The organism is Novosphingobium piscinae, from assembly GCF_014230355.1.
Classification (GTDB): domain Bacteria; phylum Pseudomonadota; class Alphaproteobacteria; order Sphingomonadales; family Sphingomonadaceae; genus Novosphingobium; species Novosphingobium piscinae.
Window position 1 is genome coordinate 171,890 of record NZ_JACLAX010000005.1, and the last position, 51,401, is coordinate 223,290.

50 protein-coding genes and 1 tRNA gene (1 of these 51 cut by a window edge) are annotated in these 51,401 nt (G+C 69.3%); 23 read left to right on the forward strand and 28 right to left on the reverse strand.

What is annotated here, in order from left to right:
- From lepA to H7F53_RS07175, 3 genes are all read right to left on the reverse strand, one after another.
- On the reverse strand, positions 1–1,501 hold the 5' portion of the coding sequence (lepA, locus tag H7F53_RS07165) for a translation elongation factor 4 (protein WP_185678803.1). The gene continues 317 nt to the left of window position 1, outside the view; 1,501 of the gene's 1,818 nt are visible here — the first part of the coding sequence; the start codon lies at positions 1,499–1,501; its stop codon lies beyond the left edge, outside the window.
- 79 nt (positions 1,502–1,580) lie between these two features.
- On the reverse strand, positions 1,581–3,767 hold the full coding sequence (locus H7F53_RS07170) for an EAL domain-containing protein (protein ID WP_185678804.1): 2,187 nt from the start codon (positions 3,765–3,767) through the stop codon (positions 1,581–1,583).
- Between the two features lie 102 nt (positions 3,768–3,869).
- The gene (locus tag H7F53_RS07175; RefSeq protein WP_246438658.1) at positions 3,870–6,482 is read right to left on the reverse strand and encodes an EAL domain-containing protein; all 2,613 of its coding nucleotides are present in this window, start codon (positions 6,480–6,482) and stop codon (positions 3,870–3,872) included.
- Between the two features lie 181 nt (positions 6,483–6,663).
- Between H7F53_RS07175 and H7F53_RS07180 the strand changes: the two genes are divergently transcribed.
- Complete coding sequence (locus H7F53_RS07180) at positions 6,664–6,801, forward strand: hypothetical protein (RefSeq protein ID WP_185678805.1); 138 nt, start codon at positions 6,664–6,666, stop codon at positions 6,799–6,801.
- A 61-nt stretch (positions 6,802–6,862) separates the two neighbouring features.
- On the opposite strand, the gene H7F53_RS07185 is transcribed toward H7F53_RS07180, so the two are convergent.
- The 5 genes from H7F53_RS07185 to H7F53_RS07205 form a co-directional block, all read right to left on the reverse strand.
- The gene (locus tag H7F53_RS07185; RefSeq protein ID WP_185678806.1) at positions 6,863–7,318 is read right to left on the reverse strand and encodes a hypothetical protein; all 456 of its coding nucleotides are present in this window, start codon (positions 7,316–7,318) and stop codon (positions 6,863–6,865) included.
- A gap of 158 nt (positions 7,319–7,476) precedes the next feature.
- Positions 7,477–8,595, reverse strand: coding sequence for a DNA polymerase III subunit beta (gene dnaN / locus H7F53_RS07190; protein WP_185678807.1), 1,119 nt, complete (start codon positions 8,593–8,595; stop codon positions 7,477–7,479).
- Between the two features lie 182 nt (positions 8,596–8,777).
- On the reverse strand, positions 8,778–9,542 hold the full coding sequence (gene fabG, locus H7F53_RS07195) for a 3-oxoacyl-[acyl-carrier-protein] reductase (RefSeq protein WP_185678808.1): 765 nt from the start codon (positions 9,540–9,542) through the stop codon (positions 8,778–8,780).
- 13 nt (positions 9,543–9,555) lie between these two features.
- A complete protein-coding gene (gene fabD, locus H7F53_RS07200) occupies positions 9,556–10,494 on the reverse strand; it encodes an ACP S-malonyltransferase (RefSeq protein ID WP_185678809.1) in 939 nt (312 codons plus the stop codon).
- Positions 10,495–10,568: 74 nt separating this feature from the next.
- Complete coding sequence (locus H7F53_RS07205; RefSeq protein WP_185678810.1) at positions 10,569–11,387, reverse strand: LD-carboxypeptidase; 819 nt, start codon at positions 11,385–11,387, stop codon at positions 10,569–10,571.
- A 123-nt stretch (positions 11,388–11,510) separates the two neighbouring features.
- Here H7F53_RS07205 and H7F53_RS07210 point away from each other — a divergent pair, with 123 nt between their 5' ends.
- Together H7F53_RS07210 and H7F53_RS07215 are read left to right on the forward strand one after the other, a co-directional pair.
- Entirely contained in the window at positions 11,511–12,920 is a 1,410-nt protein-coding gene (locus tag H7F53_RS07210) for a glutamate ligase domain-containing protein (RefSeq protein ID WP_185678811.1), read from the forward strand.
- 58 nt (positions 12,921–12,978) lie between these two features.
- Positions 12,979–13,380: a PilZ domain-containing protein gene (locus tag H7F53_RS07215; RefSeq protein WP_185678812.1), complete on the forward strand. Its 402-nt coding sequence runs from the start codon at positions 12,979–12,981 to the stop codon at positions 13,378–13,380.
- 37 nt (positions 13,381–13,417) lie between these two features.
- Here the strand turns inward: H7F53_RS07215 and H7F53_RS07220 are convergent, their stop codons facing one another.
- Positions 13,418–13,813: a PilZ domain-containing protein gene (locus H7F53_RS07220; protein ID WP_185678813.1), complete on the reverse strand. Its 396-nt coding sequence runs from the start codon at positions 13,811–13,813 to the stop codon at positions 13,418–13,420.
- A 325-nt stretch (positions 13,814–14,138) separates the two neighbouring features.
- Here H7F53_RS07220 and rpsF point away from each other — a divergent pair, with 325 nt between their 5' ends.
- From rpsF to H7F53_RS07245, 5 genes are all read left to right on the forward strand, one after another.
- On the forward strand, positions 14,139–14,501 hold the full coding sequence (gene rpsF, locus H7F53_RS17630; RefSeq protein ID WP_185678814.1) for a 30S ribosomal protein S6: 363 nt from the start codon (positions 14,139–14,141) through the stop codon (positions 14,499–14,501).
- A 3-nt stretch (positions 14,502–14,504) separates the two neighbouring features.
- The gene (gene rpsR, locus H7F53_RS07230; RefSeq protein WP_185678815.1) at positions 14,505–14,729 is read left to right on the forward strand and encodes a 30S ribosomal protein S18; all 225 of its coding nucleotides are present in this window, start codon (positions 14,505–14,507) and stop codon (positions 14,727–14,729) included.
- 11 nt (positions 14,730–14,740) lie between these two features.
- Entirely contained in the window at positions 14,741–15,343 is a 603-nt protein-coding gene (gene rplI / locus H7F53_RS07235; protein ID WP_185678816.1) for a 50S ribosomal protein L9, read from the forward strand.
- Between the two features lie 669 nt (positions 15,344–16,012).
- Positions 16,013–16,297, forward strand: a complete 285-nt coding sequence (locus tag H7F53_RS07240) for a hypothetical protein (RefSeq protein WP_185678817.1) — start codon at positions 16,013–16,015, stop codon at positions 16,295–16,297.
- Between the two features lie 256 nt (positions 16,298–16,553).
- Positions 16,554–17,987: an AMP nucleosidase gene (locus H7F53_RS07245; RefSeq protein ID WP_185678818.1), complete on the forward strand. Its 1,434-nt coding sequence runs from the start codon at positions 16,554–16,556 to the stop codon at positions 17,985–17,987.
- Positions 17,988–18,016: 29 nt separating this feature from the next.
- On the opposite strand, the gene H7F53_RS07250 is transcribed toward H7F53_RS07245, so the two are convergent.
- The 17 genes from H7F53_RS07250 to H7F53_RS07330 form a co-directional block, all read right to left on the reverse strand.
- Positions 18,017–19,465, reverse strand: coding sequence for a globin-coupled sensor protein (locus H7F53_RS07250; protein ID WP_185678819.1), 1,449 nt, complete (start codon positions 19,463–19,465; stop codon positions 18,017–18,019).
- A gap of 722 nt (positions 19,466–20,187) precedes the next feature.
- Positions 20,188–22,017, reverse strand: coding sequence for a M2 family metallopeptidase (locus H7F53_RS07255; protein WP_185678820.1), 1,830 nt, complete (start codon positions 22,015–22,017; stop codon positions 20,188–20,190).
- Between the two features lie 86 nt (positions 22,018–22,103).
- Complete coding sequence (locus tag H7F53_RS07260; protein WP_343061967.1) at positions 22,104–22,859, reverse strand: alpha/beta fold hydrolase; 756 nt, start codon at positions 22,857–22,859, stop codon at positions 22,104–22,106.
- Between the two features lie 6 nt (positions 22,860–22,865).
- On the reverse strand, positions 22,866–23,645 hold the full coding sequence (locus H7F53_RS07265; protein WP_246438724.1) for a sulfite exporter TauE/SafE family protein: 780 nt from the start codon (positions 23,643–23,645) through the stop codon (positions 22,866–22,868).
- Between the two features lie 786 nt (positions 23,646–24,431).
- A complete protein-coding gene (locus H7F53_RS07270) occupies positions 24,432–25,457 on the reverse strand; it encodes an aspartate-semialdehyde dehydrogenase (protein ID WP_185678822.1) in 1,026 nt (341 codons plus the stop codon).
- Positions 25,458–25,536: 79 nt separating this feature from the next.
- Positions 25,537–26,901, reverse strand: coding sequence for a DUF418 domain-containing protein (locus tag H7F53_RS07275; RefSeq protein WP_246438660.1), 1,365 nt, complete (start codon positions 26,899–26,901; stop codon positions 25,537–25,539).
- Positions 26,902–26,976: 75 nt separating this feature from the next.
- Complete coding sequence (locus tag H7F53_RS07280) at positions 26,977–29,277, reverse strand: S9 family peptidase (protein WP_185678824.1); 2,301 nt, start codon at positions 29,275–29,277, stop codon at positions 26,977–26,979.
- Positions 29,278–29,397: 120 nt separating this feature from the next.
- On the reverse strand, positions 29,398–29,766 hold the full coding sequence (gene rplS / locus H7F53_RS07285) for a 50S ribosomal protein L19 (RefSeq protein ID WP_343061968.1): 369 nt from the start codon (positions 29,764–29,766) through the stop codon (positions 29,398–29,400).
- On the reverse strand, positions 29,763–30,518 hold the full coding sequence (gene trmD / locus H7F53_RS07290) for a tRNA (guanosine(37)-N1)-methyltransferase TrmD (RefSeq protein WP_185678825.1): 756 nt from the start codon (positions 30,516–30,518) through the stop codon (positions 29,763–29,765). Before trmD ends, rplS begins: the two co-directional genes overlap by 4 nt.
- On the reverse strand, positions 30,515–30,796 hold the full coding sequence (locus tag H7F53_RS07295) for a hypothetical protein (protein WP_185678826.1): 282 nt from the start codon (positions 30,794–30,796) through the stop codon (positions 30,515–30,517). Before H7F53_RS07295 ends, trmD begins: the two co-directional genes overlap by 4 nt.
- Complete coding sequence (locus H7F53_RS07300; protein WP_185678827.1) at positions 30,793–31,176, reverse strand: PIN domain-containing protein; 384 nt, start codon at positions 31,174–31,176, stop codon at positions 30,793–30,795. The genes H7F53_RS07295 and H7F53_RS07300 overlap by 4 nt, the downstream gene beginning before the upstream one ends.
- Positions 31,173–31,451 (reverse strand): AbrB/MazE/SpoVT family DNA-binding domain-containing protein, encoded by a 279-nt coding sequence (locus H7F53_RS07305; protein ID WP_185678828.1) that lies wholly within the window; start codon positions 31,449–31,451, stop codon positions 31,173–31,175. Before H7F53_RS07305 ends, H7F53_RS07300 begins: the two co-directional genes overlap by 4 nt.
- 31 nt (positions 31,452–31,482) lie before the next feature.
- Positions 31,483–31,980, reverse strand: coding sequence for a ribosome maturation factor RimM (rimM, locus tag H7F53_RS07310; RefSeq protein ID WP_185678829.1), 498 nt, complete (start codon positions 31,978–31,980; stop codon positions 31,483–31,485).
- Positions 31,981–31,983: 3 nt separating this feature from the next.
- A complete protein-coding gene (rpsP, locus tag H7F53_RS07315) occupies positions 31,984–32,445 on the reverse strand; it encodes a 30S ribosomal protein S16 (protein WP_185678830.1) in 462 nt (153 codons plus the stop codon).
- Positions 32,446–32,485: 40 nt separating this feature from the next.
- Positions 32,486–33,970 carry a signal recognition particle protein gene (gene ffh, locus H7F53_RS07320; RefSeq protein WP_185678831.1) on the reverse strand — a complete coding sequence of 495 codons (1,485 nt, stop codon included), beginning with the start codon at positions 33,968–33,970 and terminating at the stop codon, positions 32,486–32,488.
- A 158-nt stretch (positions 33,971–34,128) separates the two neighbouring features.
- Positions 34,129–34,204 (reverse strand) — tRNA-Ala (locus H7F53_RS07325).
- Positions 34,205–34,362: 158 nt separating this feature from the next.
- Positions 34,363–34,677: an FYDLN acid domain-containing protein gene (locus H7F53_RS07330; RefSeq protein WP_185678832.1), complete on the reverse strand. Its 315-nt coding sequence runs from the start codon at positions 34,675–34,677 to the stop codon at positions 34,363–34,365.
- 209 nt (positions 34,678–34,886) lie between these two features.
- On the opposite strand from H7F53_RS07330, the gene aroA reads away from it, so the two are divergent.
- The 10 genes from aroA (at position 34,887) to H7F53_RS07380 (ending at position 43,765) form a co-directional block, all read left to right on the forward strand.
- Positions 34,887–36,236, forward strand: a complete 1,350-nt coding sequence (gene aroA / locus H7F53_RS07335; RefSeq protein WP_185678833.1) for a 3-phosphoshikimate 1-carboxyvinyltransferase — start codon at positions 34,887–34,889, stop codon at positions 36,234–36,236.
- The gene (locus tag H7F53_RS07340) at positions 36,233–36,496 is read left to right on the forward strand and encodes a CBU_0592 family membrane protein (protein ID WP_185678834.1); all 264 of its coding nucleotides are present in this window, start codon (positions 36,233–36,235) and stop codon (positions 36,494–36,496) included. Before aroA ends, H7F53_RS07340 begins: the two co-directional genes overlap by 4 nt.
- Positions 36,493–37,143, forward strand: coding sequence for a (d)CMP kinase (locus H7F53_RS07345; RefSeq protein WP_185678835.1), 651 nt, complete (start codon positions 36,493–36,495; stop codon positions 37,141–37,143). The genes H7F53_RS07340 and H7F53_RS07345 overlap by 4 nt, the downstream gene beginning before the upstream one ends.
- 376 nt (positions 37,144–37,519) lie before the next feature.
- Positions 37,520–39,235: a 30S ribosomal protein S1 gene (rpsA, locus tag H7F53_RS07350; protein WP_185678836.1), complete on the forward strand. Its 1,716-nt coding sequence runs from the start codon at positions 37,520–37,522 to the stop codon at positions 39,233–39,235.
- Between the two features lie 225 nt (positions 39,236–39,460).
- Positions 39,461–40,219, forward strand: coding sequence for a hydroxyacylglutathione hydrolase (gene gloB, locus H7F53_RS07355; RefSeq protein ID WP_185678837.1), 759 nt, complete (start codon positions 39,461–39,463; stop codon positions 40,217–40,219).
- 436 nt (positions 40,220–40,655) lie between these two features.
- Positions 40,656–40,964 (forward strand): lipopolysaccharide assembly protein LapA domain-containing protein, encoded by a 309-nt coding sequence (locus H7F53_RS07360; protein ID WP_185678838.1) that lies wholly within the window; start codon positions 40,656–40,658, stop codon positions 40,962–40,964.
- 19 nt (positions 40,965–40,983) lie between these two features.
- Positions 40,984–41,667: an orotidine-5'-phosphate decarboxylase gene (gene pyrF, locus H7F53_RS07365; protein ID WP_185678839.1), complete on the forward strand. Its 684-nt coding sequence runs from the start codon at positions 40,984–40,986 to the stop codon at positions 41,665–41,667.
- Between the two features lie 4 nt (positions 41,668–41,671).
- Positions 41,672–42,184, forward strand: coding sequence for a GNAT family N-acetyltransferase (locus tag H7F53_RS07370; protein ID WP_185678840.1), 513 nt, complete (start codon positions 41,672–41,674; stop codon positions 42,182–42,184).
- A gap of 122 nt (positions 42,185–42,306) precedes the next feature.
- A complete protein-coding gene (locus H7F53_RS07375) occupies positions 42,307–43,062 on the forward strand; it encodes an SIMPL domain-containing protein (protein WP_185678841.1) in 756 nt (251 codons plus the stop codon).
- 43 nt (positions 43,063–43,105) lie between these two features.
- Positions 43,106–43,765 carry a phosphoribosylanthranilate isomerase gene (locus H7F53_RS07380; RefSeq protein ID WP_185678842.1) on the forward strand — a complete coding sequence of 220 codons (660 nt, stop codon included), beginning with the start codon at positions 43,106–43,108 and terminating at the stop codon, positions 43,763–43,765.
- A 59-nt stretch (positions 43,766–43,824) separates the two neighbouring features.
- Here the strand turns inward: H7F53_RS07380 and H7F53_RS07385 are convergent, their stop codons facing one another.
- Entirely contained in the window at positions 43,825–44,292 is a 468-nt protein-coding gene (locus H7F53_RS07385) for an outer membrane beta-barrel protein (protein ID WP_185678843.1), read from the reverse strand.
- A gap of 244 nt (positions 44,293–44,536) precedes the next feature.
- Between H7F53_RS07385 and trpB the strand changes: the two genes are divergently transcribed.
- The 4 genes from trpB (at position 44,537) to H7F53_RS07405 (ending at position 48,979) form a co-directional block, all read left to right on the forward strand.
- Positions 44,537–45,751 carry a tryptophan synthase subunit beta gene (trpB, locus tag H7F53_RS07390; protein WP_185678844.1) on the forward strand — a complete coding sequence of 405 codons (1,215 nt, stop codon included), beginning with the start codon at positions 44,537–44,539 and terminating at the stop codon, positions 45,749–45,751.
- A gap of 112 nt (positions 45,752–45,863) precedes the next feature.
- Positions 45,864–46,667, forward strand: a complete 804-nt coding sequence (gene trpA / locus H7F53_RS07395; RefSeq protein ID WP_185678845.1) for a tryptophan synthase subunit alpha — start codon at positions 45,864–45,866, stop codon at positions 46,665–46,667.
- Entirely contained in the window at positions 46,664–47,515 is an 852-nt protein-coding gene (gene accD / locus H7F53_RS07400; protein ID WP_185678846.1) for an acetyl-CoA carboxylase, carboxyltransferase subunit beta, read from the forward strand. The genes trpA and accD overlap by 4 nt, the downstream gene beginning before the upstream one ends.
- A gap of 153 nt (positions 47,516–47,668) precedes the next feature.
- Positions 47,669–48,979 carry a bifunctional folylpolyglutamate synthase/dihydrofolate synthase gene (locus H7F53_RS07405; protein WP_185678863.1) on the forward strand — a complete coding sequence of 437 codons (1,311 nt, stop codon included), beginning with the start codon at positions 47,669–47,671 and terminating at the stop codon, positions 48,977–48,979.
- A gap of 33 nt (positions 48,980–49,012) precedes the next feature.
- On the opposite strand, the gene H7F53_RS07410 is transcribed toward H7F53_RS07405, so the two are convergent.
- A complete protein-coding gene (locus H7F53_RS07410; protein ID WP_185678847.1) occupies positions 49,013–50,323 on the reverse strand; it encodes an AmpG family muropeptide MFS transporter in 1,311 nt (436 codons plus the stop codon).
- A gap of 166 nt (positions 50,324–50,489) precedes the next feature.
- Here H7F53_RS07410 and H7F53_RS07415 point away from each other — a divergent pair.
- Positions 50,490–51,401, forward strand: a 912-nt coding sequence (locus H7F53_RS07415; protein WP_185678848.1) for a pseudouridine synthase, incomplete at its 3' end; no start/stop codon positions are given.

The window sequence follows — 51,401 nt, forward strand, 5'->3', positions numbered from 1 at the left end:
CGACCGGCTCGGCGTTGACGAGGATGCTCATCTTGACGAGGTCGCCCTCGCGCAGGCCGATCTGCTCGTAGTCGAAGCTGGCGTAGCCGCGGCTGATGCTCTTGAGGCGGTCGTAGAAATCGAACACCACCTCGTTCAACGGCAGCTCGTACTGCACCTGGGCGCGGCCGCCGACGTAAGTGAGACCGGTCTGGATGCCCCGGCGGTCCTGGCACAGCTTGAGGATGCTGCCCAGGTATTCGTCCGGGGTGTAGATCGTTGCCTTGATCCACGGCTCGTCGATCTGCTCGATCCGGCTGGGATCGGGATAGTCGGCCGGGTTGTGGAGGTAGATCTCGCGGGCATCGTCGTTCTTGCTGGCGCGCAGCTGGATGCGGTAGACCACCGAAGGCGCGGTGGTGATCAGGTCAAGGTCGTACTCGCGGCTCAGGCGCTCCTGGATGATCTCCAGGTGCAGCAGGCCGAGGAAGCCGGCGCGGAAGCCGAAGCCGAGCGCGGCGCTGCTTTCCATCTCGAAGCTGAAGCTGGCATCGTTGAGGCGCAGCTTGGCGATGGATTCGCGCAGCTTCTCGAAGTCGGCCGCATCCACCGGGAACAGCCCGCAGAACACCACCGGCTGGACCTCCTTGAAGCCCGGGCAGGCCTCGGCGGCGCCGTTCTTGACCGTGGTGATGGTGTCACCCACGCGGGCCTGGGCGACCTCCTTGATCTGCGCGGTGATGAAGCCGATCTCGCCCGGGCCCAGCTCGGGCAGGTCGATCCGCTTGGGGGTGAAGCAGCCGACCCGGTCGATCAGGTGTTCGGTCCCGCCGGCCATGAACTTGACCTGCAGACCCTTGCGGATCGAGCCGTCGATCACGCGGACCAGGATCACCACGCCGAGGTAGGGATCGTACCAGCTATCGACCAGCATGGCCTTGAGCGGCGCGGCGGGATCGCCCTTGGGGGGCGGGATCTTGGTGACGACCGCCTCCAGCACCTCCTCGATGCCGATGCCGCTCTTGGCGCTGGCGAGGACGGCCTCGCTGGCGTCGAGGCCGATCACCTCCTCGATCTCGTGGCGGACCTTCTCGGGCTCGGCGGCGGGGAGGTCGATCTTGTTGATCACCGGCACGATCTCGTGGTCGTGCTCGATCGACTGGTAGACGTTGGCGAGGGTCTGGGCCTCGACCCCCTGGGCCGCGTCGACCACCAGCAGCGCACCCTCGCAGGCAGCGAGGCTGCGGCTGACCTCGTAGGCGAAGTCGACGTGGCCGGGGGTGTCCATCAGGTTGAGCTCGTAGGTCTCGCCATCCTTCGCGGTGTAGGTCAGGCGGACGGTCTGGGCCTTGATGGTGATCCCGCGCTCTTTCTCAATGTCCATGTTATCAAGGACTTGCGCGCTCATCTCGCGTTCGGTCAGCCCGCCGGTATACTGGATCAGGCGGTCGGCCAGGGTCGACTTGCCATGGTCGATGTGGGCGATGATGGAGAAGTTGCGGATCTTGGCCAGGTCGGTCATCCGCGCCCGTTAGCAGTGCCGACGGGCGCTGTCATCCGTGCGTTCGGACGGGTCGCCCGCCCCGTCGCGCCGCGCCGGCTCAGCCGAAGCGGCTGTTCCGCGTGGGATCGACCGTGCCGAAGCGCGGCAGGCTGACCTGGGCCATGCTGTTGAGCTGGACCACCGCGCCGCCGGTCGAACCGGTCGGCATGCCCATCGCGGCCAGGATGTGCGGGGCGACGCGGTGCCGGGTGCACAGCCCTCCGGCGCCATCGTCGACCAGCGGGGTCTCGAACTCGAGCCCCTGGTGCTGGCCCTCGGACCGGCGCACCGTGGCGACCGCCAGCTGCCCCTCGCCAAGGTCGAGCACGAATTCGGTGCCGATCGGAACGCCCAGCAGCCCCTCGATCCCGGCGCCGCTGCGCGAGAGGTTGCGCATCATCACCTCGTAGCGGTGGTCCTCGTGGATCACCCCCACCCGGCGCAGCACGGTCCGCCGCTCGGCGCGCTGCTTGTCCGGGCCCTGCGGCTCGATCACCCAGGCCCCGCTGGCGAGGACCTCGGAGACCTCCTCGACCGGCCGCGCGGCCGAATAGATGTAGCCCTGGATCTGGTCGACCCCCAGCTCGCGCATCAGCGCCAGCTCGTCGCGCGCCTCGATACCCTCGGCAGTGGTGACCATGTCGAGCGCCTTGGCGAGGCTGACGATCGCGGTGATGATCGCCGGGTTGCGGCTGCCCGGGACGGTGACGTCGCGGATGAAGCCCTTGTCGATCTTGATCTTGTCGAACGGCGCCTTCTTCAGATAGCCGAGCGAGGAGTAGCCGGTGCCGAAATCGTCCAGCGCCAGCCGCACCCCCAGCCGCTTGAGCGCGGCGAAATTGCCGTCGGTGGTCTCGTCGTCGTTGACGAAGATGGATTCGGTCAGCTCGATCTCGAGCCGCTCCGGGGCGATGCCCGAATGCGAGATCGCCTGGGTCACGCTGGTGATGAAATTGGGGTGGGCGAACTGCGCCGGCGAGACGTTCACCGCGACGCGGATGTTGCCCGGCCAGGTCATCGCCTCGGTGCAGGCCTGGCGCAGCGCCCATTCGCCCAGCGCGATGATCAGGTTCGATTCCTCGGCGATGGGGATGAACACCGCGGGCGACACGTCACCGAATTCGGGATGGACCCAGCGCATCAGCGCCTCGACCCCGATCACCGTGTCGTTCTTGGCCGAAACGATCGGCTGGTACTTGAGCCGGATCTGGTCGTTGGTCAGCGCGTCGCGCAGGTCTTCCTCAAGCCGCCGGCGCTTCTCGGCGCTCTCGTGGAGCTCGCTCGAGTAGAAGCGGAACTGGCCACGCCCCCCGCCCTTGGCGGCATAGAGCGCGAGATCGGCGCTGCGGATCAGCTCCTCGCTGTTGCTGCCGTCGAACGGCGAAATCGCGATGCCCACCGAAGTCCCGATCACACAGCGGCTGCCGTTGATCGAATAGGGCTGTGAGATGATCGCGATGATCCGCTTGGCCATTTCGCCGAGGCGGCCGCGATCGTCGATGTTGGGCAGGAGGATCTGGAACTCATCGCCACCGAGGCGGCCGATCTCGGCGGTCTTGTCGCAGACCCGCTGCAGCCGCTGCGCCACCTGCTTGAGCAGCTCGTCGCCGGCCTGATGGCCGAGCGTATCGTTGACCTGCTTGAACCGGTCGAGGTCGATCATCATCACCGCGCAGCAGCGCTGGGTCGCGGCATAGGCCTGGAGGATGGTGACCAGACGCTGGCCCATGCGATGCCGGTTGAACAGCCCGGTGAGCGAATCGTACATCGCCAGCCGCGAGGCATCGCGCTGGCTGCGCAGCCGCTCGGTGGCATCGACCCCGCTGCCGCGGTAGCCCAGGAAATTGTTGTCGCCGTCGAACTGCGGTCGCCCGGTGATCGTCCAGAGCAGCTCGCTGGTGGCGGCCGCCGGGCGCACCGGCAGGTCCGAGAAGGTCTTGTTGCCGCTCAGGATCAGCGGCAGCGTGCGCGACCCCTCGTCGTTCTCGTCGCGCTCCACGCTGAACAGCGCATGGAACGGCGAGCCGAGCAGCGCCGAGCGCTCGCAGCCGATCGCATTGGCGACATTCTCGGAGATATAGGTGATCTTGCCGGCACGATCGGTCGACCAGAACCAGCCCTGCCCCGAAGCCTCATAATCGCGCAGCAGCAGCAGCGCCTGCTGCTCCTCGCCCATCACGTCGAAACCCAGCGCCGCCTGCGACGGGGTCTGCCTGCGCAGCAAGTCGCCGATGCGTTTGACCACCTTGACCAATGCCTCACTTGCGGGATGCCGGACCGCGGTCCGGACCGCTCCGGTCTAGCGGGATAATGGTAAACAATCGGCTAAGGGATGATGCGCGACAGGTCAGCCAAACCGCTGTGCGGAGCCCCGCGCGGCACCCGGCAGCGGGGTGGCGGCCGGGCGTGGCGCGGCCTCGTCGAGCTTGACCACGGTGAGGAATTCCATGCCCACGCGGTCATCCTCGCACCACCGCGCGATCGCCCGGACGGACTGGCGCTCGCCAAGGCGGACAGTGAACAGCGTGCCTTCGGGAACGTTCCACAGCCCTTCCACCAGCGCGCCGGTTTCCGACATGTTGCGCACCGTCGCCTCGTAGCTGTGGCCGTCGTGCTCGATCATCACGCGGCGCAGCACGGTCTTGCGCACCGAGCGCGTCGAGCGCGGTCCGTCGGCGGTGATCTTGACCCCAGCCGAAACCCGCTCGCGCGCCTCGGGGGCGGTCAGCGGCTTGTCGTAGATATAGCCCTGGACGTGGCTGCAGCCGAGCCCGCGGACCAGGTCGAGTTCGTCGAGCGTCTCGACCCCCTCGGCCGTGGTCTCCATCCCGAGCGCCTCGGCGAGGCGCACGATCGAGGCGATGATCGCGGCATTCGCGCTGCCCTTGGCGGTGGCCCCGCGCACGAAGGACTGGTCGATCTTGATCTTGTTGAACGGCGCCTTCTGGAGATAGCCGAGCGAGGAGTAGCCGGTGCCGAAATCGTCCAGCGCCAGCCGCACGCCCAGCCGCTTGAGCGCGACGAACATCGCGTCGGTGCCCTCGTCGTCATTGAGGAACACGCTTTCGGTGATCTCGAGTTCGAGCTGGTCGGGCGAGACGCCAGCGGCGGCGATGGCGCTGGTGATGATCGCGGGCAGCGCCGGGTTGGCGAACTGCAGCGGCGAGACGTTGACCGCCACGCGCACGCTCGCCGGCCAGCTCGCCAGGTCATGGCAGGCAGTGCGCAGCGCCCATTCGCCGATCTGGGCGATGATCCCGGCATCCTCGGCGATCGGCACGAACTTGGCCGGGCTCAGCCAGCCCCGCGTCGGATGCTGCCAGCGCAGCAAGGCCTCGAACCCGGCGACCGTTTCCGAGGCGGTGTGCACGATCGGCTGGTAGAACAGCTGGAGCCCGCCGGTCGCCAGCGCGTCGCGCAGGTCCTGCTCGAGCTGGCGGCGCTCCTCGGCATCGGAATGAAGATCGGCGGCATAGAAGTGATGCCGCCCGCGGCCGCCGTCCTTGGCAGCGTAGAGCGCGAGGTCGGCATTGCGGATGATCGCCTCGGAGGTCACGCCGTCCTCGGGGGCCATGGCGATCCCCACCGAAGCGCCGATCATCACGCGGTGGCCGTCGATGCTGTAGGGTTCGGACAAGGCGTGGATGATCCGCTCGGCCAGGGCGGCGAGCTTGTCGCGCGGGGTGTGGCCGGGGACCAGCACCTGGAACTCGTCGCCGCCGAGCCGCCCGACCCGGCCGCGCGTTTCGACCACGCGCTCGAGCCGGTGGGCCACCTGCTTGAGCAGCGCGTCACCCGCGGGATGGCCCAGCGTATCGTTGACCTGCTTGAACCGGTCGAGATCGAGCAGCAGCACCGCGCAGGCGCGGTGCTCGGCGGCGCGGGCATTGAGGATCTTCTCGAGCGATTTCGACATCTGCAGCCGGTTGGCCAGCCCGGTCAGCGAATCGTAATGGGCCAGGCGGCTGGCCTGCTCCTCCGAACGCTTGCGTTCAGTCAGGTCGCTGCCCGACCCGCGGAACCCCTGGAAGTTGTCGAAATCGTCATAGACCGGCAGGCCGTTGACCGACCACCAGCGCTCATCGTCGGGCGGAGTGGCGGCGCGCAGCCGCAGGTCCTGGAACGAGGAGCGCGCGTTGAGGTGGAACTGCAGCGTGCGCTGGCTCTCGCCGTCGTGGTTGTCGTGGGTGAACAGCTCGGTGAACGGACGTCCGAGCAGTTCGGTCCCCGGCCGCCCGACGATCTCGCCGATGGTGGGCGAGACATAGGTGATCAGGCCGCGCCGGTCGGTCTCCCAGAACCAGCCCTGGCGGGTCAGTTCATAGTCCGAGAGAATCAGCTCGGCGCGCTGCTGCGCGCGCTCAACCTGCTCCTGCTTGGCTTGGGCCTGCCGGTTGAACTCGAGCTGGCGCATCGAGATATAGACCCCCGCGCCCGCGCCGATCACCAGCGCCAGCATGGTCGCCGGCTCCAATGTCACCACGGCATGGGCGAACCACAAAGCTAGCAGGGCGCTGACCAGGGTGGGCAGGCGGCCCGAGCAGAAGATCGCCACCAGCGTGCCGGTCATCACCAGCGCGGCCGGGCCGGTGTTCCAGCCCTGGACCGGCTGGTGCGCGATCCACCACGAGATCGACAGCCCGAACAGGAACATCGGGGTGACCACGACCAGCCCGATCGCGGTCCAGCGTCCGGGCGAACGCCAGCCGCGGGCGCGCTCCAGCCGGCTGACCACCGGGGCGGTCATGGCGATCAGCGCGGCGACAATGGCGCTGATTCCGCTGAACAAGGGCGGCAAGGTGCGCGAGGCCCAGCCGTGGATCAGCACGGCGGCCAACATGGCCGGGGCCATCGCCCACCACTCGGTGGGAATGGCATAGCGGGCGATGAAGCGCGGCGCGCGGACCCGCGCCGTGGCCGCGCGGTTGCGCGAGCCGGCCCCCAGCGGACGCCCGGGCAAAGGACGCGTCTCGGACGACTGGGAGGGGGACTTGGACCGCTGGCGCCTCATGCGCCCATCTGTGCCGGTGGCGCTTGCAAAAGGGTTAAGTGCGGGAACCGGAAACGGGATAAATTCGCTTGCGCTGAGGCCGGGTCTGCCGGTTGCCTGCCTTAACGGCGGCGATCTGGGAGACCCCTGCTTGCGCCACAGCGCCGGCATCGGCTTGGGCCCCGCCGGCTCCTGCACCGCCGAAGCCGCGCTGAGGCAGTGCCGCTATGCCGTGCGGATCGCCCTGTTCGACCGGCAGGCGGCCATGCTCAACGCCGCGCGGCCCTGAGTAGGCGGCCCCTGCCGGGGCCAGGACGGGCGTCCGGCTCTGGCAGGGGTCTCGGCTGCGATCAGGGCCGCGCCGGAGTGGCGGCCACGCCGGCCCCGCCGCTCGCCCTTCCGGTGGCCGTGGTACCGGCGGCTGCCGTCGGCCTGCCGGCTGCGGGGACGGCCGTGGTGCTGGTCTCGGCCGAGGCGCCCATGGCCGTCGCCGCGGCGGCCTGCTCCGTCGCCTGCACCCGGGTGCGGGTGGGCTCGGCTGACTGGGCGGCGCGCGCGGCCGCGGGATCAACTGTGCGGTCGATCCGCTCGGGCGTGGCCGCGGTGGCTGCCTCTGCGGCCGTGCTGGTGACCGCGCCGGTGGTCTGGCCCGGGGTGGTCTGGCCCGGTGTGGTCTGGCCCGGTGTGGTTTGGCCCAACGTCGTGCCAGCAGCCCCGCCGAGCGGGCCGCCGGCCATCTGGGCCGCGGTCGGAACGGCGATGCCACCGGCCAGGGCGGCCAGCGAAACGAGAACGGAATAGCGCATGGGAAGTCTCCGTGATGGGGTCTGTCCCCACCAACGGCAGAACCGGCGATCCGAGCCCGCCCCCGCCACGCCTTGTCCCGGCAAAAAGGCCGTTCATCGAACCTTGCGGAAAGATGAACAGCCCGGAGCGGTGGCAGGCGGCGATCGGCCGCGGCCGATCAGACCCGCATCGGCATCAGCACATAGAGCGCGGGCGACTTCTCGCCCTGGCGGATCAGCGTGGGCGCCCCGGCATCGGCCAGGTGCATTTCAACCGTATCGCCATCGATCTGGCTGAGGATATCCTTGAGATAATTGGCGTTGAAGCCGATCTCCAGCCCGCTCGCCTTGTAGTCGGCGGGCAGTTCCTCGGCCGCCGTGCCATTGTCGGGCGAGGTCACCGAGAGCGTCACGCGATCGTTGTCGAGCGCGATCTTGACCGCGCGGGTCTTCTCCGTCGCGATCGTCGCGACGCGGTCGACGCCTTCGTAGAAGCTGCGCGGGTCAAGCCGCAACAGCTTGTCGTTACCGGTCGGGATCACGCGGTTGTAATCGGGGAAGGTGCCGTCGATCAGCTTGCTGGTCAGGACCACGCCGTTCTCGCCGCCAAGCGTGAAGCGCACCTTTGAGGCCGAGAGATCGACCAGCACGTTGGTATCCAGTGCCTCTTCCAGCAGCTTGCGCAGTTCGGCCACGCATTTGCGCGGAACGATCACGTCGGGCATGCCCTCGGCGCCATCGGGGCGCGGCAGGGTGAAGCGGGCCAGGCGGTGCCCGTCGGTCGCTGCGGCCTTGAGCTCGTCCTCGGCGACGTGGAGGAAGATCCCGTTGAGATAATAGCGGGTTTCCTCGGTCGAGATCGCGAAGCGGGTACGATCGATCAGTTCCGCCAGGGTGCGCGCCGGAATCTCGAAGCTGGTCGGCAGGTCGCCCTCGACGATCACCGGGAAATCATCGCGCGGCAGGGTCGGCAGCGAGAAGCGGCTGCGCCCGGCCTTCACCGCCATGCGGTTGTCGGCGGTCTCGAGGCTGACTTGCGAACCGTCGGGCAGCTTGCGCGCGATATCGAACAGCAGGTGGGCCGACACGGTGATCGCCCCCGGGGTGTCCACCGCGACCGCGCTCATGGTCTCGACCACCTGGAGGTCGAGATCGGTGGCCATGACCTTCACCGCCCCCGCGCCCGATGCCTCGATCAGCACGTTGGAGAGAATCGGGATGGTGTTGCGGCGTTCGACGACGGACTGGACGTGCGACAGACACTTGAGCAGCGTCGCGCGTTCGATGGTAGCCTTCATGTCGCTCTCATGTCCCCCTTGGCGAGCCGGATCCGGAATCGGCCCTTTCCGTCAAGATTTCGGACCACCTGTCTTAACGCAGCGGCCCCGCGCGGCAAGCGCCAAGCCGGGGCAAGGCGCGGGAACTGGGGATAAATGGCCGTGTGGCGCCCCCCGCAGGAGCGGGCGGCGCCGCGCGGCGATCACAGCATGGCCATGCCGCCGTTGACGTGCAGCGTCTGCCCGGTGACGTAGCCGGCCTCCTTCGAGGCGAGATAGGCCACGGCAGCGGCGATGTCCTCGCCCTCGCCCATCCGGCCCATCGGAATGCGGGCGTTGAGCGCCTCCTTCTGGGCATCGGGAAGGACCTCGGTCATGGCCGTACGGATGAACCCCGGCGCCACGCAGTTGACCGTGATGTTGCGGGTCGCCAGCTCCTGCGCGAGGCTCTTCGACAGGGCGACCAGGCCACCCTTCGCCGCGGCATAGTTGACCTGGCCCGGGTTGCCGGTGGTGCCGACCACTGAGGTGATCGTGATGATCCGGCCGAAGCGGGCCTTCATCATCGGCTTGGTCACCGCGCGCATCAGCCGGAAAGCCGCCTCGAGGTTGACGCGGATCACCGCATCCCATTCCTCGTCCTTCATCCGCATCGCCAGGTTGTCGCGGGTGATCCCGGCGTTGTTGACCAGGATGTCGATCTTGCCGAGCGATTCCAGCGCTGCCGGAACCAGCTTCTCGACCTGCTCGGCATCGGACAGGTCGCAGCCGATCGCGACATGATCGACCTCCTGCAGATGCTGCGGGGTATGCTCGTCCAGCTCGTCGCGAAAGGCGCGCAGCTTCGCCTGGTTCGATCCGGAAATCGCCAACCGCGCCCCCTGCGCCGCCAGCGCGCGCGCGATGGACGAACCAATGCCCCCGGAGGCGCCGGTGACGAGGGCGGTCATGCCGTGAAGATCGAACATTGCCAAAACTCCCTTAGAGGCTCTTCGCCAGTTCCTCGATATCGGCCATCGTCACCACGCTGGTCACCGCCACCTCGGGGCCGGCGCTGCGGGTGATCATCGGGCCGAGCACCTTGCCGCCCAGTTCGACGAAGCTCTCCGCCCCCAGATCGCGCAGCGCGATCGCGCTTTCGCGCCAGCGCACGCGGCCGGTGACCTGTTCGACCAGCAGGCGCTGGACCTCGGCGGGGTCGCTGGCCGGGGCCGCGGTGACATTGGCGAGCACCGGCAGCCGCAGCGTGCCCGGCGGCGTGCGCGCCAGCGCCTCGGCCATGGCATCGGCGGCGGGCTGCATCAGCGGGCAGTGGAACGGGGCCGAGACCGGGAGCAGCACGCCGCGCTTGATCCCGTGGTCCTTGACCAGGGCAATCGCCCGTTCGATCGCCTCGCGGTGACCCGAGATCACCACCTGGGTCGGATCGTTGTCATTGGCGACAGTGCAGACCTGCCCCTCGGCCGCGGCCTCGGCCAGCGCGGTCGCCTTGTCGATATCCGCCCCCAGCAGCGCGGCCATGGCCCCCATGCCCACCGGCACCGCGGCCTGCATCGCCTGCCCGCGCAGCTTGAGCAGCCGCGCCGTATCGGCCAGGCTGAAGGCCCCGGCGGCGCATAGTGCGGTGTATTCGCCCAGCGAGTGGCCGGCGACGTAGTCGGCCTTGTCGGCCAGGGCGATCCCGCCCTCCTTTTCGAGCACGCGCAGCACGGCGATGGCATGGGCCATGATCGCCGGCTGGGCGTTCTCGGTCAGGGTCAGGGCCTCCTCCGGCCCCTCGCGCATGATCTGGAACAGCTTCTGGCCCAGCGCGTCGTCGACCTCCTCGAACACCTCGCGGGCCACGGCGCTGGCCGCGGCCAGTTCCATCCCCATGCCGACCTTCTGGCTGCCCTGCCCCGGGAACACGAACGCGCGCATCGATCAGACTCCTTATCCGCTTTTGCCCTCCCGCAAGCGGGAGGGAAGATTGCGGGCGCCCTTACGGGCGATGCCTAGTTTCCCGCAAGCCCGAACGGCACGATCCGGTTGGCGGCATCGTGCCCGATATCGGCCCGGCCCAGATAAGGCAGGCCGTGCCGCTCGCACCAGAACCGCGCGATCTCCTCGGGCCCGGCGCCGAACGGCCGGTCGTTCTCGGGCACGTCCGAGACCCGCCCCAGCCGCAGTCCGGCGATCCCGCCGAGGTGGGCGGAGGCGTGGAAGAACAGCCGGTCGACCGCGTAAAGATACTCGGAGACCTCCTCCACCATCACGACATGCCCGGCCAGCCCCGGCATCAGCGGCGTGCCGCAGAGCATGGCCAGCGTGGTGAGGTTGAAGGCCACCACGGGGTGGCGGCCGTCCAGCGAGGGCTCCTCGCCCGAGCGGTCGCCGCCCAGCCAGGCGAGCACCCGGCGCACGGCCTCTTCGCCCCCCGCGCGGCGCAGGTCCATCGGCATCGGGGCATGGACCGGCCGGCCGATTCCGGCGCGGTAGAGCCCGCCCAGCAGGTAGCCACAGTCGGAATAGCCAAGGAAGGTCTTGCGCCCGGCTGCCGGCCCCAGACGCGCGAGCGCCGCCGAGGCGATCCGGTTCGAGCCATAGCCGCCGCGCGCGAACCATACCGCGTCGAAGCCGGGATCGTTGGCGCACTCGACGAAGGCGGCCAGGCGCTGCTCGTCCGGCCCGGCAAAGTGCCCGGCGACCGCATAGCACTGGTCGTGAAACTCCAGCGCCACGCCTGGATAGTCGGCCGCCAGGGCCTGGACCCGCGCGGCATCCTCGCGGGTGATGGGGGTGGCGGGGGCGCAGATGGCGACGCGGACCGGCATCGCTGCGGCCTATCACCTCGCCGGCCCGGTTCCTACCCTGCGCCGTGCGATCCTGTGGACCGCTGAGGCGCCGCCGCGCGAACCCGGTTGCCTCGCCCGGCCTGCCCGCATACCGCATGCAGCATGACCCTGGCCGACGATCTGACCGCCCATCCCTGGTTCTTCTGCGGCATCGGCGGATCGGGCATGCTCCCGCTGGCGCTGATCCTGCGCGGGCTGGGCGCCGAGGTGGCGGGATCGGACCGCAGCCGCGACCAGGGCCGCACGCCAGACAAGTTCGCCTGGCTGGAAAGTCTGGGGTTCACCCTGTTCCCGCAGGACGGCAGCGGGATCACCTCGGCCGCGCAGAGGCTGGTCGCCTCGGCCGCGGTGGAGGACAGCGTGCCCGAGGTGGTCCGCGCCCGCGAACTGGGCTGCGTGCGGCTCAGCCGCGCCGAGCTGCTCGCCCGCCTGTTCAACGCCGCGCCGCTCGGCATCGCGGTGGGCGGCACCAGCGGCAAGTCGACCGTGACTGGGATGATCGGCTGGATCCTGGCCGAGGCCGGGCGCGACCCGACGATCATGAACGGCGCGGTGATGAAGAACTTCGTGGCGCCCGATGCGCCCTTTGCCTCGGCGCGCGTCGGCGGCGGCGGGCTGTTCGTGTCCGAGGTCGACGAAAGCGACGGCTCGATCGCGCTGTACCGGCCCGGTATCGCCGTGCTCGGCAATGTCAGCCTCGATCACAAGAGCCTCGACGAGCTGCGCGCCCTGTTCGGCGATTTCCTCGCCCGGGCCGGGACCGCGGCGCTCAACCTCGACGATCCCGAGACCGCCGCCCTCGCCCACCGCGCCGGGCAGGCGGTCACCTTCGGCATCGACAGTCCGGCCGCCCAGCTCGGCGTGACCGGCTTCACCGAGGCGCCGGCGGGGCTCAGCGCCGAGCTGGTCGACCGCCGCGACGGCAGCCGGCACGCGCTGCACCTGCAGGTGCCCGGACGGCACAACCTCGCCAATGCCCTGGCCGCGCTCGCCGCGACCAGCGCCGCCGGGGTCGCGCTGACGGATGCGGTCGCCGCGCTGGGCCGCTTCGCCGGGCTGGCCCGCCGGTTCGATATCGTCGGCACCACGGCCGCGGGGATCACCGTGATCGACGATTTCGGCCACAATCCCGACAAGGTCGGCGCCACGCTGGCCACGCTCAAGGCCCACCCCGGCCGGGTGATCGCCTTCTTCCAGCCGCACGGCTACGGCCCGCTGCGCCAGATGGGGGCCGAATTGGCCACGGTGCTGGCCACCCGGCTCGGCGCGGACGATCGGGTGATCCTGTGCGATCCGGTCTACTTCGGCGGCACGGTCGACCGCAGCATGGGGAGCGCGCAGCTAGCGGAACTGGTTAACGCCGCCGGCGGCGCGGCCGTGTACATTCCCGCACGCGCCGACTGCGCCGAAGCCATCGCCGCGCTGGCCCGGCCGGGCGACCGCGTGGTGATCATGGGCGCACGCGACGATACGCTCAGTCTGTTCGCGCGCGATCTGCTGTCCCGGCTTTAATTTCCGCGCGCCGCACCGTCTTACCGGGGGTGGTTAATCGGCCGCGGAGACTGACGCGATGTACCTTGATAGCGCCCCCGATGCGGTCCCGCCCAGCGGCGCGGCCAGCTTCATCAACCGCCGGGCCGAACGCGTCGCCTGCGACATGCTGGTCCGCTATGCCTGGCGCGGCCATCGCGCCACGGCTCTGGTCAAGGACCTGACGCGCTACGGGGCGCGGATCGAAGGGGTCAACGGGCTGCGTCCGGGTGACTGGCTGACCGTGCTGCTGCCCGAGGTGCGGGCGATCGATGCCGAGATCGCCTGGGTCGAAGGGTCGAGCGCCGGGCTGGCCTTCGCCAGCGCCGTACCTGCACAGGCATTCACCGAGCTGGTGCGCAATTTCGCCACCGGTGGCGATCCCTTGGGTGGTGGGCCGTTTGGCCCTGCGCTACGGCCGCCGCTGCCGCGCGCGGCCTGATCGCCCCGTCCCCGACCTGCCCCGCGCCGGGCAGCCGTCAGAGCCTGACCTTGCCCTGAACGAAGGCCCGCGCCGTGGTGCGGGTCAGCTCGCGCTCCGAGGAGAGCGGCGTGCGGTCGTACAGCTGGCGCGTGGCCAGCAGCACCCGCTGGCTCAGCGGTTCGTCGAACTCGAGCCCGCATTGGTTGCCCTGGCACCACACCACCGCGCCGAACGCCTCGAAGCGGTTCCACTGGATGATGGCCTGCTGGCCCCGCCGCAGCGTGGGCAAAAGGCCGGTAATGCGGGCGCCGCGCCGCGACAGGTCGGCCATCACCATCCGCGCCGTGCCGTCCAGCGTGATCATCTGCACCTCCAGCCGCAGCCGCAGCCGCGCCTCGCGGCGGCGGCCGGTCGGACCCGGGTCGGGCGCGGAGGGCGAGGAACCAGACATCCTCAAAGATTAGCCCCCCTTTTACAATCACCCCCTTAAGGGATTGTATGAAGAAAGCCCAAGCGCGCTCCTGACCCCGGGTTAACCGCAGGCGGCGAGCCGCGGTTAACCCTGCGCCGCGCTGCCCACGGCGCTTGCAATCCCCGCGCTTTGCGCTATGCGGCGCAGCTTCCGCGGCGGCGATTCTGCCGGTGCGGGACGCGAAGAAAGCCGGAGGGGCCCCGCAATCCCGCGGATCAGCCAGCGATCGGTTATCGGACGGCACCACCCCCGCGCCCATGGCGGCGCGTGGATCCGGACCGCCCGAAGGAATAAGGAAGCTGCCGTGCCGCTTTATGAGCACGTGTTCCTGGCGCGCCAGGATCTGAGCCAGTCGCAGGTCGACGCGCTCGCCGCCACCGCGACGGAGATCGTCGAAACCAATGGCGGCAAGGTCACCAAGACCGAGACCTGGGGCCTCAAGAGCCTCGCCTACAAGATCAAGCGCAACCGCAAGGCGCACTTCGTCCTGCTCAACATCGACGCGCCCGGCGGCGTGATCGCCGAGCTGGAGCGCCAGACCCAGATCAATGAAGACGTGATCCGCTACATGTCGGTCCGCGTCGACGAGCACGAGGCCGGCCCGTCCGTCCAGATGCGCAAGAACGATCGCGAGCGCACCCGTCGCCGCGAACGCGAGGAGGCTTGATCCATGGCTCGTCCGTTTTTCCGTCGCCGCAAGTCGTGCCCGTTCTCGGGCAAGAACGCGCCGAAGATCGACTACAAGGACATCCGCCTGCTGCAGGGCTTCATGTCCGAGCGGGGCAAGATCGTCCCCAGCCGCATCACCGCCGTCTCGGCGAAGAAGCAGCGTGAGCTGAGCCAGGCGATCAAGCGCGCCCGGCACCTCGGCCTGCTGCCCTACCTCGTGAAGTAAGGGGCAGACCCATGGAAATCATCCTCCTCGAGCGCATCGAGAAGCTCGGCTCCATCGGCGACGTGGTCAACGTCAAGGATGGCTATGCCCGCAACTTCCTGCTCCCGAACAAGAAGGCGCTGCGCGCCAACGAAGCCAACCGCAAGGTCTTCGAGGCCAACCGCGCCAAGATCGAAGCTGACAACGCGGCCCGCCGCGCCGAGGCCGAGGTCCACTCGAAGGACGTCGAAGGCAAGCAGGTCGTCCTGATCCGCGCCGCCTCGAACGCCGGCCAGCTCTATGGCTCGGTGTCGGTCCGCGATATCGTCGATGCCCTCAACGCCGATGGCGCCAAGGTGTCGAAGGCGATGATCGTGCTCGAGCGCCCGATCAAGACGATCGGCGTGTTCGACGTGCGCGTCGCGCTGCACCCTGAAGTGGCCGTAGGCGTCAAGGTGAACGTCGCCCGTTCGCCCGACGAGGCCGAACTGCAGGCCCAGGGCGTCAACGTGATCGACGCCATGTTCGAGACCGAGACCGCGGGCTTCACCGAGGCCTACGATCCGAACGCCGAACCCGGCGAGATCCCGGCCGACCTGCTCGACGAGCCCGCCGAGGGCGCCGCCGAAGCCTGATCGGCTGCCGGCTTGCCGGACCTGCAAGAGCCCTCGTCCCCCGGGACGGGGGCTTTTTGCTTCAGGGGGCCGCGAAGGGCGCCAGCGCCCCCGGCGCGTGACCGAGATCGAGGGCCGGTTTGCAGCGGGTTACCGACGCAGGCGTTCTCCCCGGCACGCGGAGGAGGGGGACATGTCCACTCACTGCCCCAGGCGGACAACCGGATCCAGCCCGTTGCTGCGCAGCGCCGGATGGCGGGGGCTCCTGCCTGAACCTGGCGCGGGCGGCGCCGAAGTCGGATAGACCAGAAATAAGTGTTTATACTTATACGCCGACTGTCGGCAAGGCGGGGTTCCGACAGATGATCGGGATGACCTGACCTATAGTGTCAGACCGCCGGCTGTCCGCAAAAGTTGACGCTTAAATTGATCGTTCGACTTTACATGTCAACGGGTGTAAGCTGCCGTCATCAGACCAGACCGGGTTCTGATGATGCTATAGTGCATCCGGGTCGCGAGGTCGGCGGGTCATGCGCCAATTGAGAACAAGAATGGGTCAACCATAGCGCGTGCAGCGCCCTTCGCGCCTTGAGAAAGGCGTGCGTTATGTCGTGTTACTTGATTACGTGCGGGACCAGTTGGTCGCGCCCCCCAAGTGCCTTGCGCGAACTCATGACGGCCTGGGGTGCCGTGCAGTTTGCGGACTCGGTTTGGGCCGTGGCCAACATGCTGGGTCCTGCCAGCGCCGTTCGCGACCTCGTCCTGAAGGTCCTGCCCGCACATTCCCGGGTGATCGTCACCGAATTCGACGCCGATGCGGATTGGGCCACCAACAGCGCCACCGATCCGGCGATCGCCTGGCTCTCCGGGCTGCCGCTGGCCTTGCAGGAGGAGCACGGCGAGAAGGTCGATCGGCCCAGGCGGGTCCGCGAGCTGGCCGGGATCACCGCCGCAGGGCCATGGCACGATGATTAGCGCCCCGCCCCCTGCCCCCAGCCCCCTACCCCAGCCCCCTGCCCCCGCCCGCGCGCTGTCCTACACGGCCCGTCCGTGTCACCCTGCGGGCGGCTCTTTCCCGTGTTGATCATTCCCCCCACCGCGAACTTCACTTCGTGTCGCGCGCAAGCGTGAGCTTCGTGATGTTCGCCCGGCATCCCGGCGCTCCCGCCGCCGCCGCACCATCATCCCTGGGGCTATTTGCCTTGTCACCAAACCCGCGTTATCTGTCGCCATGCAGAACCCAGCCACGATCATCGCCGAACTGACCCGCCTCCACGACGAGGCCGTCGCCACGCTCCGCGCGGATATCTCCGCCTATGTCGAGCACGGCACCCTCCCCCCGCCCGAACGCCGCAGCAGCCATGCCTGGTGCTATCCGGAGCTGCGCGTGCATTACGCCGGACAGGAGACCCGTCCCGATCTGGCCCGCGCCTTCGGACGGCTGAGCCAGGACGGCACCTATGGCTGCACGATCACACGCCCGGCCATCTTCGCGGATTACCTGACCGAGCAGCTCGAACTGCTGATGGCCGATTACGAGGTGGAGATCGAGGTGGTGCGTTCCACCCAGGACATTCCCTTCCCCTATGTGATCGACGCCAGCTCGGGCCTCGGCGGGGTGAGCCCGGCCGATCTGGCGCGGTTCTTCCCGACGACCGAGCTGGCGATGATCGGCGACGAGCTGGCCGACGGGATTGACCTGTCGCTGCCCGACGCGCCGATGCCGCTGGCTCTGTTCGACGGGCTGCGCACCGATTTCAGCCTGGCCCGGCTGGCGCACTACACCGGGACCAGCCCCGAACACTTCCAGCGCTACATTCTGTTCACCAACTATCACCGCTATGTCGATGAATTCGTGGACTGGGCCGGCCAGCAGCTGGGAGGCGAGGACTTTACCGCGCTGGCCGGGGCCGGCGGGCTCTACCTCGACGCCATGACCGAGAACGCGCGCGAGCGGATGTCGGACACCGCCTGGCGTCGCCACCAGATGCCGGCCTACCACCTGATCGCGCCGGACCGCGGCGGGATCACCCTGGTCAACATCGGGGTCGGCCCGTCCAACGCCAAGACGATCTGCGATCACCTCGCCGTGCTGCGCCCCGAGGCCTGGTTGATGATCGGCCACTGCGGCGGGCTGCGCGATACGCAGAAGATCGGCGACTATGTGCTGGCCCACGCCTACCTGCGCGACGATCACGTGCTGGACGACGTGCTGCCGCCGGAGATCCCGGTCCCGGCGATCGCCGAGATCCAGGTTGCCCTGGCCCATGCGGCCGAACTGGTCAGCGGCGACAGCGGTGCCAATCTCAAGAAGCGCATGCGCACCGGCACCGTGGTGACCACCGACGATCGCAACTGGGAGCTGCGCTACACCCAGTCGGCGCGCCGCCTGTCGCTGTCGCGCGCGGTCGGGATCGACATGGAAAGCGCGACGATCGCCGCCCAGGGCTATCGCTTCCGCGTGCCCTACGGCACCCTGTTATGCGTCTCGGACAAGCCGCTGCACGGCGAGATCAAGCTGCCCGGCCAGGCCAACCGCTTCTACGAGGAGGCGATCGGCGCCCACCTCAAGATCGGCACCACCGCCTGCGCGCTGCTCAAGGCCGAGGGCGCGCGGCTCCACTCGCGCAAGCTGCGGGCATTCAACGAACCCCCGTTCCGCTGACGCGGCTGCGGGGGTCGGCCGGCCACGGGCTAGGCGGCCCGGCGGACCGGGTCCTGCCCGGGTCGGCCGTCATCCGGATGCGTGTGAAACCGGGCGACCAGGCCACTCAGCCGTCCTGCCTCGGAGGCGAGGCTGCGGGCCGCGGCGGTCGCCTGCTCAACCATGGCGGCATTCTGCTGGGTCATGCTGTCCATCTGCCGGATCGCGGCATTGATCTGGGAAAGCTCGGCCGACTGCCCCTGCGACGTCTCGGCGATCGTGGCAACGGTGATCGCGACCTCCTCGACCATTGCGGCGATCTTGCCGAAGGTCTCGCCCGAGGTCCGCACCAGCAGGGCACCACGGTCCACCTCGGACGAGCTGTCGCGGATCAGCGCCTTGATCTCGCTGGCTGCCTGGGCCGAGCGCTGGGCCAGCGCCCGCACCTCGTTGGCGACCACGGCGAAGCCCTTGCCGCTCTCGCCGGCCCGTGCCGCCTCGACCCCGGCGTTGAGCGCCAGCAGGTTGGTCTGGAAAGCGATACCGTCGATCACGTCGACGATCTTGCCGATCTCCTGGGCAGAGCTCTGGATGTCGTCCATCGCCGCGACCGCCTCGTGCACCACTGCGCCGCCCTCGCTGGCCTCGCGCCGGGTGGTCTCGGCCGCGACGCGGGCCCGGCTGGCATCGCCGGCGGTCTCGTTGACGCCCAGCGTCAGCCGCTCGAGCCCGGCCGCGGTCTCCTCGAGCCGGGCCGCCTGCTGCTCGGTGCGGCGCGCGAGATCGTCCGAGGCCTGGCGGATCTCGCCCGAGCCGGTGTCGATCCCGGTGGCACTGCCCGCTACCGCGGCCAGCGCTTCGCTGATCCGCGCCCGCATGTGCTCGAAATCCTGCTCGAGTTGGGCGAACTCGGCGGGCAGGCCCTTGAGCTGGTGCGTGAAATCACCTTCAGCCAAGGCCGAGAGCGCCGACTGCATCCGCGCGATGACGTGCAGGCGGTTCTGCTCCTCGGCCTTGAAATAGGAGGAGAGCGCCACGGTCATGTCGAGCAGGGCCAGCTTGATCAGCGTGCCGATCGGGCCCTTGGCCCGCCGCCCGGCCAGCGGAACGATGCCCTGCCCGATCAGGTCGCCGATCATGTCCTCGAGCACCCGGGCATAGCCCCCGATGTACCAGCGGGGTTCCAGCCCGATCCGCGCATGGACCAGGCCGATGGTCTCGGCCTTGTGCAGATAGGTGGCGTCGGTCTGGTGGCTGAACAGGTAGCGCCAGTGGTCGAGCTGCTTCGAGCGGGCATGCTGCATGCGCTGCGGGCTGTCGAAGAACCGGGCGACCTGGGGCGTCTGCATGACCTTGGCATAGAACCGCTCGAGCGCCGCCGGTCCGGCCCGCTCGACCACCTGGCTCAAGCGCGGCAGGTGGGCCCAATCGGCCGGGCCGATGCCGAAGAAGTCGATCTCGGCCTGAACCGAGGGGGTACTGCCCGTGCGTTCATCCATCGTCACGCTCCGCTTATCTGCTCTGGGTGGAACCCGGCCGAACAGTGTCCCGCGGCGTGTCCCGCACCCGCGGGACCACCCCGCAGCCATGCGGCGCAGCCCTGCGAGAGAGGCGAAGCGATCCCTGTCCATCCGCCCGGTTCCCAACGTTCGGATGGCCTGACTGTAGATCCGACAGATCAGGAAACGACTAAACGCCGGTTTTGCGAAACCACGCGCAAATGCCCGGAACGGATTAACTCAAGACCACTGTTCTCTGGCATCGATCTCATTGAATACGTCCAGTTGAGAATCGATATCATCTCAGATAATTACTTGTGTTAAAATGAATTTATCTAGCATTTTGGCAAAATGACCCAACCCCTCAACAAACCATGCTAAGATCGATTCGCAAGAAGAACAATGGCCGCCATGGGCACAGACCCGGCCCATGGCCGCATCTTGCGATGTTCGGACAACCGCAGCTCATGACGCTCCAGCAAGGCGCCGGCATCCGGTTTTGTCTGGTGCCATCCGTCGGCGGGGGCGGGACAGCACTGTCCAGTCTATCGCATCAGCACCGGCAGCGGCGCCGGGCGCGCACGGCCGTTCCCCTGGAGCATGGTTAACGGGACTCGAACGCCTTCCCGAATGAACAGGTTGCCTTGATTGCCGATTGGCCGGCCACTGCCCGGCGGCTCGGGGAGGCCGCGCGTTCCGGCGCTCCCCGAGTCGCAGTGGACTTACCAACCGCAGGTTTCTCCCCTGGTCTGGGTCTTGAGCCACTGCGAGAGCGGTGCAAAATAGCGCAGCATGGCCTTGCCACTCATTTCGCGGGTGCCGGTGAAAGCCTCGAGCGCATCGGGCCAGGGCTTCGAGGCGCCCATCGCCAGCATCGCGTTCATCTTCTCGCCCACGGCCTTGTTGCCGTAAAACGAACAGCGGTGCAGCGGTCCGGTCCAGCCGGCCTGCTTGCACGCCGCCTCGTAGAACTGGAACTGCAACAGCCGGGCCAGGAAGTAGCGGGTATAGGGGACCACCGCCGGGACGTGGTACTTGGCGCCCGGATCGAAGGCGTCGGCCGCTCGCTCGCCGGGGGGCACGATGCCCTGATAGGTCCGACGCATCGCGGTCCAGGCCGTGTTGTAGTCCGCCGGCTTGACCTGGCCCGAGAACACCTGCCAGCGCCACCGGTCGATCAGCAGGCCGAACGGCAGGAAGGCCACCTTGTCCATCGCCTGCTTGAGCAGCAGCCCGATATCCTTGTCGGCACTGGGCACCTGGGCCCGGTCGAGCAGGCCGATCTGCACAAGGTACTCCGGGGTGATCGACAAGGCCATGGTGTCGCCGATCGCCTCGTGGAAGCCATCGTTGGCGCCATCGAGGTAGAGCGCGGGCTGCTTGTTGTAGGCGCGCTGGTAATAGTTGTGGCCCAGCTCGTGGTGGATCGTCACGAAGTCGTCGCCATTGATCTTGGTGCACATCTTGATGCGCAGGTCGTCCTTGTTGTCGAGATCCCAGGCCGAGGCGTGGCACACCACCTCGCGGTCGCGCGGCTTGGTGATCTGCGACCGTTCCCAGAAGGTTGCAGGCAGCGGCGGCAGGCCGATCGAGGTATAGAAACCCTCGCCCGCCTTGACCATCCTGACCTGGTCATAGCCCTTGGCCTGCAGCAGATCGCCCACATCGAAACCAAGGTCGCCGGCCCCCTGCGGCGCCACCAGGTCGTAGATGTTGCCCCATTCCTGCGCCCACATGTTGCCGAGCAGGTCGGCCCGGATCGGCCCGGTCCGGGCCTGGACCGCATCGCCGTACCTGGCGTTGAGCTTCATCCGGGTGAAGCAGTGAAGCTGCTCGTAGAGCGGTCGCACCTCGGCCCACAGCTTGTCGGTCAGGGCGGTGAACTGCTCGGGGGTCATGTCATAGTTCGACCGCCACAGCGCACCGGTATCGGCGTAGCCGAGCTCGCGCGCGCCGGCATTGGCCAGTTCGACCATGCGCACATAGTCGGCCTTGACCGGCTTGCCGACACTGTCGTGCCAGGTCAGCCACATCTCCTTGAGCTCGGCCGGGTTGCGATTGGTACCCATCGCCTCCTCAATATCGCTGCCGTTGATCGCCTGGCCGCGCAGCGTGCCATGGCCCTTGCCGTAGACGCCCTGCATCCGTGCCTGCAGGGTGGCCACTTCCTCGGCTGCCCCGGGGGTCGAGGGCGCAGGCAGGACGATCGCGGTGCGCATCCGCGCCAGCTTGCGCGCCGTGTCATAGGACAGGCCGGGAAGCGGGGCGAACTTCGCCGCGGTCGCGGCATTGCTGACCATCAGCCCGGTCACCGCGGCACCGGCGCGCGCGGTCAGGGCCTCGGTATCGGGGGTGATGTAGGTCTGGTAGACCCAGTCGGCCTGGGCCTGCTCGACGATCGCCTTGCCATAGGCCGCCTCGGCGCGGGCGACGAAGGCATCGGCCTCTGTGGTGGTCACCGCAGGCGCATCGGCGGCCCGGGCGGGAGCTACGGCAAGCGGCACCACGGCGAGCCCCGCGGCCAGCGCCGCGAGCGAGACGAGTTTGGACATCGGTTCGGTTCCTTCAGGCTTTGGTTTCAGTCGCAACGATATGGCGCAAGCCATAGCTCGCCCGACCGCCGATGCAAGCCGGGGTGTCAGCCGGTCAGGAAGGCCACGATCCCCGCGCCGAACTCGCGCTTGGTCACGCTGGTCATGTGCGTCCCGGGCATCGCCGCGTGGGTGGCATTGGGCAGGACCGCGGCCAGCTCCTCGGCCGAGCCGTTGTCATCGTCCTCGCTCCCGCACAGCAGCAGGGTGGGCATGGTCACCGCGGCGAAATCGCTCACCTGCCCGGCCTGGAACGATTCCAGCAGCAGCCGCGAGGCGACCAGATCGGTCCCGGTCGATTTCATGAAGGCCTGGGCGAAATAGGCCGGATCGCCGCGCGGAATCGTGCCGAACCGGGCGATCGCATCAAGGAAGAAGCCGATCCGGCCCGACCAGCGCTGGATGCCCGCCAGCCCCATGCCCGAGAGGATCAGCCGGCGCGGAGTCAGCCCCGCCTCGGCCACGCCCTTGAGCGCGGTGCGCGCGCCCAGCGAGAAGCCGCACAAGTCATAGTCGGCCAGGCCGAGCTGATCGACCAGCCCGGTCAGGTCGCGCACCAGCACGTCCTCCGGATAGGCCGCCGGATCGTGCGGATGGGCGCTCTGCCCGTGTGCGCGCAGATCGGGCATGATCGCCTCGAACCCCGCCGCCGCGATCGCCTCGGCGGTGCCATACTTGATCCAGTTGACCTCGGCGCTGGAAAACAGGCCATGCAGCAGCAGCACCGGACGGCCGGTGCCCAGCCGATGCACGGCCAGCGGCGCGCCATCGAAACCGGCGAGAAAGGTGGTGGTGACCGGCACGTGACCTCAGCTGAGCAGCTTGAACCCCGACACCAGCAGCACGGCTGCCAGCGCCGGCCGCAGGATATGGTCGGGCGAGCGCGAGGACAACAGGCTGCCCACCAGCACCCCGGGGATCGAGCCGATCAGCAGGTTTCCGAGCAAGACGAAATCGACGCCGCCGATGACCCAGTGCCCGAACCCGGCGACCAGCGTCAGCGGCACGGCATGGGCGATGTCGCTGCCGACGATGCGCGAGACGCGCAGCGCCGGGTAGAGCATCAGGAGCGCGGTGACCCCGATCGCCCCGGCGCCCACCGATGACACGGTCACCGCCACGCCGATCGCCGCGCCCAGCGCGATGGTCGGCCACAGGCTGGCCTCCTCGTCGAGCCGCTCGTGGGTCTTGGCGAACAGCGCGAGCTGCTTCTGGAACAGGGTCGCCACCGCGGTGAGGACCAGCATCACCCCGAGCACGGTGACCATCACCGCCGCGGCCCGGCTGCCGGGGCGGCCGAGCTGGCTCAGCACCAGCAGGGTGACGACCGCGGCGGGCACGCTGCCCAGCGCCAGGCGCCGCACGATGCGCCATTCGACCGTGGCCTTCCAGCCATGCGCGGCCGTGCCGACGGACTTGGTCAGGGCCGCGAAGAGCAGGTCGGTGCCGACCGCGGTATGCGGGCTCACCCCGAACAGCAGGACCAGGATCGGGGTCATCAGCGAGCCGCCGCCGACCCCGGTCAGCCCGACCAGAAAGCCGACGAAGAGCCCGGCAATCCCATGCAGCAGATCGAACCCAGCCACCAACGCCTCTCCCCGGCCGCGACGCCGCACTTCGCCAACTGCCATAAGGCAAGGCCGATCCCGGGCAAGACAATCTCTACTTGCATGGTTGAAGTTTAAGTTTGTCGGTCCGGTACCGGGCCGGCCTTGGCCCCGGGGCACAGCCGCGGCACAAGGCTGGGGGATGAAGCGGGTTTACGGGTAGCCCGGCCACGCGGCGCACGCGGTTGCACGAAACGCCCCGCCGCTAGTCCGCGTGGACAGGGTTGAAGGTCTGGTTGCGCCCGATACCCGTCATCCCAGCGAAGGCTGGGATCTCCAGCCTCGTCGCGGAAGATGCCAGCCTGCGCTGGCATGACGGGATGGAGGGGTGGGCTGACTTCGGCCCGGCGGGTTGCGCCCCAAGTCGGACATCCAGATCCTCTCAGCACAGAACACACGACCACCCCCTGATCGTCGCCCCGGCCTTGAGCCGGGGCAGGGCTTGCGTGGCGACGGGTGGGGAAAACAGCCCTGTCCCGGGTCAAGCCCGGGACGACGATAGCTTTAACGATGTGCCATTTTGCGGGTGTGCACATGCGTTTTGGGACGGCCTCTGCGCGCTTTAGCTCAACGTCCGCTCCCCGCCGATCACAGACGTTCCAGTTGGTGCAGAACTTGACCGCGCGGGCTGGCGTCCCGTGCAACGGGAGGACACCCGTGCCGACCATGCGGGTGGAGCGACGTCGAGGCACCTTCGCACGGCCTCTCGACGTCGCGCCCGCTGAAGGGGGATGGCAGGCCGGCTTGCCCCGGCCCCCCCCCGGTTCATCACCCCTTCTTGAGGTGGCGGCGGCCCAGCAGCTCGGCGATCTGCACCGCGTTCAGCGCGGCGCCCTTGCGCAGGTTGTCCGAGACGCACCACAGCGACAGGCCGCTGTCGACCGTGCTGTCCTCGCGCACGCGGCTGACATAGGTGGCATAGTCGCCGACGCACTCGACCGGGGTGACGTATCCCCCGTTCTCGCGCTTGTCGACGAGCATGACCCCCGGGGCCTCGCGCAGGATGTCCTGGGCCTCGGCGGCGCTGAGCTCGTCCTCGAACTCGAGGTTGATCGCCTCCGAGTGCCCGACGAAGACCGGCACGCGCACGCAGGTGGCGGTCACCTTGATCTTGGGATCGAGGATCTTCTTGGTTTCGGCCACCATCTTCCATTCTTCCTTGGTCGAACCATCGTCCAGGAAGACGTCGATGTGCGGGATCACGTTGAAGGCGATCTGCTTGGTGAACTTCTTCGGCTCGACGCTGTCGCCGACGAAGATCGCGCGGCTCTGCTCGAACAGCTCGTCCATGCCCTCCTTGCCGGCACCCGAGACCGACTGGTAGGTTGCCACGACGACGCGCTTGATCTTGGCCTTGTCGTGCAGGGGCTTGAGCGCCACGACCATCTGGGCGGTCGAGCAGTTGGGGTTGGCGATGATGTTGCGCGCGGTGTAGCCGTCGATCGCGTCCGGGTTCACCTCGGGCACGATCAGCGGCACGTCAGGGTCCATCCGGTAGAGCGACGAGTTGTCGATCACCACGCAGCCCTGCGCCGCGGCCTTGGGGGCATAGATCTGCGTCGGGCCCGAACCCGCGGCGAACAGGGCCATGTCCCAGCCGGTGAAGTCAAAGTGCTCGATGTTCTTCACCTTGAGCATCTGGCCGGTATCGCCGAACTCGATCTCGGTACCCTGCGACCGCGGCGAGGCGACCGCCGCGATCTCATCGATCGGAAACGACCGTTCGGCGAGGATGTTCAGCATTTCGCGGCCGACATTGCCGGTCGCGCCCACGACCACTACCCGGTAACCCATTTCACGCTCCTGCAGGAATCGGGCGGCGATTGGGGAAGCCAGCCGCGGATGTCAATGCCGGATGCGCCGGGGGTCAGGCTCAGTCCGTCCCGGACGTAGCGGCAACCCGGCGGAACGGCGGCGCCGCACCGTAGGCCAGGGTGCGCCACAGCCACTCGAGCGGGCCCATGGCGAAGTGGCGCAGCCATACGTTGGCGGCCACCAGCAGCCCGGCCGTGACCAGCGCCGCCTGCCCGGCCAGATGCGCCCAGCCCTGCCCGCCGGGCAGATCGAACCCGAGCGGCGAGTACAGGATCCACAGCCCGATGATCTGCTCGAGGAAATAGAGCGTGAAGGCCATCTGCCCGGCGGCGCGGAACGGCCGGGCCAGCGCCGCGCCGATCCGCGCGCGCACCAGCAGGTTGAGCGCCGCGACATGGCCGAGCGACACGGCCAGGCGGGCGAGCTCATCAGTCATCCAGATGGTCTTGGGCTGGGGCGCGAAGGCCAGGTACTCAAGGCAGCCGAGATAGCGCGCGCCCATCCCGAAGCCATAGGCCGCCGCCATGACCAACAGGTAGTCGCGCGCGCGGCGCCGGCCCTGGATGAAGCCCAGTCGCCACAGCGCGATGCCGATGAGCATGGCGGGAAAGGCCTCGGCCACCCCGAACAGCAGTTCGCCCTTGCCCACCAGCATCAGGTAGGAGCCGATCATCCAGCCGGCATAGTCGGCCATGTGCGGGCTGGAGCGGGCCGCCGCCTCCTTGCGGGCCTCGCTCCGGATCAGCGGATCGGTGCCGGCGATGCGCCCCTCGGCCTCGCGCCAGGCCTTGACCGCCGCGGCCTCGGTGGCCGTCAGGCGGTGCCCGGCCTGCGCCTTGGGCAGGGCGGTGCGGACGGTGGCGGCGATCTGCGCCCGCTCGCGGTACTCGATCGCCCCGGTGACGAAGGTGAAGGCGGCGAAGCCCAGCCCCAGCGGCAGCAACCAGCGCACCGCCAGACGGCGGAACGGAAACAGCCCCAGCGCGCAGAGTGCATAGACGTGCAGGATGTCGCCCGGCCACAGCAGGCAGAAGATATCGAACAACCCGAAGCCGAGCAGCCACAGGTTGCGCCGCAGGTAGAGATCGGCCACGCCGACCGGGCCATCGGGCTCCATCGCCTTGCGCGCGAAGACCATCAGCCCGGCCCCGAACAGGAACTGCAGCAGGCCGCGCTGCGTCCCCTCCCAGGTCGTCTGGATCACCGTCCAGACCAGCCGGTCGGCCTCGCTCCAGCCCATCGCCCGCGGGTTGCTGTCGGCCAGCCAGATCGGCCCGGCCATGAAGGGGATGTTCATGAAGAAGATGCCGAGGATCGCGACGCCGCGGATAACGTCGAGCACGGCGATGCGGTCCGCGGGCCCGACCGGGGCAAGATGGCCGGCCTGCGGATCGACCGCCGCTGCGCTGATGTCCTGACTCAACCCCCGCCTCCCCGCGACCCCTGCCCGCGGCAGACTAGCACGGTGTACCATCTCAACAATACACTGCGGATCGGCCTACTGCGGCGGCGTCACCCCGTGCCGCTCGAGGAAGGCGAAGATCGAGTTCCACAGGTGCGGTCCGATCTTCGGCCCGGTCACGCGGTGGGTATGGCCGGGATAGAGCATCATCTCGAAGGGCACACCTTCGCCCTGCAGCTGCGCGATCATCGCGGTCGAGTTGTCGAACACCACGTTGTCATCCGCCATGCCGTGGATCAGCAGCAGCGGGTCCGTGATCCTGGCCGCATCGGCAAGCGTCCCGGACCGGGCGTAGGCTTCGGGCACCTGCCGCGGATCGCCCATGTAGCGTTCCGTGTAATGGGTGTCGTACAGTTCCCACTTCGTCACCGGGGCGCCGGCGATCCCCGCGGCATAGGCCCCCGGATCGGCCTCCAGCATCTTCAGCGTCATGTAGCCGCCATAGGACCAGCCATAGGTCGCGATCTTGGCCGGATCGACGAAAGGCAGGCCTTTCAGATAGTCCAGCCCGGCCTTCTGGTCGGCCACCTCGACGCTGCCCATCGCGCGCCAGATCGGGCTTTCGAAGGCCACCCCGCGATTGGCGCTGCCGCGGTTGTCGATCTCGAAGTAGATGAAGCCCCGGGCCACGATCGCCTGGGCCAGCCCCCCCATCCAGCCGCGGGTGACCACCTGCTGGTGCGGCCCGCCATAGTGCGAGAAGAACACCGGATAGCGCTTGCCCGGCGCCATCACCGGGGTGATCATCCGCCAGTGCAAGTCGGTCCCGTCGGCCGCCTTGATCGTGCCGAAGGTCGGCGCCCGGTGCGCCGTCAGATAGGCGGCATAGGGATGGTCGCCGGTGACCGCGTTCTGCTCCACCCAGACCTTGCCGCCCGTGCCGCCCTTGCCACCGACCGGCAGCAGATAGACCTGCGGCGGCTGGTTCTGGGCCGAACGGGTGACCAGCAGGTTCTGCGCGGCCTTGTCCATCGTCGCCGCGTTGACGAAGCCCGGCTCGGTCAAGCGCTGCGGCAGGCCGGCCTTGGTCCAGTCGAGCACGTAGACGTGCTGCTCCAGCGGGTCGGCAGCATTGCCGGCGAAGTAGAGGCGGTGCCTCGCCTCATCCACCCCGACCAGCGCGGTCACCACCCCCGGCCCGGGGGTCAGCAGCCGCGCATCCGCCGCGGTGAAGCGGCCCGCTGGATAGTGGTAGAGCCGCCCGAAGCCGTCGCGCTCGGACCACCAGATCAGGCTGCCGTCCTTGAGGAAGCGATAGGCGTCGCTGAGGTTGATCCAGCTCTTCTCCCGCGCGGTCTCGCTCAGCAGCACGCGCGCGGCGCCGGTCAGCGGATCGACCGCCAGCAGGTCGAGCCGGGTCTGCGCCCGGTTCTGGCGCTGGACATACAGCGTCTTGCCATCCGGCGCCCAGTCGACCCGGGCCAGGTAGATGTCGGGATCGCGGCCCAGGTCAACGCGCACCCGCTCGGACCCGTCGGGCTTCATCACCCACAGCGAAACCTCGACGTTGGCCGTGCCTGCGACGGGATAGCGCTGCCCGAAGGTCCGGGTCCCGGCCGCGCCGATCGCCGCGCGGGTAACCACGCCCACCTGCGCCTCGTCGAGCCGCTCCAGCGCCACGCGGCTGTCGTCGGGGGCCCACCAGGCCCCCTTGAAGCGCGCCATTTCCTCTTGCGCGACGAATTCGGCCTCGCCCCAGTGGACCGTCGCGCTGGCCTCGTCGGGCGAGATCGCGACCGGCTTGCCGCCCGCGACCGCGCCCACCCAGAAGCGCCGCTCGGCGACGAACGAGACGAACCGGCCCTTGGGGCTGAGCGCCGCGTCGCGGGCATCGCCGGACACGCCCTCGAGCCGGCGCGCCGACCCGTCGAGCCCGACCAGCAGCAGATCGCCGTCGAGCGGCACGAGCAGGCTCTTGCCGTCGGCGTTCCAGTCGTAGGAGATGATCCCCTTGAGGTCACCCACCCGCATCCGCTCGCGCTGCATCTTCTCGGCCTCGGACAGCTCCCGCCCGGAGGACAGCCGCTGCGAATCGACCAGCATCGTCCACTGGCCGCTCGAGCGGTCGAAGCCCCACAGGTCATAGCGCTCGCGGTCATCCGGGCGGTTGCGCAGCACGGTCAGCCAGCGCCCGTCGGGCGAGAGCTTGACCCCGCGCGGGCTGGGCCCGTTCAGGCCGGGGCTGGCGAAGACGCGCTCGATCGTCAGGGTGCCCGCAGCGCGGCTGGCCGGGGCGCTCACCGGCGGTTCTCCGGCATGGGCCGCCGGGATCGGTGACAGCACCAGGCAGCAGGCCAGCAGGACAGAGGTGGGCAGGGCTGGACGCAGGTGTCGCATGGCAAGGCGCAAGGCTCCGTGGAAGAATGGCGCCCGACACGGAAAGGGCGCCCCGGCTGGTCTGCCGGGACGCCCCTGTCCTGTAAACCCTGGAGGGGTGCCTCCAGGGCTCCCCTGGCCTCAGCCGTCGTTGCGGGTGTCGCGACGCTCGGCGATGCGGGCGCGCTTGCCGGTGCGGCCGCGCAGATAGTAGAGCTTGGCGCGGCGGACGACACCGCGACGCACCACGACGATGCTCTCGATGTTGGGCGAGTACAGCGGGAACACGCGCTCCACGCCCTCGCCGAACGACATCTTGCGCACGGTGAAGTTGGAGTTGAAGCCGCGGTTCGAGCGCGCGATGCACACGCCCTCATAGGCCTGGACGCGGGTCCGATCGCCTTCGATCACCTTCACGCCCACGCGCACGGTGTCACCCGCGCGGAACTCCGGAATATCCTTGCCGGCCTTGGCAATTTCCTCGGCCTCGATCTGCTGGATCAGGTTCACTGGTCCACATCCCTCTTTTCACGCCGCGCGCCAGAGGCAGACTGGACCCGAGCACCCTCATGGCGCTCCCACAGATCCGGCCTGCGTAACCGTGTATCGACCTCGGACTGCAGCTTGCGCCACGCCGCGATCTTCGCATGATCCCCCGATCGCAGCACTTCAGGGATCGTGCGCCCTTCCCACTCAGCGGGCCGGGTATAGTGGGGATACTCCAACAAGCCGTTCTCGAACGACTCCTCGGTCCCACTCGAAGGGGCGCCCATTACGCCGGGAAGCAGGCGAATGCAAGCATCGAGCAGCATCAGCGCCGCGGGCTCGCCGCCGGACAGCACGATGTCGCCGATCGACACTTCTTCCACCTCGCGCGCGGCGAAGATCCGTTCGTCGAACCCCTCGAACCGGCCGCAGACCACGATCACGCCCGGCCCCTGCGCCAGTTCCCGCACGCGGGCCTGGGTCAGCGGCCGGCCGCGCGGGGTCATGGCGAGCACGGGGATGGGCTTGGAATCCCCCATAACCGCCCGCGCATGATCGATCGCCCGCGCCAGCACATCGGCCCGCAGCACCATGCCCGCCCCGCCCCCGGCCGGCGTGTCATCGACCGTGCGGTGCTTGTCGGCGGCGAAGTCGCGCAGCTGGATCGCCTCGAGCGACCACTTTCCCTCCTCGCGCGCGCGGCCGGCGAGCGAGACGCCGAGCGGACCGGGGAACATGTCGGGATAGAGGGTGATGACGGCGGCGCGAAAGGTCATGGCTTGCGTCCCAGCAGGAGGGCCAGCGCCCCACCGGTCCAGCCGGCCAGGGCAACGGCCAGCCCAATGAACGGGATCATCATCAGGGCCAGGCGATCGCCGCGCGCCGCGCCCTCGCGTGCCATCATGCCAGCCAGCAACAGGCCCATGATCACAACGGCCGGCACCAGCCCAGCCAGCATGACCAGCCGCCCCGGTGCCAGCACGGTGCGCCGACGCAGCGCGGCGACGGCCAGCGCCGCGGCGCCCACCGCGAAAATCAGCAACAGCAGGGTCATGCGTCCTTGCTCCAGTTCTCTACCTGCAGACCGGGCACGTCGGCGAAGTCGGCGACATTGGCGGTGATCACCGTTGCTCCGATGCTCAGCGCGTGAGCCGCGAGCAGCCGGTCGAAGCGGGCGCGCTTGAACGGCAGTGTCGCATAGGTCCGGGCGGCGCCTTCATCGAACGGCAAGATCGGGATCGCGGCGATGAATGCCTCGATAACTTGAGGCGGCGGCGGTTTCTGCAACTGGGTCCCCAGGGCAATTTCCGTGAAGCTGATCGATGAGATGGCAATCTCACCGGGCTCCAACTCGGCAATCCGGAAATTGACCGGAGAGTGAGCATCAATCATGGCGAAGATCGAGCTGTTGGCGTCGATCAGGTAGCGGATCACTCCCCTTCGACCCGCAGCTTGCGCGCTGCGAGAGTCGATGGGCGTTCCTCGAACTCCTTGAGCTCCGGCGGCAAGGGTTTCAACCAAGGCGCCTTGCCGGCAAACCCGCTGACATCGATCTTGCGCCGGGGCGCCTCTTCCGGCTCGACCACGAAGCCGACCCGCTCCTCGCGCAGCACCATGGTCGCACCTTCGGTCAGGCCCAGCTCCTTGGGGATCCGCAAGGCCAGCGAATTGCCCGACTTGAAGACCTTGGCCCGGTATTCCTTCGCCATGACCGGCTCCTGTATATACATCGCGTATATACTACGAAGCCCACCCCTCGGCAATCACGATCCGCCCGCCGGCCTCAGGGCCCCACTCCGGCACGGCCTCGGGCTTCATCGGGACCATGAAGGTCTTGCCGTCGGGACGCCTGACCTCAAGCACGTCGCCCGCGCCGAAGTTCTCGACCGCGACGCATTCGCCCAGCGCTTCGCCCGCGGTCGAGACACAGGCCAGCCCGATCAGGTCAGCGTAGTAGTATTCGCCCTCAGCCAGCGGCGGCATCTCGGCGCGGCGCACGGTCAGCAGGGTGCCGCGCAGCGCCTCGGCGGCGTTGCGGTCGGTCACCTCGGCGAACCGGGCCACGGCCCCGCCCTTGCCGTCGTCGCGCAGCTTGACCACGGTCAGCGCGGAATCGTTGAAGGCGCGGTAGCGCTGGAGCGCCGCCACGCCTTCCCCGAACAGCTTCAGGCGGACCTCGCCCGTCACCCCGTGCGCGCCGGCGACGGCGGCCAGGGTGACGGGCTTGTCAGCGGCCAAGGCTTAGCCCTCGGCCTGCTCGTCGGCAGCAGCCTCGGCCGGAGCCGCTTCAGCAGCAGCCTCTTCAGCGGCCGGGGCCTCTTCCACCGCCGGAGCGGCGGCGGCAGCAGCGGCGGCCTCCTCGGCCTCACGCAGCTTCTCGGCCTTCTCCTCGGCGCGTTCCTTGGCCTTGGCGCCCGGCTCACCCTTCTTCGGGTTGACGGTGGCGGCGCGCTCCTTGATCCCGGCCTTGTCGAGCATGCGGGCGACGCGGTCGGTCGGCTGCGCGCCAACGCCCAGCCAGTACTTCACGCGGTCCTCGACCAGGCGCACGCGGTTGGCATCGTCCTTGGCGAGCAGCGGGTTGTAGGTGCCGACCTGCTCCAGGTACTTGCCATCGCGCGGCGCGCGCGAGTTGGCGACGACGATCTTGTAGTAGGGGCGCTTCTTGGAACCGCCACGCGACAGACGCAGAGAAACCGACATGGGAACTACCTTTCATTAAACTTTGAACTGAAACGGAAAATCACTTCTTCTTGAGCAGGTCGCCGAGGTTGGCGGGCATGTTGCCCATGCCTGGCAGGCCCGGCAGCCCGGCGCCGCCCGCGCCGCCACCCAGACCTTGCCCGCCGAGCCCCGGCATCGCAGCGTCGAGGCCGCCCTTGCCGAACATCGCGGCCAGCCCCTTGAGCCCGCCCATCTTCTTGATCTGCTTCATCGCGCGCTCCATTTCCTGGTGCATCTTGATGAGCTTGTTGACGTCCTGAACCTGGGTGCCCGAACCGTTGGCAATGCGGATCTTGCGCTTGGCGTTGAGCAGCTCGGGCTTGGCGCGCTCCTTGGGGGTCATCGACCCGATGATCGCGTCCATGCGCAGCAGCACCCGGTCGTCCATGCCGCTGGCAGCCATCGCCGCCTTGGCCTTCTTCATGCCCGGCATCATGCCCGCCAGCATGCCGAGCCCGCCCATGTTCTGCATCTGCTTCAGCTGCATGCGCAGGTCGTTCATGTCGAACTGACCCTTGGCCATGCGCTGCGCGAGCTTCTCGGCGTCCTCGACCTCGATCGTTGCCGCGGCCTTTTCGACCATCGAGACGATATCGCCCATGCCGAGAATGCGGTTGGCGACGCGGGCGGGATGGAACGGCTCGAGCGCGTCCATCTTCTCGCCGGTACCGGCGAACTTGATCGGCTTGCCGGTGACCGCGCGCATCGACAGCGCCGCACCGCCGCGGGCATCGCCGTCCATCCGGGTCAGGATCACGCCGGTCAGGCTGACCTGCCCGGCGAACGACTGCGCGACATTGACCGCGTCCTGGCCGGTCAGCGAATCGACGACGAGGAGGATCTCCTTCGGCGCCGAGATGGCGGAGACGGCCTTCATCTCCTCCATCAGCGCCTGATCGACATGGAGCCGGCCGGCAGTGTCGAGCAGCAGCACGTCGACCGCCTGGAGCTTCGCGGCATTGAGCGCGCGGGTGGCGATGTCGACCGGCTGCTGGCCGGGAATGATCGGCAGGGTGGCAACGCCGACCTGCTCGCCCAGCACCTTGAGCTGTTCCTGCGCGGCCGGGCGGTTGACGTCGAGCGACGCCATCATCGCCTTCTTGCCGTGCTTCTCCTTGATCAGCTTGGCCAGCTTGGCCGTGCTGGTGGTCTTGCCCGAGCCCTGCAGGCCGACCATCATGATCACCACCGGCGGCGCGGCGTTGAGATCGAGGCCCACGGCCTCACCGCCGCCGTCCCCGCCGCCGAGCATCTCGACCAGGGCATCGTTGACGATCTTGACGACCTGCTGGCCGGGCGTGACCGAGCGCAGGACCGACTGGCCGACGGCCTTCTCGGTCACGTCGTCGATGAAGCGGCGCGCGACCGGCAGGGCGACGTCGGCCTCGAGCAGCGCGATCCGCACCTCGCGCATCGCGTCGCGGACATCCTGCTCGTTCAGCGCACCGCGGCCGCGCAGCTTGTCGAACACCCCGCCGAGGCGATCGGACAATGTGTCGAACATGGCCGCCTTACTCCGCCAGGGTCCGCGGACCCATCACGCCAAAGACGCCGGTGGGCGAAACCTCGCCGACCAGCGTGTCGAAACCGGCCCTAAGCGAAAAACGCCGGCGGACGAAACCTCGTCGGCCAGCGTATCGCACAAGGGCGAACCCGGGTGGATGGTGGAGCCTAGCGGGATCGAACCGCTGACCTCCTGCATGCCATGCAGGCGCTCTCCCAGCTGAGCTAAGGCCCCATTCCAACCATGTTGCGGATGGTCCCGAAGGGCCTTCCGCATCCCGCCGACCTGGTGGGTCATGCCGGGAGGCGCCCCTTTATTGGCACCTCGCCGGCTTGGCAAGCGGGAAAAACCGGGCGCGGAAAAATTCTCCCGCGCACCGGAAACCGCGCCGATCAGCCCTCGTCGGGGTCGCCGTCGTCGGCCACGCCCACGCCCAGGTCGTCGTCGCCGCCCAGGTCCACGTCGTTGTCCGGGCTGTCGCCGTCCTCGTCGATGTCCAGATCCTCCTCGGCGAGGTCGACATCGGCCTCCTCGGGCTTCTTCTGGATCTCTTCATAGGGAATCGGCTGCTTCGACTTGAGCACCGGCTCCGGGTGCCAGGCATGGCCGCACTCGATGCAGGTGACCGGGTCGTCCTTGCCCAGATCGTAGAAGCGGGTGCCGCACTTCGGGCAGCCATGCTTGGCGCCCCATTCAGGCTTGACCATTGCAATTCCTCGTCTTGGCCCGCCGCCATGGCTCGGACCTGAAAACCGTTCGCGTTGATGGGAAGGCCGGGCCGAGAAATCAACCGGATTGATTCCGGTCGGGCTGGTTCGGCTTGGGGCCATCAACAGGGCGGGCGCCTTGCCATAGCCGGTGCGCGCTGTCAAAAGCCGCGCGCCTCCGGCATCCCCAATCGAGAAAGACCGCCTCCGTGAGCTCCGCCGACCCCGCCGCTGCCCGCCCTCGCCGCTTCCTGCCTGCCGGGCCGCTGACCGGGCGGATTCGCGTGCCTGGCGACAAGTCGATCAGCCACCGCTCGATCATGCTCGGCGCCCTTGCCGTGGGCGAGACGCGCGTCACCGGCCTGCTCGAAGGCGAGGACGTGCTCTCAACCGCCGCGGCCATGCGCGCGATGGGGGCGACGATCACCCGCGAGACCGACGGCACCTGGTCGATCCACGGAGTCGGCGTCGGCGGACTGCTGCAGCCCAGCCAGGCGCTCGACATGGGCAATTCCGGCACCTCGACCCGGCTGCTGATGGGGCTGGTCGCGGCCCACGCGATCACCGCCACCTTTGTCGGCGACGCCAGCCTGTCGCAACGGCCGATGGGCCGGGTGATCGATCCGCTCGCGCAGATGGGCGCCGACTTCACCGCCTCGCCGGGCGGCCGTCTGCCACTGACCATGCGCGGCGCCGCCCCCGCGGTGCCGATCGAGTACCGCCTCCCGGTCGCCTCGGCCCAGGTCAAGAGCGCTATCCTGCTGGCTGGGCTCAACACGCCGGGGATCACCACGGTGATCGAGCCAGTCCCGACCCGCGACCACTCCGAGCGCATGCTGCGCGGCTTCGGCGCCGAACTGACGGTCGAGGTCGAGCGCGACGGCACCCGCATCATCCGCCTGCGCGGCGAGGCCGAGTTCCGCCCGCAGCGGATCGTCGTGCCGGGTGATCCCTCCTCGGCCGCCTTCTTCGTCGTCGCCGGACTGATCGTGCCGGGTTCGGACCTGGTGATCGAGAACGTCGGGCTCAACCCCACCCGCGCCGCCCTGTTCGACGTGTTGCGGCAGATGGGCGGCCAGATCGAGGAGCTCGACCGCCGCGAGGTCGGCGGCGAGCCGGTGGCCGACCTGCACGTGCGCCACTCCGCCCTGACCGGGATCACGGTCGATCCGGCGGTAGTGCCCAGCATGGTCGACGAGTTCCCGATCCTGTTCGTCGCTGCCGCACTGGCGCAGGGCCGGACTGTCACCAGCGGGCTCGAGGAGCTGCGCGTCAAGGAGTCGGACCGGATTTCCGCGATGCGCGCCGCGCTCGCCCTCGCCGGGGCAACCGTGACCGAGACGGAAGATGGCCTGATCATCGACGGTACCGGCGGCGAACCGCTGCCCGGCACGCCACAGGGCGCGCGCGTCACCACCCACCTCGATCACCGCATCGCGATGAGCCTGGCCGTGGCCGGCCTCGCCAGCCGCGCCGGGGTGGAGGTGGACGATACCCGCCCGATCGCCACCAGCTTCCCGGTGTTCGAAGGCCTGCTGGAAGGGCTGGTCGCGGCATGATCCTGCCGATCGGTGAGACCCTGGCCAATCTCTGCGGCTTCGCCGGCATGGCCTGCATCGTCATCGCCTATGCCTATGGTACCGGCAACTCCGCGCCCAATCCCTATGTCCAGCACGGGCTCAATCTGGCGGGATCGCTGCTGCTGACCGTCTCGCTGCTGGTCAACCTCAACCCCGCCTCGCTGGTGCTGGAGGGGTTCTGGGCGGCCATCGCGCTCTATGGACTGGTCAAGGCGGCGCGTCAGGGGCGCCGGGCATGAGCGATCCTGGCCCGAACCGCCCGCGCATCATCGCGGTCGACGGCCCCACCGCCTCGGGCAAGGGCACCATCGCCCAGGCTCTCGCCAGCCATTTCGGCCTGCCGCACCTCGATACCGGGCTGCTCTATCGCGCGGTCGGCTGGCACTGCCGCAGCCGCGGCGGCAATCCCGACGACCCTGCCGACGCCCTCGCCGCGACCCGCTTTCCCGATGCCCTGCTGGCCGATCCGGCGCTGCGCCGCGAGGAGACCGGCGGCCTGGCCAGCCGCGTCTCGCTTCACCCCGCGGTGCGCCAGGCCCTGTTCGAGCGGCAGCGCGCCTTCGCGCTCCAGCCTGGCGGTGCGGTGCTCGACGGGCGCGATATCGGCACGGTGATCGCCCCGGAGGCCCCGGCCAAGCTGTTCGTCACCGCCAGCGTGGCGGCGCGGGCGCAGCGCCGGTTCCTGGAAATGCAGGCGCGCGGCGAGCCGGTCAGCCTCGCCGCGATCGAGGCCGACCTGGCCGAACGCGACCGGCGCGACCGCAGCCGCAGCACGGCCCCCCTGGTCGCCGCCCCCGATGCGGTGGTGCTCGACACCTCGGACCTGTCGCGCGACGAGGCGATTGCCGCAGCGATCGCGCTGGTGGAACTGAAGCTAGCAGGCTGAGCGGATCGGGGCCTGCGGCCACCCCGGCCCGACAGAAACCGCCGCGCCCTGTCCTACAGCGCGCGCCGTCGGCAAGGTGATCTCGGCCCCACCCCCTGAGCGATCCGCACGTTTTGCCGCTGGACCCTGTCAACCGTGTCAACACCCCCCGCATGGCCCGCCGCAAAGAGCCCCATTTTCCTTGCATTTCCGTGGTCACGGGCCTAAGCGCCGCCGGTCCCGCGGCCCGAATCCGGTCCGGGGGACGCCGCGGACGGCATTCGGCTCCCGCGGCGGTTCGGCCCTTTTTGGCCCACGTCCGCATGGGGCGGTGCGTGGAGGAAAGACCGGCGGAGACAACCGCCTGGCCGGAAACACAGTAGAGTAGGACAAGACCATGGCCTCTACGGCTACCCCCAGCCGCGACGATTTCGCGGCTCTCCTTGACGAAACCCTCGGCTCGGCCGCCAGCGGCGGCTTCGAAGGCCGCGTCGTCAAGGGCACCGTCACCGCGATCGAGAACGACAAGGCCGTCATCGACGTCGGCCTGAAGAGCGAGGGCCGCGTGCCCCTGCGCGAATTCGCCATGCCCGGCCAGCCGCACGGCCTGTCGGTCGGCGACGAGGTCGAAGTCTATGTCGACCGCGTCGAGAACGCCGACGGCGAAGCCATGCTGTCGCGTGACCGCGCCCGCCGCGAAGCCGCCTGGGACAAGCTGGAAAGCGAGTTCGGCGAAGGCAAGCGTGTCGAGGGCGTAATCTTCGGCCGCGTCAAGGGCGGCTTCACCGTCGACCTCGACGGCGCCGTGGCCTTCCTGCCCGGCTCGCAGGTCGACATCCGCCCGGTCCGCGACGTCACTCCGCTGATGGACATCCCGCAGCCGTTCCAGATCCTCAAGATGGACCGCCGCCGCGGCAACATCGTGGTCTCGCGCCGCGCCGTGCTGGAAGAGACCCGCGCCGAGCAGCGTTCGGGCCTGATCCAGAACCTGGCCGAGGGCCAGATCATCGACGGCGTCGTCAAGAACATCACCGACTACGGTGCCTTCGTCGATCTCGGCGGCATCGACGGCCTGCTCCATGTCACCGACATGAGCTACAAGCGCGTCAACCACCCGTCGGAAGTCATCAACATCGGTGACACCGTCCGCGTCCAGATCGTCCGCATCAACCAGGACACCCAGCGCATCAGCCTGGGCATGAAGCAGCTGGAAAGCGATCCGTGGGATGGCGTGGCCGCCAAGTACCCGATGGGCGCCAAGCTGCGCGGCACCGTGACGAACATCACCGAATACGGTGCCTTCGTCGAACTGGAGCCGGGCATCGAAGGCCTGGTCCACGTTTCGGAAATGTCCTGGACCAAGAAGAACGTCCACCCCGGCAAGATCGTTTCGACCTCGCAGGAAGTCGACGTGATGGTGCTCGAGGTCGACAGCGACAAGCGCCGCATCTCGCTCGGTCTGAAGCAGGCCCAGCAGAACCCCTGGGAAGCCTTCGCCGAGAAGCACCCGGTCGGTTCGACCGTGGAAGGCGAAGTCAAGAACGCGACCGAGTTCGGCCTGTTCATCGGCCTCGACGGCGACGTCGACGGCATGGTCCACATGTCGGACATCGCCTGGGGCATCTCGGGCGAGGACGCGCTGGCCCTGCACCGCAAGGGCGAGCAGGTTTCGGCCATCGTGCTTGACGTCGATGTCGAGAAGGAGCGCATCAGCCTCGGCATGAAGCAGCTCGAGAAGGGCGCTCCGGCGGCCGGCGGTGTGGCTGCGGCCGGCGGCGCGGGTTCGCTGCGCCGCGGCGAGGTCGTCACGGTCACCGTGCTCGAGGTCCGCGACGGCGGTCTCGAGGTGCAGGCTGGCGACGACGGCGCCACCGGCTTCATCAAGCGTTCGGACCTCGGCCGCGACCGCGACGAGCAGCGTCCGGACCGCTTCCAGGTCGGCCAGAAGCTCGATGCCATGGTCACCGGGTTCGATCGCTCGAAGAAGCCGAACTTCTCGGTCAAGGCCCGCCAGCTGGCCGAAGAGAAGGAAGCGGTCGAGCAGTACGGTTCGTCGGATGCCGGCGCTTCGCTGGGCGACATCCTCGGCGCCGCGCTGAAGGCCAAGCAGTAAGCTTAGCCTTAGCCCGCAAGGCTGACGGAAACAGGCCCGCCCGGAGCGATCCGGGCGGGCCTTTTCGCTGGCGGCGGAGGTCAGGCCGCGCGGGGCCCGGTGGTGCTGCCGGACGCGTGTCAGCAGGGCAAGCAAGGGTGTCGCCGGCGGGCTGATCGAACCCGCGTGCCCCGCCCTTTCCTAATCCTGCCGCCGTCCCTACCTTTGCCGGCAGAGAGGTCCCCCATGCTCCAGGTTCACCAGTTTCCCTGCCTGTCCGACAACTACGGCTACCTGCTACACGATCCGGCCAGCGGCGAGACCGCCGCGATCGATACCCCCGATGCTGCGGTCTATCTGGCCGAGGCCGCGGCACGCGGCTGGCGGATCACGCAGATCTGGAACACCCACTGGCATCCCGACCATGCCGGCGGCAATGCGGCGATCAAGGCGGCAACCGGCTGCACCATCGCCGCCCCGGCGGGCGAGATCGATCGCATCGCCGGGGTCGACCGCGGGGTCGGGCATGGCGACGGGCTCATGCTCGGCGGCTTCACCGCGACGGTGATCGACGTCGGTGGCCATACCAGCGGCCATGTCGCCTACCATCTGCCCGCGGCCGGCCTCGCCTTCGTCGGGGATGCCCTGTTCGCGCTGGGCTGCGGCCGGATGTTCGAGGGCACGCCGGACCAGTTCTGGGCCAGCCTGCTGCGGCTGCGCGCGCTGCCCGCCGATACCCTGCTCCACTGCGCGCACGAATACACCGCCTCGAACGCGCGCTTCGCGCTGCATGCCGATCCCGACAATGCCGCGCTGCAGGCCTATGCCGCGGAGGTCGCCCGGCTGCGCGCCGACGGGCGCCCCACCGTGCCCATGGCCCTGGGACGCGAGATCGCCGCCAACCCGTTCCTGCGCGCCGACGATCCGGTGCTTGCCACCCGCTGGGGCGGCGGCTCCCCGGTTGAAACCTTCGCCGCGCTGCGCCGGGCGAAGGACAGCTTCTAGCGCGCGCGGAACAGGTCGGCGGGTACCGCTTGGTGGGGAGCGGACGTTGGGCTCAAACGCGGAGAGGCCGCCCCAAAACGCATTCGCACACCCGCACAATGGCACAGCGTCAAAGCTATCGTCGTCCCGGGCTTGACCCGGGACTGGGCTGTTTTCCCCAGCCGTCGCCACGCAAGCCCTGCCCCGGCTCAAGGCCGGGGCGACGATCAGGGGGTGGTCGTGTGTTCTGTGCGGAGTGGATCTGGATCTCCGACGTGGGGCGCAACATGTCGCCCTAAGCACGCCGCACGGCTCCGACCGGGCCGCGCAGCCGCGCGATCCGGCACCCCGGAGCATTGCTCGGAACCGCCCGCGGGGCCTGGCCTGCCCGCCCTTCCCTTCCGCCGCTTTACCGCCTAGCATCCCTGCCGGGACGCGGGAGAAAGGACACCATGCCATGCGGATAGTCCGCACGATCGTCTGGACCGTGCTGGTCGTGGGGCTGGTGCTGTTCTCCGTCACCAACTGGACCCCGGTCACCGTCCGGATCTGGGAAGATCTGGTCTGGGAGACCCGCCTGCCCGCGCTCGTGGTGCTGTCGTTCCTGGCCGGACTCCTGCCGATGTGGCTGCTTCACGTCGCCGGACGCTGGCGCTGGCGGCGGCGCATCACCGCGCTGGAGGCGGTCACGCGCCAGCCCTCGGCAGCCCTGTCGAGCACCCAGCTTGACGCGGCTGCGCAATCCGGAGACACGCCCGCCACCTGAGTGACCGAATGGAACCCGCATGAACCCGATCTACCTTGCCCTTGACCTGCCCCGGCTCGACGCCGCGATCGCTCTGGCCCAGAAGGTCAAGGGGCACGTCGGCGGGCTCAAGCTCGGGCTCGAGTTCTTCTGCGCCCACGGGCACCATGGCGTCCACGAGGTGGCCAAGGTCGGTCTGCCGCTCTTCCTCGATCTCAAGCTGCACGACATCCCCAACACCGTGGCCGGGGCGATGCAGTCGATCCACGTGCTCGAACCCGCGATCGTCACGGTCCATGCCAGCGGCGGGCGGGCGATGATGGAGGATGCCAAGGCTGCCGCCGGGGAGCATTGCCGGGTGGTTGCGGTCACCGTGCTGACCAGCCTCGACGACGCTGATCTGGCCGCCACGGGCGTGGGCGGATCGTCGCACGACCAGGTGCTGCGGCTGGCCGACCTCGCCGCCGAGGCCGGGCTCGACGGGATCGTCTGTTCCGGTCAGGAGGTCGGCGAGGTCCACAGGCGCTGGAAGAACGGCTTCTTCGTGGTTCCCGGGCTGCGCCCGGCCGAGGCCGCTAACGGGGCTTTGGGGGGCGACCAGAAGCGCACCGTCACCCCCCGCCAGGCCCGCGACGCCGGAGCCAGCGTCCTGGTGATCGGCCGCCCGATCAGCCGCGCCGAGGATCCGGTCACCGCCGCGCGGGCAATCGAAGGCACGCTCTGATCCGATGACAATCGCCTTCCGCCCGGCCAAGCTCGACGATGTCGGCGCGATCCGCGCACTCGTCGAAAGCGCCTACCGCGGCGACAGCGCTCGGGCCGGCTGGACCCACGAAGCCGACATGCTAAGCGGCGAGCGGACCTCGGACGACGAGGTTGCCGGGGTGATCGCCGATCCCGCCCAGCGCATCGTCGTCGCCATCGAGGACGGGGCGCTGATCGGCTCGGTGGCGATCACCAGCAAGCCGCCGCGGCATTGCTATCTCGGCATGCTCGCGGTCTCGCCCGCGCGCCAGGCGGGGGGGCTGGGCCGCCAGCTGATCGCTGCGGCCGAAGCCGAGGCGCGCCGGGCTTTCGGCGCCGCGGTGATGGAGATGACCGTGATCGACCGGCGGGCCGAGCTGATCGCCTGGTACGAGCGGCGGGGCTATCACCGCACCGGCGAGACGCGCCCCTTCCCCGTCGATCTGCCCGAGGCCGCCGGGCTGACGATGGTCGTGCTGGAACGGCTACTGGATTGAGTGGTGGCCGCCCCGGGGCCCCGACGCGGCCCGGTTCGGCGCGGCCCGGTTCATCGCCGCGCAACCTCGCTTCGGCCAAGCCCCAGCCCCAGCGACTCCGATCGCCACTCCGGGAGACCGACATGATCCTGCGCCCCCTCATCCTCGTCGCCGCGCTGGCCGCCCTGCCCGGCGCGGCGCTGGCCCAGGCCGCTCCGCGCCCGCCCGCCAGCGCGGCGCCCGCCCCCACCGTGCTGAGCCTGTCGGCCGAGGGCCGGGTAAGCCGCGCGCCCGACGTGGCCACCTTCAGCGCCGGCGTGGTCAGCCAGGGCATCACGGCCACCGAGGCCCTGCGCGCCAATGCCGCGGACATGACCCGGGTGATCGCCGCGCTGAAGAAGGCCGGCGTGGCCGACAAGGACATCCAGACCAGCAATCTCTCGCTCAGCCCGGTTTACCAGCCGCAGCGCAACCTGCCCGACGGCACGATGGAACCGGCCCAGCCCAGGATCATCGGCTACCAGGCGAACAATGCGGTGTCGGTCCGGCACCGCAACCTCGCCGATCTGGGCAAGGTGATCGACGCGCTGGTCTCGGCCGGGGCCAATCAGGTCAACGGTCCGGGGTTCGAGGTGGACGATCCCGATCCGGCACAGGACGCGGCGCGCACCGCGGCGATGGCCAAGGCCCGCGCCCGGGCCGAGCTCTATGCCCGCGCTGCCGGGCTGCGCGTGGGGCGGATCGTTTCGATCAGCGAGAGCGGGGGCTGGCAGCCGCCGCAGCCGGTGATGTACCGCATGGCCGCGATGGAGGCCGCACCGGCACCGTCGTCCCCGGTCCAGGCGGGCGAGCTGCAGATGACGGTCACCGTGCAGGTGCAGTTCGAACTGGTGCCGTGATGATCCCCCTTGCCGGGCGCGGGGCCTCGGCTAAGGGGCGGTGATGCCCATCGCCCCCGCCCCGACCGCCGCGATCAAGATCTGCGGCGTGACCACGCCCGAGGCGCTCGACGCCGCGATCGCGGCGCGGGCGGATCACATCGGCTTCGTGTTCTTCGCCCGCTCGCCCCGCAATCTCACCCCCCGCGAGGCCGCGCCGCTTGGCGAGCGCGCGGCCGGGCGGATCGGCCGGGTGGGCCTGTTCGTCGATGCCGACGATGCCCTGATCGCCGAGGCGGTCGCGGCGGCCGGGCTCGACGCGCTGCAGCTCCACGGCGAGGAAAGCCCGGCCCGCACGGCCGAGCTGCGCGCGCGCTTCGGCCTGCCGGTGTGGAAGGCGATCCCCGTCGCCGCGGTGGGGGACATCGCGCGGGCCGCCGCCTGGCTCGGCGCCGCCGACCTGATCCTGTTCGACGCCAAGACCCCCCGGGGCACGCTGCCCGGCGGCATGGGCCTGGCCTTCGACTGGACCCTGCTGGCCGACTGGCGCAACCGCGCGCCGTGGGGCCTTGCCGGCGGGCTCGGCCCGGCCAATGTGGCAGAGGCGATTGCCCGCACCGGCACGCCGCTGGTCGACACCTCGTCCGGGGTGGAGAGCGCGCCGGGGATCAAGGATCCCCAGCTTATCGCGCGGTTCTGCGCCGCGGTGCGCAGTTCCGGCTGAACCGAAAAGGGCGGCCCGTTGCCGGACCGCCCTCGCCCATCGGGGCCGCGAAACTGCGTTCAGAACTTGACGCCGACACCCGCCAGCACGGTATCGCGATCCGGGCCGTTGTCGGTGAAGTGGTGCTTGTATTCGACCTTGGTGTAGAGCGGGCCCATGAAGCCGAACTGCGCACCGGCGCCCAGATCCCACGATCCGCGGCAGGTGTCGCAGGGCTCGGTCGAATAGCCGCCGATGCCGTAGAACTTGTTGCCCAGCGCGTTGATGCCGGCGCGGCCCTGGAAGCCGAAGCTGGTCTTGTAGCGCGAGCCGAGAACCTTGTCGGCCGAGACCTCGAGACCGGTGAAGGCGGCGGGGCCAAGGTCGAAGTCATAACCGACAGCCGCGCCCACGGTCCCCTCGGTGCGACCCGGCAGCCATTCGATACCCCCGCGCACCTCGGCACGGGTCTCGTTGGCAAGGGCCGGCGTCGCGACGGCGCCGCCCAGGGCGGCAGCGGCGAGCAGCGGAAGGGCGAAAGTGCGCATCTTGGTACTCCTGATGTCCGGTCCGATCCTGTCGGGCCGCTGCCGACCTAGGCCGCGCAGTCTGTCGGCAGAATGAACCCAAACTGTCGCTGAGATGAACAGGGCACAGCAGTGTGGCCAATCCACAACAGGGCAGACCCGCCCGTCCCGCCGCTACTCGGCCGATCGCCGAAACAGCCGCCCAAGCCCTGCCCCAAAGCCCCGCAAACTGGACATTGGCGCGCGCCTCTGCCAAGCGCCGGGCATGACCGAACACGCCCCCAACAGCTTCCGCAACCAGCCCGACGAGCGCGGGCACTTCGGCGCATTCGGCGGCCGCTACGTCGCCGAAACGCTGATGCCGCTGATCCTCGACCTGGAGCGGGAGTACACCGCGGCCAAGGCCGACCCGGCGTTCAAGGCCGAGTTCGACGATCTGCTGGAGCACTACGTCGGCCGGCCGAGCCCGCTGTACTTCGCGCCGCGCCTGACCGAGGAGCTGGGGGGCGCCCAGGTCTGGTTCAAGCGCGACGAGCTGAACCACACCGGCGCGCACAAGATCAACAACTGCATCGGCCAGATCCTGCTGGCCATCCGCATGGGCAAGACCCGGATCATCGCCGAGACCGGCGCGGGCCAGCATGGCGTCGCCACGGCCACGGTCTGCGCGCGCTTCGGCCTGCCCTGCGTGGTCTACATGGGCGCCACCGACGTCGCCCGCCAGGCGCCCAACGTGTTCCGCATGAAGCTGCTGGGGGCCGAGGTCGTGCCGGTCACCGCCGGCGCCGCCACGCTCAAGGACGCGATGAACGAGGCGCTGCGCGACTGGGTCGCCAACGTCCACGACACCTTCTACATCATCGGCACCGCCGCCGGCCCGCACCCCTATCCCGAGCTGGTGCGCGATTTCCAGAGCGTGATCGGCCGCGAGGCCCGCGCCCAGATGCTCGCCCGCACTGGCCGCCTGCCCGACCTGCTGGTCGCCGCGATCGGCGGGGGCAGCAATGCCATCGGCCTGTTCCACCCGTTCCTCGACGATCCGGGCGTGAAGATGCTGGGCGTGGAGGCCGCGGGCCACGGGCTCGACAAGGAGCACGCCGCCAGCCTCGCCGGCGGGCGGCCCGGCATCCTCCACGGCAACAAGACCTATCTGCTGCAGGACGAGGACGGCCAGATCACCGAAGGGCACTCGATCTCGGCCGGGCTCGACTATCCGGGAATCGGGCCCGAGCATGCCTGGCTCAAGGAAATCGGCAGGGTGGACTACACCGCCGTGACCGACACCGAAGCGCTCGACGGCTTCCAGCTGCTGTGCCGCACCGAAGGGATCATCCCCGCGCTGGAACCCAGCCACGCGATCGCCGCCGTGGCCAAGGTGGCGCCGACCCTGCCGAAGGAATCGATCGTGCTCGTCAACCTGTGCGGGCGCGGCGACAAGGACATCTTCTCGGTCGCGGAGCACCTGGGGGTGAAGCTTTGATTGCCGCTATCGTCGTCCCGGGCTTGACCCGGGATCGGTGTCCGGATCGCTGCAACACAGCGCCTCGCCGCCAGCGGTCCCGGGTTAAGCCCGGGACGACGGAGTTTTCAGAATGACTGACCGCCTGACCGCCGCTTTCGCCAAGGGCCGCCCGGCCCTTGTCACCTTTGTCACCGGGGGCGATCCCACCCCTGCCCACACCGCCGCGATCCTCGACGCGCTGGTCGAAGGCGGCGCCGATGTGATCGAGCTGGGCATGCCCTTCACCGATCCGATGGCCGATGGCCCGGCGATCCAACTGGCCAACCTGCGCGCGCTCGGGGCCGGGACCCGGACCGCCGACATCTTCGCCATCGCCGCCGCCTTCCGCGACCGCCACCCCGAGGTGCCGCTGGTGCTGATGGGCTATGCCAACCCGATGACGATCCGCGGCGCCGACTGGTTCGCCGCCGAGTGCGCGAAGGCCGGGGTCGACGGGGTGATCTGCGTCGACATTCCGCCTGAGGAGGATGCCGAGCTGGGCCCGGCCCTGCGCGCCGCCGGTGTGGCGCTGATCCGCCTCGCCACGCCGACCACCGACGCGGCGCGGCTGCCCGCCGTGCTCGCGGGCTCGTCGGGGTTCCTTTACTACGTCTCGGTGGCGGGCATCACTGGCATGCAGCAGGCTGCCCAGGCCAGCATCGAGGAGGCGGTGGCCAGGCTCAAGGCGGCAAGCACGATTCCCGTGGCCGTGGGCTTCGGCGTGCGCACCCCCGAGCAGGCCGCCGCGATCGCCCGGGTCGCCGATGGCGTGGTGGTGGGTTCGGCCCTGGTCGATCTGGTCGCGCGGCATGGCAAGGACGCGGCCGGTCCGGTGCGCGATCTCACCGCCGCCCTCTCGCAAGCCGTCCATCAATCGCGTAAGGAGCCGGCATGAGCTGGATTACCCGCGTCCGCAACGCGCTGCCGTCGTTCGCGCAGAAGCGTGAGACCCCCGACAACCTGTGGATCAAGTGCCCGTCGTGCAGCGAGATGCTGTTCACCAAGGAGTACGAGGAGAACCTGTCGGTCTGCCCGCGCTGCGACCATCACGGCCGCGTGCGCACCGATGACCGCTTCGGGCAGCTGCTGGACCCCGGCTACACCGTGCTGGCCACGCCCAGGGTCAAGGAAGACCCGCTGAAGTTCCGCGATTCCAAGCGCTATCCCGATCGCTTGAAGGCCGCCCGGGCAACCAATCCGCACCCCGATGCGCTGACCAACGCCAAGGGCACCGTGGGCGGCCACCGCGTCGTGCTGGGCGTGCAGGACTTCGCCTTCATGGGCGGATCGATGGGCATGGCCGTTGGCGCGGCCTTCGTCGAAGGGGTGGAGCGCGCGATCAAGGACAAGTCGCCCTACGTGATCTGCACGGCGGCGGGCGGCGCGCGGATGCAGGAGGGCATCCTCTCGCTGATGCAGATGCCCAAGACCACGGTCGCGCTGCGCCGCCTGCGCCGCGCCGGGCTGCCCTATGTGGTGATCCTGACCGACCCCACCACCGGCGGCGTCACCGCCTCCTATGCCATGCTGGGCGACATCCACATCGCCGAGCCGGGCTGCCTGATCGGCTTCGCCGGCCAGCGGGTGATCCAGGACACGATCCGCGAGAAGCTGCCCGAAGGCTTCCAGCGCGCCGAGTACCTGCACGAACACGGCATGGTCGACATGGTGGTCCACCGCAAGGAACTGAAGGCCACGCTGGCGCGGGTGCTGGAGTATCTCCAGCCGGCCAAGGCGGCGTAACGCCCTTTCGACCCCGTGCGGCACCACCCACAGGTGATGACCTAAACCCTGTCCGTTCGTATCGAGCGAAGTCGAGACACCGAGCGCGACGCCTCTCGACGTCGCTCGAGGCGAACGGCCAGAGTGAACCCGAACAGGATCGATCACACAGCCATGCGCGACTTCGCCACCTCCGATCACCCCGGCGTCCAGACCCAGCTGAACCGGCTGGCCGCGCTGTCACTGCCGCAGGGCCGCTACGGACTGGAGACGATCGAGGCGATCTGCGCCCGGCTGGGCCATCCCGAACGCCGGCTGCCGCCGGTGTTCCACGTCGCCGGGACCAATGGCAAGGGCTCCACCTGCGCCTTCCTGCGCGCCATGCTGGAAGCCCAGGGCTATACCGTGCACAGCGCGACCAAGCCGCATCTGGTGCGCTACAACGAGCGCATCCGCGTCGCCGGCCGGCTGATCGACGACGCGGCGCTGGCGGCGGTCCTGGCCGAGGTGCTCGACGCCGCCGAGGATCTGGGTCCCAGTTTCTTCGAAGTGACCACCGCGGCGCTGTTCCTGGCCTTCAGCCGCACGGCGGCCGATGCCTGCGTGATCGAGGTCGGGCTGGGCGGACGGCTCGATGCCACCAACGTCATCCCCGCTCCGCTGGTCTGCGCCGTCGCCTCGCTCGGGCTCGACCACGAGGCCTTCCTGCTCCGCCCCGAGGAGGGCACGCCGGCCGAGCCGATCGCCCGCATCGCCTTCGAGAAGGCCAGCATCGCCAAGCCCGGGGTGCCGCTGGTCACCCAGACCTATGCCGCGGGGGCGGTCACGGCGGTGCTCGAGACCGCCGCGCGTCATGGCGCTCCGGTGCACCTGCGCGGGCGCGACTGGTGGTGCGAGACAGCGGCTGACCATTTCATCCTGCGCGACGATCAGGGCGAAGTGGCGCTCCCGCTGCCGACGCTGCCCGGATCGCACCAGATCGACAATGCCGCCCTCGCGGTGACCATGCTGCGCCGGCAGAGCGCCGTGCCGGTCACGCCCGCCGCCATGGCCGCGGGGATCCGCGCCGCGCGCTGGCCGGCGCGCCTGCAGCGGTTGGGGGCCGGTCCGCTCACCGCGCTGGCCCCGGGCCGGGCGGTCTGGCTGGATGGCGGCCACAATCCCGATGCCGGCCTCGCGATCGCGCGGCACTTCGCCGGTCGGCAGGTCCACCTGATCATCGGCATGCTGGCGAACAAGGATCCGGCCGCGCTGGTCGTGCCGCTTGAGCCGATGCTCGCCTCGATCGCGGTGGTACCGGCCCCCGGGCACGATGCCCACCGCCCAGAGGACTTCGCGGCGCACAGCGCGCTGCCGGTCCTGCCGTGCCGCGACGTGGCCTCGGCCCTGGCTGCCCTGCCCGATGATGGACGCGAGGTACTGATCGCCGGATCGCTCTATCTCGCCGGCGAGGTCCTGCGCCTCAACCGCGAGATCCCCGACTAGGCCGCATTGCCCCGCGGCCAGGCGACACCGGCCCTAGACAGCATCCCCGGCCGAGCCGATCGAGCTGTCGACCAGCCCGGTGCGGCTCATCCACCAGAACAGGACGATCCCGGGCAGCGCGGCCAGGGTGGTGAGCAGGTAGAAGTTGACGTAGCCCAGCGCCTCGATCAGCGCCCCGGCGGTGGTCCCGGTGAGGAACCGGCCGACGATGCTCGCCCCGGCCGAGATCAGCGCATACTGCGCGGCGGTGAAGCGCAGGTCGCACAGCGCCGAGAAGTAGGCCACCACCACCACCCCGCCGAAGCCCGAGGCGATGTTCTCGAACCCGATCGCCGCGGCCATGCCGAGATTGGAATGGCCCGCCGCGGCGAGCAGCGCGAAGCTGAGGTTCGACACGCCCATGAGGCCCAGCGCCAGCAGCACCGAACGCTTGAGCCCGAGCCGGGTATAGGCCGCCCCGCCCAGGAAGATGCCGATCAGATAGGCCCAGAAACCCAGCCCGATGTCGTAGATCGCGATCTCGTCGTTGCTGAAGCCAAGATCGTCGAACAGCAGCCGGAAGGTGAGGTTGGCCAGGGTGTCACCGATCTTGTGGACCAGGATGAACAGCAGCACCAGCAGGGCGCCCGGGCGGCGGAAGAACTCGAGGAAGGGGCCGTAGATCGCCTGGACCATCTCGCCCAGCCCGCGCCGGGTGGTGGGCGCGCGGTGGCGCTCGGGCTCGCCCAGCCAGAGGGCGGTGAGCATCGCCGGCAGGGCGAAGGCGGCGCAGGCGAGATAGCCCGCGCTCCAGCCGTGGCGCGCGGCGATCACCAGCGCCAGCGCGCCGGCCCCGGCCGACCCGAGCCGCCAGCCGTATTGCGACATGCCCGAGCCGACGCCCAGCTGGTAGGGCCGCAGCGTCTCGATCCGGTAGGCATCGATCACGATGTCGAAGGTGGCGCCCGCGGCACCGACCAGCACCGCGGCGATCACCGTGCCGGCGATGTCGGCCGAGGGATCGACCAGCGCGAGATGGACCACCGCGGCGATCACCAGGGTGCCGGCCACCAGCATCCACGACACCCGCTGGCCCAGCCGCCCGAGCAGCGGCAGCCGCACCCCGTCGACGATCCAGGCCCAGAACACCTTCAGGTTGTAGACCAGGAAGGCGAGGGTGAAGGCGGTGACGGTCTTCTTGTCGATCCCGTCCTGCGCCAGCCGGGTGGTCAGGGTCGCGCCGATCATCGCGAAGGGGAAGCCCGAGGAGATGCCGAGGAACAGGGCGCCCAGCGGCTCGCGCTCGAGATAGGGGGCGATCGCGCCCGCGACCGGCCCCGCTGGCTGCGCCGTGCTGTCACTCATGCCTTGTCCCCACCTCGCTTGCCGCGCCATGCTAACGGCCTTTGCCGGGAAGGCCAGATGGTTCGCGGCCGGTTCGCCCGATCTGCCCGCGCGGGGGCCGGGCGGAGAGCGCGTGGGCCGCGTCTGGCGCTTTGACGCCCCCTGCCCTTGGCGGTAAGGCCCGCCCATGACGGACTCCCCCTCCCCCGACGCCCCCGGCAGCGCTGCCCGCACCGGCGACCGCATCGCCAAGCTGCTCGCCCGCGCGGGGATCGCCAGCCGGCGCGAGATCGAACGGATGATCGCCGAGGGCCGGGTCAAGCTGGACGGCGCGGTGGTGACCACCCCGGCCACGGTCCTGCCCGGGCTGCGCGGCGTGACGGTGGACGACCAGCCGGTCGCCGCGCCCGAGGCGACGCGGCTGTTCCTGTTCCACAAGCCCGACGGACTGATCACCGCCGAACGCGATCCGGCCGGTCGGCCGACGATCTACACCGCGCTGCGCAACGCCCTGCCCCCGGGCACCCCGCGGCTGATGCCGGTCGGCCGGCTCGATCTGAATACCGAGGGTTTGCTGCTGCTGACCAACGATGGCGAGCTCAAGCGCGCGCTCGAACTGCCCGCGAGCGGGGTGCCGCGCACCTACCGCGCGCGCACCTTCGGCGAGATCAGCCAGGCCCGGCTGGAGGAGCTGATCGAGGGCATCGAGATCGACGGCATCCGCTATGGCAAGATCGACGCCAACATGGAACGGCGCACCGGCCGCAACCAGTGGATCGAACTGACCCTGACCGAGGGCAAGAACCGCGAGGTGCGCCGGGTGCTCGAGCACCTCGGCCTGCAGGTCAGCCGCCTGCTGCGCATCGCCTACGGCCCCTTCATCCTCGGCGACCTGCCGCGCGGTGCGGCGGGCGAGATCGCCCCGGTCGAGGTGGAGAAGTTCCGCCGCACCCTGGGCCTCGCCGCGCAGGACCCCGGTACGGTCCGGCGCACCGGCCGGGTCGACCCGGCCCCCAAGGCCGAACCGGAGCGCCGGCGCCGGCTGGGCCGACCGGCCCGCCCGGGCGCCTCCTCGCCGCGCGCCGCCCGGCCGGCGGCG

Bases quoted from the DNA above. Each gene is read 5' to 3' on its own strand.
- H7F53_RS07185 (WP_185678806.1), bottom strand. From the start codon at position 7,318: ATGCGCTATTCCGTTCTCGTTTCGCTGGCCGCCCTGGCCGGTGGCATC.
- dnaN (WP_185678807.1), bottom strand. From the start codon at position 8,595: ATGAAGGCTACCATCGAACGCGCGACGCTGCTCAAGTGTCTGTCGCAC.
- fabG (WP_185678808.1), bottom strand. From the start codon at position 9,542: ATGTTCGATCTTCACGGCATGACCGCCCTCGTCACCGGCGCCTCCGGG.
- fabD (WP_185678809.1), bottom strand. From the start codon at position 10,494: ATGCGCGCGTTCGTGTTCCCGGGGCAGGGCAGCCAGAAGGTCGGCATG.
- H7F53_RS07205 (WP_185678810.1), bottom strand. From the start codon at position 11,387: ATGCCGGTCCGCGTCGCCATCTGCGCCCCCGCCACCCCCATCACCCGC.
- H7F53_RS07210 (WP_185678811.1), top strand. From the start codon at position 11,511: ATGACCCTGGCCGACGATCTGACCGCCCATCCCTGGTTCTTCTGCGGC.
- H7F53_RS07215 (WP_185678812.1), top strand. From the start codon at position 12,979: ATGTACCTTGATAGCGCCCCCGATGCGGTCCCGCCCAGCGGCGCGGCC.
- H7F53_RS07220 (WP_185678813.1), bottom strand. From the start codon at position 13,813: ATGTCTGGTTCCTCGCCCTCCGCGCCCGACCCGGGTCCGACCGGCCGC.
- rpsR (WP_185678815.1), top strand. From the start codon at position 14,505: ATGGCTCGTCCGTTTTTCCGTCGCCGCAAGTCGTGCCCGTTCTCGGGC.
- rplI (WP_185678816.1), top strand. From the start codon at position 14,741: ATGGAAATCATCCTCCTCGAGCGCATCGAGAAGCTCGGCTCCATCGGC.
- H7F53_RS07245 (WP_185678818.1), top strand. From the start codon at position 16,554: ATGCAGAACCCAGCCACGATCATCGCCGAACTGACCCGCCTCCACGAC.
- H7F53_RS07250 (WP_185678819.1), bottom strand. From the start codon at position 19,465: ATGGATGAACGCACGGGCAGTACCCCCTCGGTTCAGGCCGAGATCGAC.
- H7F53_RS07255 (WP_185678820.1), bottom strand. From the start codon at position 22,017: ATGTCCAAACTCGTCTCGCTCGCGGCGCTGGCCGCGGGGCTCGCCGTG.
- H7F53_RS07270 (WP_185678822.1), bottom strand. From the start codon at position 25,457: ATGGGTTACCGGGTAGTGGTCGTGGGCGCGACCGGCAATGTCGGCCGC.
- H7F53_RS07280 (WP_185678824.1), bottom strand. From the start codon at position 29,277: ATGCGACACCTGCGTCCAGCCCTGCCCACCTCTGTCCTGCTGGCCTGC.
- trmD (WP_185678825.1), bottom strand. From the start codon at position 30,518: ATGACCTTTCGCGCCGCCGTCATCACCCTCTATCCCGACATGTTCCCC.
- H7F53_RS07295 (WP_185678826.1), bottom strand. From the start codon at position 30,796: ATGACCCTGCTGTTGCTGATTTTCGCGGTGGGCGCCGCGGCGCTGGCC.
- H7F53_RS07305 (WP_185678828.1), bottom strand. From the start codon at position 31,451: ATGGCGAAGGAATACCGGGCCAAGGTCTTCAAGTCGGGCAATTCGCTG.
- rpsP (WP_185678830.1), bottom strand. From the start codon at position 32,445: ATGTCGGTTTCTCTGCGTCTGTCGCGTGGCGGTTCCAAGAAGCGCCCC.
- ffh (WP_185678831.1), bottom strand. From the start codon at position 33,970: ATGTTCGACACATTGTCCGATCGCCTCGGCGGGGTGTTCGACAAGCTG.
- H7F53_RS07330 (WP_185678832.1), bottom strand. From the start codon at position 34,677: ATGGTCAAGCCTGAATGGGGCGCCAAGCATGGCTGCCCGAAGTGCGGC.
- H7F53_RS07340 (WP_185678834.1), top strand. From the start codon at position 36,233: ATGATCCTGCCGATCGGTGAGACCCTGGCCAATCTCTGCGGCTTCGCC.
- H7F53_RS07345 (WP_185678835.1), top strand. From the start codon at position 36,493: ATGAGCGATCCTGGCCCGAACCGCCCGCGCATCATCGCGGTCGACGGC.
- rpsA (WP_185678836.1), top strand. From the start codon at position 37,520: ATGGCCTCTACGGCTACCCCCAGCCGCGACGATTTCGCGGCTCTCCTT.
- gloB (WP_185678837.1), top strand. From the start codon at position 39,461: ATGCTCCAGGTTCACCAGTTTCCCTGCCTGTCCGACAACTACGGCTAC.
- H7F53_RS07360 (WP_185678838.1), top strand. From the start codon at position 40,656: ATGCGGATAGTCCGCACGATCGTCTGGACCGTGCTGGTCGTGGGGCTG.
- pyrF (WP_185678839.1), top strand. From the start codon at position 40,984: ATGAACCCGATCTACCTTGCCCTTGACCTGCCCCGGCTCGACGCCGCG.
- H7F53_RS07370 (WP_185678840.1), top strand. From the start codon at position 41,672: ATGACAATCGCCTTCCGCCCGGCCAAGCTCGACGATGTCGGCGCGATC.
- H7F53_RS07375 (WP_185678841.1), top strand. From the start codon at position 42,307: ATGATCCTGCGCCCCCTCATCCTCGTCGCCGCGCTGGCCGCCCTGCCC.
- H7F53_RS07380 (WP_185678842.1), top strand. From the start codon at position 43,106: ATGCCCATCGCCCCCGCCCCGACCGCCGCGATCAAGATCTGCGGCGTG.
- H7F53_RS07385 (WP_185678843.1), bottom strand. From the start codon at position 44,292: ATGCGCACTTTCGCCCTTCCGCTGCTCGCCGCTGCCGCCCTGGGCGGC.
- trpB (WP_185678844.1), top strand. From the start codon at position 44,537: ATGACCGAACACGCCCCCAACAGCTTCCGCAACCAGCCCGACGAGCGC.
- trpA (WP_185678845.1), top strand. From the start codon at position 45,864: ATGACTGACCGCCTGACCGCCGCTTTCGCCAAGGGCCGCCCGGCCCTT.
- accD (WP_185678846.1), top strand. From the start codon at position 46,664: ATGAGCTGGATTACCCGCGTCCGCAACGCGCTGCCGTCGTTCGCGCAG.
- H7F53_RS07405 (WP_185678863.1), top strand. From the start codon at position 47,669: ATGCGCGACTTCGCCACCTCCGATCACCCCGGCGTCCAGACCCAGCTG.
- H7F53_RS07410 (WP_185678847.1), bottom strand. From the start codon at position 50,323: ATGAGTGACAGCACGGCGCAGCCAGCGGGGCCGGTCGCGGGCGCGATC.